At 71.5% G+C, this 57,116-nt stretch carries 49 protein-coding genes and 1 tRNA gene (2 of these 50 only partly in view); 21 read left to right on the top strand and 29 right to left on the bottom strand.

Going from position 1 to position 57,116, the window contains the following annotated elements:
• The 4 genes from ACIRB4_RS21420 to ACIRB4_RS21405 form a co-directional block, all read right to left on the bottom strand.
• On the bottom strand, positions 1-117 hold the 5' portion of the coding sequence (locus ACIRB4_RS21420) for a nucleoside triphosphate pyrophosphohydrolase (protein WP_403293400.1). Its footprint begins 852 nt before the window's first position; 117 of the gene's 969 nt are visible here — the first part of the coding sequence; it begins with the start codon at positions 115-117; the stop codon falls past the left edge of the window.
• Positions 118-161: 44 nt separating this feature from the next.
• Positions 162-806 (bottom strand): SurA N-terminal domain-containing protein, encoded by a 645-nt coding sequence (locus ACIRB4_RS21415; protein WP_403293398.1) that lies wholly within the window; start codon positions 804-806, stop codon positions 162-164.
• 81 nt (positions 807-887) lie between these two features.
• Positions 888-1,304 (bottom strand): GtrA family protein, encoded by a 417-nt coding sequence (locus ACIRB4_RS21410; protein WP_403293396.1) that lies wholly within the window; start codon positions 1,302-1,304, stop codon positions 888-890.
• A 10-nt stretch (positions 1,305-1,314) separates the two neighbouring features.
• Positions 1,315-2,277 (bottom strand): glycosyltransferase family 2 protein, encoded by a 963-nt coding sequence (locus tag ACIRB4_RS21405; RefSeq protein ID WP_403293395.1) that lies wholly within the window; start codon positions 2,275-2,277, stop codon positions 1,315-1,317.
• Between the two features lie 125 nt (positions 2,278-2,402).
• Here ACIRB4_RS21405 and ACIRB4_RS21400 point away from each other — a divergent pair, with 125 nt between their 5' ends.
• On the top strand, positions 2,403-4,745 hold the full coding sequence (locus tag ACIRB4_RS21400) for a YfhO family protein (RefSeq protein WP_403293393.1): 2,343 nt from the start codon (positions 2,403-2,405) through the stop codon (positions 4,743-4,745).
• A 26-nt stretch (positions 4,746-4,771) separates the two neighbouring features.
• On the opposite strand, the gene ACIRB4_RS21395 is transcribed toward ACIRB4_RS21400, so the two are convergent.
• The 5 genes from ACIRB4_RS21395 to ACIRB4_RS21375 all read right to left on the bottom strand — a co-directional run bounded on the left by ACIRB4_RS21395 (position 4,772) and on the right by ACIRB4_RS21375 (position 11,123).
• Positions 4,772-5,188 carry a hypothetical protein gene (locus tag ACIRB4_RS21395; RefSeq protein ID WP_403293391.1) on the bottom strand — a complete coding sequence of 139 codons (417 nt, stop codon included), beginning with the start codon at positions 5,186-5,188 and terminating at the stop codon, positions 4,772-4,774.
• A 138-nt stretch (positions 5,189-5,326) separates the two neighbouring features.
• Positions 5,327-6,598: a phosphatidylserine/phosphatidylglycerophosphate/cardiolipin synthase family protein gene (locus tag ACIRB4_RS21390; RefSeq protein WP_403293513.1), complete on the bottom strand. Its 1,272-nt coding sequence runs from the start codon at positions 6,596-6,598 to the stop codon at positions 5,327-5,329.
• Positions 6,599-6,658: 60 nt separating this feature from the next.
• Positions 6,659-8,176 (bottom strand): protein kinase, encoded by a 1,518-nt coding sequence (locus ACIRB4_RS21385; RefSeq protein WP_403293389.1) that lies wholly within the window; start codon positions 8,174-8,176, stop codon positions 6,659-6,661.
• Positions 8,173-8,805, bottom strand: coding sequence for a hypothetical protein (locus tag ACIRB4_RS21380; protein ID WP_403293388.1), 633 nt, complete (start codon positions 8,803-8,805; stop codon positions 8,173-8,175). Before ACIRB4_RS21380 ends, ACIRB4_RS21385 begins: the two co-directional genes overlap by 4 nt.
• Positions 8,806-8,924: 119 nt before the next feature.
• Positions 8,925-11,123 (bottom strand): N-6 DNA methylase, encoded by a 2,199-nt coding sequence (locus tag ACIRB4_RS21375; RefSeq protein WP_403293386.1) that lies wholly within the window; start codon positions 11,121-11,123, stop codon positions 8,925-8,927.
• Positions 11,124-11,308: 185 nt separating this feature from the next.
• Here ACIRB4_RS21375 and ACIRB4_RS21370 point away from each other — a divergent pair, with 185 nt between their 5' ends.
• Entirely contained in the window at positions 11,309-12,130 is an 822-nt protein-coding gene (locus ACIRB4_RS21370; protein ID WP_403293385.1) for a DUF4190 domain-containing protein, read from the top strand.
• A 189-nt stretch (positions 12,131-12,319) separates the two neighbouring features.
• A complete protein-coding gene (locus tag ACIRB4_RS21365; protein WP_403293384.1) occupies positions 12,320-13,078 on the top strand; it encodes a hypothetical protein in 759 nt (252 codons plus the stop codon).
• Positions 13,079-13,186: 108 nt separating this feature from the next.
• Here ACIRB4_RS21365 and ACIRB4_RS21360 read toward each other — a convergent pair whose 3' ends face one another.
• Together ACIRB4_RS21360 and ACIRB4_RS21355 are read right to left on the bottom strand one after the other, a co-directional pair.
• The gene (locus ACIRB4_RS21360) at positions 13,187-13,933 is read right to left on the bottom strand and encodes an N-acetyltransferase (protein ID WP_403293382.1); all 747 of its coding nucleotides are present in this window, start codon (positions 13,931-13,933) and stop codon (positions 13,187-13,189) included.
• Between the two features lie 235 nt (positions 13,934-14,168).
• Positions 14,169-14,954: an HNH endonuclease family protein gene (locus ACIRB4_RS21355; protein WP_403293380.1), complete on the bottom strand. Its 786-nt coding sequence runs from the start codon at positions 14,952-14,954 to the stop codon at positions 14,169-14,171.
• Between the two features lie 216 nt (positions 14,955-15,170).
• Between ACIRB4_RS21355 and ACIRB4_RS21350 the strand changes: the two genes are divergently transcribed.
• Both ACIRB4_RS21350 and ACIRB4_RS21345 read left to right on the top strand, forming a co-directional pair.
• Positions 15,171-15,371 (top strand): antitoxin, encoded by a 201-nt coding sequence (locus ACIRB4_RS21350; RefSeq protein ID WP_403293379.1) that lies wholly within the window; start codon positions 15,171-15,173, stop codon positions 15,369-15,371.
• A 233-nt stretch (positions 15,372-15,604) separates the two neighbouring features.
• The gene (locus ACIRB4_RS21345) at positions 15,605-16,921 is read left to right on the top strand and encodes an SGNH/GDSL hydrolase family protein (RefSeq protein WP_403293377.1); all 1,317 of its coding nucleotides are present in this window, start codon (positions 15,605-15,607) and stop codon (positions 16,919-16,921) included.
• A gap of 67 nt (positions 16,922-16,988) precedes the next feature.
• Here the strand turns inward: ACIRB4_RS21345 and mfd are convergent, their stop codons facing one another.
• The gene (gene mfd, locus ACIRB4_RS21340; RefSeq protein WP_403293374.1) at positions 16,989-20,519 is read right to left on the bottom strand and encodes a transcription-repair coupling factor; all 3,531 of its coding nucleotides are present in this window, start codon (positions 20,517-20,519) and stop codon (positions 16,989-16,991) included.
• 228 nt (positions 20,520-20,747) lie between these two features.
• On the opposite strand from mfd, the gene ACIRB4_RS21335 reads away from it, so the two are divergent.
• Complete coding sequence (locus ACIRB4_RS21335) at positions 20,748-21,014, top strand: type II toxin-antitoxin system Phd/YefM family antitoxin (RefSeq protein ID WP_403293373.1); 267 nt, start codon at positions 20,748-20,750, stop codon at positions 21,012-21,014.
• Entirely contained in the window at positions 21,011-21,385 is a 375-nt protein-coding gene (locus tag ACIRB4_RS21330; RefSeq protein ID WP_403293371.1) for a type II toxin-antitoxin system VapC family toxin, read from the top strand. The genes ACIRB4_RS21335 and ACIRB4_RS21330 overlap by 4 nt, the downstream gene beginning before the upstream one ends.
• A gap of 60 nt (positions 21,386-21,445) precedes the next feature.
• On the opposite strand, the gene ACIRB4_RS21325 is transcribed toward ACIRB4_RS21330, so the two are convergent.
• Together ACIRB4_RS21325 and ACIRB4_RS21320 are read right to left on the bottom strand one after the other, a co-directional pair.
• Positions 21,446-24,019 carry an ABC transporter permease gene (locus ACIRB4_RS21325; RefSeq protein WP_403293370.1) on the bottom strand — a complete coding sequence of 858 codons (2,574 nt, stop codon included), beginning with the start codon at positions 24,017-24,019 and terminating at the stop codon, positions 21,446-21,448.
• Positions 24,016-24,804, bottom strand: coding sequence for an ABC transporter ATP-binding protein (locus tag ACIRB4_RS21320; RefSeq protein ID WP_403293369.1), 789 nt, complete (start codon positions 24,802-24,804; stop codon positions 24,016-24,018). Before ACIRB4_RS21320 ends, ACIRB4_RS21325 begins: the two co-directional genes overlap by 4 nt.
• A 313-nt stretch (positions 24,805-25,117) precedes the next feature.
• On the opposite strand from ACIRB4_RS21320, the gene ACIRB4_RS21315 reads away from it, so the two are divergent.
• Positions 25,118-26,674 carry an MFS transporter gene (locus tag ACIRB4_RS21315; protein WP_403293367.1) on the top strand — a complete coding sequence of 519 codons (1,557 nt, stop codon included), beginning with the start codon at positions 25,118-25,120 and terminating at the stop codon, positions 26,672-26,674.
• 10 nt (positions 26,675-26,684) lie between these two features.
• Here ACIRB4_RS21315 and ACIRB4_RS21310 read toward each other — a convergent pair whose 3' ends face one another.
• The 3 genes from ACIRB4_RS21310 to ACIRB4_RS21300 all read right to left on the bottom strand — a co-directional run bounded on the left by ACIRB4_RS21310 (position 26,685) and on the right by ACIRB4_RS21300 (position 31,333).
• Positions 26,685-27,689 carry a cellulose-binding protein gene (locus ACIRB4_RS21310; protein WP_403293365.1) on the bottom strand — a complete coding sequence of 335 codons (1,005 nt, stop codon included), beginning with the start codon at positions 27,687-27,689 and terminating at the stop codon, positions 26,685-26,687.
• Between the two features lie 130 nt (positions 27,690-27,819).
• Positions 27,820-30,330 (bottom strand): SUKH-4 family immunity protein, encoded by a 2,511-nt coding sequence (locus ACIRB4_RS21305; RefSeq protein WP_403293362.1) that lies wholly within the window; start codon positions 30,328-30,330, stop codon positions 27,820-27,822.
• A 7-nt stretch (positions 30,331-30,337) separates the two neighbouring features.
• Positions 30,338-31,333, bottom strand: coding sequence for an HNH endonuclease (locus tag ACIRB4_RS21300; protein WP_403293360.1), 996 nt, complete (start codon positions 31,331-31,333; stop codon positions 30,338-30,340).
• Between the two features lie 243 nt (positions 31,334-31,576).
• Between ACIRB4_RS21300 and ACIRB4_RS21295 the strand changes: the two genes are divergently transcribed.
• Together ACIRB4_RS21295 and ACIRB4_RS21290 are read left to right on the top strand one after the other, a co-directional pair.
• Positions 31,577-32,086 carry a YwqJ-related putative deaminase gene (locus ACIRB4_RS21295; protein ID WP_403293358.1) on the top strand — a complete coding sequence of 170 codons (510 nt, stop codon included), beginning with the start codon at positions 31,577-31,579 and terminating at the stop codon, positions 32,084-32,086.
• Between the two features lie 10 nt (positions 32,087-32,096).
• Positions 32,097-32,588, top strand: a complete 492-nt coding sequence (locus tag ACIRB4_RS21290) for an SUKH-3 domain-containing protein (protein ID WP_403293357.1) — start codon at positions 32,097-32,099, stop codon at positions 32,586-32,588.
• A gap of 42 nt (positions 32,589-32,630) precedes the next feature.
• On the opposite strand, the gene ACIRB4_RS21285 is transcribed toward ACIRB4_RS21290, so the two are convergent.
• Complete coding sequence (locus ACIRB4_RS21285) at positions 32,631-33,974, bottom strand: sensor histidine kinase (RefSeq protein ID WP_403293355.1); 1,344 nt, start codon at positions 33,972-33,974, stop codon at positions 32,631-32,633.
• 154 nt (positions 33,975-34,128) lie between these two features.
• On the opposite strand from ACIRB4_RS21285, the gene ACIRB4_RS21280 reads away from it, so the two are divergent.
• The 8 genes from ACIRB4_RS21280 (at position 34,129) to ACIRB4_RS21245 (ending at position 40,619) form a co-directional block, all read left to right on the top strand.
• On the top strand, positions 34,129-34,989 hold the full coding sequence (locus ACIRB4_RS21280) for a hypothetical protein (protein ID WP_403293353.1): 861 nt from the start codon (positions 34,129-34,131) through the stop codon (positions 34,987-34,989).
• A gap of 14 nt (positions 34,990-35,003) precedes the next feature.
• Positions 35,004-35,079 (top strand) — tRNA-Gln (locus ACIRB4_RS21275).
• A 119-nt stretch (positions 35,080-35,198) separates the two neighbouring features.
• Complete coding sequence (gene glmU / locus ACIRB4_RS21270) at positions 35,199-36,647, top strand: bifunctional UDP-N-acetylglucosamine diphosphorylase/glucosamine-1-phosphate N-acetyltransferase GlmU (protein WP_403293351.1); 1,449 nt, start codon at positions 35,199-35,201, stop codon at positions 36,645-36,647.
• A 121-nt stretch (positions 36,648-36,768) separates the two neighbouring features.
• Positions 36,769-37,743, top strand: coding sequence for a ribose-phosphate diphosphokinase (locus ACIRB4_RS21265; RefSeq protein WP_403293349.1), 975 nt, complete (start codon positions 36,769-36,771; stop codon positions 37,741-37,743).
• A 247-nt stretch (positions 37,744-37,990) separates the two neighbouring features.
• Positions 37,991-38,581 carry a 50S ribosomal protein L25/general stress protein Ctc gene (locus tag ACIRB4_RS21260; protein WP_403293347.1) on the top strand — a complete coding sequence of 197 codons (591 nt, stop codon included), beginning with the start codon at positions 37,991-37,993 and terminating at the stop codon, positions 38,579-38,581.
• Between the two features lie 91 nt (positions 38,582-38,672).
• Positions 38,673-39,269: an aminoacyl-tRNA hydrolase gene (gene pth, locus ACIRB4_RS21255; RefSeq protein WP_403293345.1), complete on the top strand. Its 597-nt coding sequence runs from the start codon at positions 38,673-38,675 to the stop codon at positions 39,267-39,269.
• Positions 39,270-39,308: 39 nt separating this feature from the next.
• Complete coding sequence (locus ACIRB4_RS21250) at positions 39,309-39,752, top strand: hypothetical protein (RefSeq protein WP_403293343.1); 444 nt, start codon at positions 39,309-39,311, stop codon at positions 39,750-39,752.
• Between the two features lie 153 nt (positions 39,753-39,905).
• Positions 39,906-40,619, top strand: a complete 714-nt coding sequence (locus tag ACIRB4_RS21245; RefSeq protein WP_403293341.1) for an LPXTG cell wall anchor domain-containing protein — start codon at positions 39,906-39,908, stop codon at positions 40,617-40,619.
• Positions 40,620-40,690: 71 nt separating this feature from the next.
• Here the strand turns inward: ACIRB4_RS21245 and ppc are convergent, their stop codons facing one another.
• Positions 40,691-43,426: a phosphoenolpyruvate carboxylase gene (ppc, locus tag ACIRB4_RS21240; RefSeq protein ID WP_403293339.1), complete on the bottom strand. Its 2,736-nt coding sequence runs from the start codon at positions 43,424-43,426 to the stop codon at positions 40,691-40,693.
• 305 nt (positions 43,427-43,731) lie between these two features.
• Here ppc and ACIRB4_RS21235 point away from each other — a divergent pair, with 305 nt between their 5' ends.
• Positions 43,732-44,715 (top strand): acyl-CoA desaturase, encoded by a 984-nt coding sequence (locus ACIRB4_RS21235; protein ID WP_403293338.1) that lies wholly within the window; start codon positions 43,732-43,734, stop codon positions 44,713-44,715.
• Positions 44,712-45,386: a TetR/AcrR family transcriptional regulator gene (locus ACIRB4_RS21230; protein ID WP_403293336.1), complete on the top strand. Its 675-nt coding sequence runs from the start codon at positions 44,712-44,714 to the stop codon at positions 45,384-45,386. The genes ACIRB4_RS21235 and ACIRB4_RS21230 overlap by 4 nt, the downstream gene beginning before the upstream one ends.
• Positions 45,387-45,430: 44 nt before the next feature.
• Here ACIRB4_RS21230 and ACIRB4_RS21225 read toward each other — a convergent pair whose 3' ends face one another.
• Positions 45,431-45,835 carry a hypothetical protein gene (locus ACIRB4_RS21225; protein WP_403293334.1) on the bottom strand — a complete coding sequence of 135 codons (405 nt, stop codon included), beginning with the start codon at positions 45,833-45,835 and terminating at the stop codon, positions 45,431-45,433.
• Between the two features lie 183 nt (positions 45,836-46,018).
• The gene (locus tag ACIRB4_RS21220) at positions 46,019-46,861 is read right to left on the bottom strand and encodes a trans-aconitate 2-methyltransferase (protein WP_403293332.1); all 843 of its coding nucleotides are present in this window, start codon (positions 46,859-46,861) and stop codon (positions 46,019-46,021) included.
• 132 nt (positions 46,862-46,993) lie between these two features.
• On the opposite strand from ACIRB4_RS21220, the gene ACIRB4_RS21215 reads away from it, so the two are divergent.
• The gene (locus ACIRB4_RS21215) at positions 46,994-47,491 is read left to right on the top strand and encodes a MarR family transcriptional regulator (RefSeq protein WP_356889098.1); all 498 of its coding nucleotides are present in this window, start codon (positions 46,994-46,996) and stop codon (positions 47,489-47,491) included.
• Here ACIRB4_RS21215 and ACIRB4_RS21210 read toward each other — a convergent pair.
• From ACIRB4_RS21210 to ACIRB4_RS21175, 8 genes are all read right to left on the bottom strand, one after another.
• A complete protein-coding gene (locus tag ACIRB4_RS21210) occupies positions 47,450-48,229 on the bottom strand; it encodes a LuxR C-terminal-related transcriptional regulator (protein ID WP_403293511.1) in 780 nt (259 codons plus the stop codon). The genes ACIRB4_RS21215 and ACIRB4_RS21210 overlap by 42 nt on opposite strands.
• A 365-nt stretch (positions 48,230-48,594) precedes the next feature.
• Positions 48,595-49,734 carry a galactokinase gene (gene galK, locus ACIRB4_RS21205; RefSeq protein WP_403293330.1) on the bottom strand — a complete coding sequence of 380 codons (1,140 nt, stop codon included), beginning with the start codon at positions 49,732-49,734 and terminating at the stop codon, positions 48,595-48,597.
• A complete protein-coding gene (gene galE, locus ACIRB4_RS21200; RefSeq protein WP_403293328.1) occupies positions 49,731-50,699 on the bottom strand; it encodes a UDP-glucose 4-epimerase GalE in 969 nt (322 codons plus the stop codon). Before galE ends, galK begins: the two co-directional genes overlap by 4 nt.
• A complete protein-coding gene (gene galT, locus ACIRB4_RS21195) occupies positions 50,696-51,739 on the bottom strand; it encodes a galactose-1-phosphate uridylyltransferase (protein WP_403293509.1) in 1,044 nt (347 codons plus the stop codon). The genes galE and galT overlap by 4 nt, the downstream gene beginning before the upstream one ends.
• Before the next feature lie 151 nt (positions 51,740-51,890).
• Positions 51,891-52,580 carry a LuxR C-terminal-related transcriptional regulator gene (locus ACIRB4_RS21190; RefSeq protein WP_403293326.1) on the bottom strand — a complete coding sequence of 230 codons (690 nt, stop codon included), beginning with the start codon at positions 52,578-52,580 and terminating at the stop codon, positions 51,891-51,893.
• Between the two features lie 174 nt (positions 52,581-52,754).
• Entirely contained in the window at positions 52,755-54,467 is a 1,713-nt protein-coding gene (locus ACIRB4_RS21185; protein ID WP_403293324.1) for a PQQ-binding-like beta-propeller repeat protein, read from the bottom strand.
• Positions 54,468-54,513: 46 nt separating this feature from the next.
• Positions 54,514-56,082, bottom strand: a complete 1,569-nt coding sequence (locus ACIRB4_RS21180) for a PQQ-binding-like beta-propeller repeat protein (RefSeq protein WP_403293322.1) — start codon at positions 56,080-56,082, stop codon at positions 54,514-54,516.
• 16 nt (positions 56,083-56,098) lie between these two features.
• Positions 56,099-57,116: the 3' portion of a PQQ-binding-like beta-propeller repeat protein gene (locus ACIRB4_RS21175; RefSeq protein ID WP_403293320.1), read on the bottom strand. 827 nt of this gene lie beyond the right edge of the window; 1,018 of the gene's 1,845 nt are visible here — the last part of the coding sequence; its start codon lies off the right edge, out of view; it ends in the stop codon at positions 56,099-56,101.

Genomic DNA, 57,116 nt, shown 5'->3' with positions numbered 1-57,116 from the left:
CCGGTCGGCGGCGTGCAGCGTCTGCCAGGCGGGCCAGGACAGCAGTCCGGGGGCCACGCGGTGGCTGGCGGTCAGCAGGACGACACGACCGGTCTCGACGGGTGCTTCGGCGTTCACCCTTCGACCTTACGTGGGGCCGGGTGGGGGCCGGACGAGAGGCCCTACGCGCCCGCCTCCTGAGCCTGGGGGGCCTGGCTGATCTGCCGCAGCCAGGGCGCGGTGTAGGTGCCGAGCTGGATCTTGTCGTGGTCCCAGGCGCCGAAGCGGGGGTTCACATCGATGTCGAGCGCCTTGGAGGCGGCGGTGAAGACCTCGGTGAGCTTCTTCTGGCCCTCGGGGGTGTTGGAGACGCCGAGCTTGGCGGCGATCTTGTTCATCAGGACGGTGCGGCGGACGACGCCGTCGATCTGGTCGGGAGCGACGCCCTGCTGCTGGAGGAGCATCCCGGCGAGCTGCGCCTCGCCGCCGCTCTGCTTGGCGAACTCGCCCCGGGCCTTCTGGATCTCGCCGCGCCCTACGGTGATCCCGTGATCGGCGGCGACCCGCTCCACGACCCGGTCGAAGATCATCACGTTGAGCTTCTCGCGGCTGAGGTCACCGGTGGCCTTGATCAGCTCCGCGGCGTGCGGCGAGCTCTGCTGGGCGCTCCGCACGTCCCGCACCTGCGCCTGGAGGTTGGACACCTCGATCCGCTCCCCACCGACGACGGCGGCGGCCCCCGGGTGGGCGTCACTGCCGCAGGCAGCGAGCAGCGGGGCCACGGCGAGAAGCGCGGCGGAGACGGAGAGCGCAGTGCGGCGGTGCAAAGGAGCCTCCCGGCGTGGGTCGTGCGTACGTAGAACGACCTTGCGGTGATCGATGTTAGGCAGTCGACGTGGCCGGGGCCACTACTTCGAAGCGACTGTTTCGGTCAACGACTCGCGCGTTCGGGTGGTGTCGGGTCGCAACATGATCGTCCGGGAGACCAGGAAGGTCACCGGGACCGCCGCCGCGGCCGCCAGGAGAGGGGCGTAGCGGGAGTCGAGGCCCGCGATGTCGACCATCAGGTAGATGCCGACCGTGGTGATCACGAAGTTCGCCGCGTTCGTGAGCGGGAAGAGGAGGAACTTCCGCCACGTGGGGCGGGTGCGGTACGTGAAGTACGAGGTCAGGAAGAACGAGCCGACCATGGACAGCAGGAACGCGGCCACGTGCGCGGCCAGGTACGGCATCGCCCGCATGAAGAGCAGGTACAGGCCGTAGTACGTGGCCGTGTTCACGAGCCCGACCAGCGCGAAGCGCACCACCTGCCAGGTCACCGTCATCGGGTCACCGTCATCGCCGTACGAGCTCCTCCGGGCGCCGCTGCCGGGCCGGCAGCCCCACGTTCGTCGCCTTCACCAGGAAGTGCGGGCGCCGCTTCACCTCGTAGTAGATCCGGCCGACGTACTCCCCCACCAACCCGAGCATCACCATCTGCACGCCGGCCAGCGCCGTGACCGTGACGAGCAGGGTGACGTAGCCGGGGGTGTCCACGCCGTTCACCAGCGCGACACCGACGATCCAGGCCGCGTACGCCAGCGCCACCGAGACCAGGATCATTCCGAGATAGACGGCGGCCCGCAGCGGCTTGTTGTTGAAGGAGAGGAGGCCGTCGAGGCCGTAGTTGAGGAGCTTCCCGAAGGTCCATTTCGAGCGGCCCTCCTCACGTACCGCATTCTCGTACTCGAATGTGGTGGTGCGGAATCCGACCCAGGCGAAGAGCCCCTTCGAGAAACGGTTGTACTCGGTGAGTTCGAGTATCGAATCGACCGTACGGCGGGAAAGCAGCCGGAAATCGCCGACCCCGTCCACCAGCTCGACGTCCACCAGCCGGTTGATCGCCCAGTAGTAGGCGCGCGCCGTGACCGTACGGGTCACCCGGTCGCCGGTCCGGGTCCGGCGGGCGATGACCTGGTCGTATCCCTCCGCGTGCAGCGCCACCATGCGGTGCACGAGCTCCGGCGGATGCTGGAGATCGGCGTCCATGATGACCACGGCGTCGCCCCGGGCGTGCTGGAGCCCCGCCAGCATCGCCGCCTCCTTGCCGAAGTTCCGGCTGAAGGAGACATAGCGGGCGCGGGGGTCGGAGGCGGCGATCTCCTCCAGGAGCGGGAGCGTACGGTCGTGACTTCCGTCGTCCACATAGACCAGCTCGAATTCGCCGTCGAAGCGGGCGAGTTCGGTGATCACATGGTCGTGGAAGCGGCCGATGATCTCCTCTTCGTTGAAGCACGGAACCACAATCGAGAGCAGCACGGTGGAAACGACAACCGAGCCGGATGGCGACGGTGGATTCGCGACGTGACCGCGAGGCGACCATTGAATGAACTGGCCGCGGTCGCGCATGATTTCGCCTCTCGCACTGGCATATTCGAACCATCATGGACGTCCGGACAGCACGCGCCGCGGGGCTCGCCGCGTTCCTCACCGTGCTCGCCGTGTGCGCCGGGGACGCCGTCGCCCGCGCCTTCCCCTTCGGCCCGCGCCGGCGCGGCGTCAACGACCTGGCCAACCAGTTCGTGCCGTACCACGCGCACCTCTGGGACCTGCTGCACGGACGCGCCGACGGCGGGCTGCAGCTCAACTGGGGCTCCGGCTGGGGCACCGGCTTCCTGCCCGACCTCTCCACCTATCTGACCAGCCCGTTCGCCCCGCTGGTCGCGCTGTTCCCGCGCCAGGACATCGAGTACGCCGTCTACGCCGTCACCGTCCTGAAGATGGCGGTGGCGGCCGCCGTGATGGCCGGCGTGCTGCTCCGCACACGTCCGGGCGGATGGTGGGCGGCCGGGCTGCTCGGCGCCTCGTACGGCCTGTGCGGCTGGGCCGTCACCGAGGCCACGTACAACCCGATGTGGCTCGACGGGCTGATCGCCTTCCCGCTGCTGTGCCTGGTGGGCGAGTGGGTACGGGAGGGCCGGCGGCCGCTCCTGGGGCCGCTCGCCGTCGCCGTGTGCTGGGTCGCGAACTTCTACACCGCGTACATGGCCACGCTGGCGGCCGCCCTGGTGCTGCTGGTCCGGCTGGTGGAGACGGACTCCTTCGGGGTACGGGCGGTGGGGCGGGCGGTCAGGACGACCGGCCTCGGCGTCGGGCTCGCCGCGCCCCTCCTCGTACCCGTCCTCCTGAGCTCCCGGCACGCCTACCCGGGCCTCACCAAGGAGTTCGTCCCCGCCGACTGGCCGGACTTCCTCGCCCGGCTGCTCCCGGTCACGTACAGCTACTCCACTCCGGCGATGTTCGTCTTCACCGCCGTGCCGCTGCTCGTCGGATCGCTGCTCCTGCGCCGGGACGTGCCGCGGCGGGAGCGGTGGCTGTGGGCGGGCCTGGTGGCGACGGTCGCCGTGTCGATGCAGTGGGCGCCGACGCATCTCGTCTGGCATGTCTTCGCCACGCCCAACGGCAGTCCGTACCGGCAGACGTTCGTCCTCACCGGAGTCCTCGTCCTCGCCGCCTGGACCGGTCTCTCGCGCGGCCTGCCGGACCGGCGGGCGCTGCTCGGCGGTGCCGGTGTGATGGTGCCGGTCGCCGCGGCGGCCCTGGTCAGCCCGCTGGTGAACGGCTGGGCGCTGCTGCTGTTCGGGGCGGGGTGCGCGACGGTCGTCGGGGCGCTGCTGCTGCCCCGGCGCGGGCGGTACGCGCGCGTGGCGGCGGTGCTCCTGGTGGGCGTGCTGGTCGGACAGGCGGCGGCGACGACCGCGTACGCGGACCGGAAGCGGCTCGCCCACCTCGACGACTACCCGGCGTACGGCGCCGAGCACGAGCGCCGGGCCGCGGCGCTCGCGGAGGCCGACGGCTGGCCCGCGTACCGGACGGACTCGGGGCTGCCCAGGGTCGCGGGGAACGATCCGCTGCTCCTGGGCGGGCAGGGCGGCGCGTACTACAGCAGCCACACCCCGGCGGTGCTGACGCGGACCATGGCGGCGCTGGGCGGCGGCTGGACCTCGCGGGGGCGGAACCTGCTGAGCCTGGACAATCCGGTGACGGACGCGCTGTTCGGTGTGGGCGCGCGGTGGCGGGACGGCGGTGTGGTCCGGTCGGAGACGGTGCTCCCCCTGGTGACGGTACGGCCGAAGGGCGCCGCGCCGCCGGCGTACGGGCCGTCCCCTTTCCGCAACCAGGAGCTGCTGCTGGGGGCCCGGGTGTACGAGCTTCCGGGGTCCGGGGTCTGTCCCGTCGGCAGCGAGGTCTTCCTGTGGGCCCCGGACTTCACGGGCACGGCCCGCCTCGGGGGGCGTGCGGTGGAGCTCCTGGGCGGGCAGCCGAAGAGGCGGGCGGCGATGGTCTCCCTGGGCCCGCAGTGGGCGGAGGGCGGGCGCCCGGTCCTGACGGGCCGGGGCCCCCGGGGCGAGGTCGGCTGCCTGGACCGGTCACGGCTGGCGACGGCGGTGACCGCCCTCCGCGCCACCGCTCCGACCTCCGTACGGGTCACGGACAGCGGCATCCGGGCCGAACTGCCCCCGGGCATGCGGGGAACGGTCGTGGTGGCGGCCCCCCGGATCGCCGGCTGGCGGTGCGAGGGCCGCCCGGCGGAGTCGTACGGCGGCCTGCTGGCGGTCCGTACGGACGGCGGCACCTCGGTGAACTGCGCCTTCCGGACTCCGGGCCTGCGGGCGGGCCTCGGGGTGGGGATCGCGGCCGCGCTGGTCCTGCTGTGGGCGCACGTGCGACGGAAGCGGGGGGCGCGGCGGCGGTCGGGGGCGTCAGGCGGTGAGCCGGGGGTGTGAAGCGGGGCGCCAGGGGCGGGCGGGCGTCAGTTCTTGACGGGCTCCAGGCAGAGGACGAACTTCTCGTAGTCCCACTCCTGCGCGAGCGCGGTCACGCCGCCGCACTTGTTCACGTCGAAGGTGCCCTTGTGGACCTTCGTGACCTTGTAGAGGTCGGGCGCCTTGTCGGTGCACGCCTTGGTCTCGACCTTGGGGTCGTTGTCCGGGCCCGTCACGGTGATGCAGTCGCCGGCCTCGGCGTGCGTGGGGAGGTCGCCGCTGATGGCCGCGTAACCGAACTTCACGCCGAGGGCGACCGCGATCGCCACGACGACGCCCAGGATCTTCTTGCCCAGGCCGCCCTTCTTCTTCGCGGGCTCGTGGGGAGCGACGGGTTCGACGGGCGCGGCCAGGCCGGCGGGCGCGAGCGGCTGGTCAGGGGTCTGCTGGGGCGGCGTGGTCATGAAGGATTCCTTGGGGACGTGTACATGATCGAACGCGAACGCTACATCCCGCGGAACACGCAAAACGGACCCAACCACTCCGCTTCGGAATCAGATACGGAGTCGTGATTCTGCCGACCCGTCAGCCCTCGCGCCTTCCTACATGCCCTCCGCCACGGCCGCCGCCCGCTGCGCCTCGAAGTTCCGTGCGTACGCGTCGAAGACGGCCGCGTCCTCGTACTTCAGCATCGCCTCGTCGTTCACCTTCAGCGCCATGCCCGTGTACGTGTGGCTGCCCGTGAAGACGATCTTCTTGTTCGCGCCACCGAGGTACGTCCCCTCGATCAGCAGGTACTTCGTGTGCGTCCCCGTGCCGCCGCGCTCGTCGTTGTGGAGCTGGTGCAGGGTGATGCGGCCCTTGGCGGTCGGCCTGGCGAGCCAGTCCGCCACGCGCACAGGGAACTTCTGCGCGTCGAGCGGCCAGTTGTCGAGCTTGCGGTAGACGATCTCGACGTGGCAGCCGGCGTCCGCGAGCATCCACAGCTGCTCGGCCACCTCGGGACGGGTGATGTGGCCCTGCGCGATCCGGATCCTGGTCCGGCCGTCGGAGGTGCCGACGCCCGGGTCGTTGCCGTGGCAGGCGGCCGCCGTGCCGACCGGCTGGGCGACCGTCTTGAGGACGTTGACGACCACGTCGGTGGTGGAGCGCGGGAAGAAGTAGACCTTGGCCGGGCCCGCCTGCGTCGTCTGCGGGTAGTCGTCGACCTGCGGCCGCTCCCCGGCGGCCGCCCCGGCCTGGTCCGCGAAGTACGCCGTGTACGCGTCGAAGAGCTCCTTGTTGCCCGCCACCGTCATCGCGTCGTTCCACAGCTTCGTGCGGTCCTGCTCGATGAGGTTGCCGGAGGACTGCACCACCACGTCGTCCACCGGGACGGTGCCGTTGCCCTTGGTACGGGAGAACAGGAAGTACTTGTTGTGGTTGACATTGGCGTACCAGCCGTCCGGGTCCGTCGACGTGGTGCCCGGGTCCTTGGCGAGGCAGGCCTCCTCCGCCTTGCAGATCCGGACCCAGGACTCCCCGCTCAGCCCGTTCCGCAGGTTTCCGACGGCCGGATAGCCGGCGGTGTCGTGGTCCAGGACGACCTGGACGGTGACCCCGCGCGCGTGGGCGGCCAGCAGCCGCTCGGTCAGCCACTGCGACCCGTAGAGGTACAGGGACATCCGGATGGACGACCCCGGCTCGGCTCCGTCGACGAGCCGCCCCAGGTGGCTGAGGATCCGCCCTTCGGCGGTCACGTCACCCGACGGGTCGTTGAACACGGGGCCGGTGGTGACGGCCACGACCGGCTCAGCGCTCGCCGCCGGGGTGGCCGCCAGCAGCGCGCCCAGCGCGAGGGAGGCGGCCAGGGTCTTGAAACTGCTTCTTCGCATGGTCACGTGGCCGATCATCGCCCGGATTCCGATCTTGGTGTGGTGCTACGGGTCACCCCCTCAGCCGAGGGGGCCCATCTGCTGCTGCCGCGCCAGCGCCCGCCGGAGGTCGGTCGGGAGGGCGTGGTACGGGCCGTAGACGCGCTCGGTGTCGTAGAGCAGGGCCCGCAGGTGCTGGTGGGCCGCCGTGTGGTCGCCCGTCGCCAGCAGGAGGTTGCCGATCCGCCTGCGGATGTCGAAGGCGCGGGCCGGGTCCGCGCCGTTGTCGACGTACGGCAGCAGGGCGCGGTACTCCGCCAGCGCCTCCGCCGTCTCCCCGAGCTGTTCCAGGCACTGGGCCGCGTCGTAGCGGAACTGCAGGGTCTGCGGGTCGGCCGGTCCCGCCTCCGCCGTACGGTCCTCGGCGAGGCGGCGCAGCTCCGGCAGGGCGCGGCGGTACTGGCCGTCGTCCATCAGGGTCGTCGCGTACTGCTTGCGCAGGATGCGGACGACGGGCGAGTGCTCGCCGTGCTCGGCCGCGGCGGCGGGCAGGATGCCGCCGAGGATGTCGACGGCCTGGGTGATCGAGCCCTCGCCGAGCAGCCGCTTGACCTCGTCGACGGCGGCGGCCACGTCCGGTCGGGAGACGGGCGGCCCGACGGGCGGCGCGGGCGGTGGCGGCGGGGCCGAGGCCCGGTCGGGCCAGGGCGCGTGCGGGCGCAGGAAGGGGCGGGTCGGATCGAGCGGCCCCGCGGGGGCGCCGCGCGCGGGCAGCAGCGGGAGCAGGGCCTCGTACACCTCGTGCGCGCCGGACGGCCGGTGCTGGGGGTCCTTGGCGAGCAGCCGCAGGACGAGCGCCTCCAGCGCCTCCGGCACCTCGGGCCGCAGCCGGCGGACCGGCACCGGCGGCTCGTACAAATGCCGGTGCAGCACGCCGAGCGCCGTGGAACCGGCGAAGGGCACGTTCCCGCTGAGCAGTTCGTGGAGCAGGACGCCGAGCGCGTACAGGTCGGTGTACGGGCCGACGGCGCCGCCCATGGCCTGCTCGGGCGCCATGTAGGCGGGGCTGCCGATCGGTGAACCGGTGTGGGTGAGGCGGGTGGTGTCCGTGTCCAGGACGGAGGCGACGCCGAGATCGAGGACGGTGACGCTGCCGTCGGGGCGCACCATCACGTTGCGCGGCTTGAGGTCGCGGTGGACGATCGGCACCGCGTGCACGGCGGCGAGCACCGCGCACAGCTGGGCGGCGACGGAGACCGCCCAGGGCCAGGGGTAGGGGTCGTGCTCGGCGAGATGGTCGGCGAGGTCGGCGCCTTCGACGTACTGCATGACGAGGTAGAGGTCGTCGCCGTCGCCGCCGGCGTCATGGACGGTGACCAGGCCGGGGTGGTCGACCTGGGCGGTGACCCGGCACTCGCGGACGAAGCGGCGCCGCATCTCGTCGGCGGCGGTGGCGGCGGCCATGTGGTCGGGGCGCAGGAGCTTGACGGCGACGCGACGGTCGAGCCGTCCGTCGTACGCCGTCCAGACCTGGCCCATGCCGCCCTGGCCGATCATCGCGGACAGTTCGTAACGGCCGCCGATGACGCGTCCGTTCACTTCCCCTCTTCCTTACGGAGGAGGTGGCTGAGTTCGTCCAGCTCGGCGCGGACCTGGTCGATGCGGGGGCCGGCCCGGGGCGGGACCTCCGGCGGGGGCGGGGTCTGGGACCGCGACGGGGCCTGCGGCTGAGGCGGGCTCTGCGGCTGGGGCTGGGGCAGGGCCTGCGGCTGGGGCTGGGGCAGGGCCTGCGGCTGGGCGTGTGCCGGGAGGTACGCGGGCGGGTAGCCGTGACCGGCCTGGTGCCGCGGGACCGTCGTCGCGTACGGCGGGTAGGCCACCGCACCCGCCGACGCGAGGCGGACCTTGTCGTGCCGGATGTCGGCGACGAGGAAGTACGCCGCGAACACGATCGCGTTGAGGATGATCAGGCCCACGGCGATGTCCGCCCGCGTCGTCTCGACGTTCTCGGGCAGCAGGACCCCGCCGGTGATCATGACGGCCGCCGAGACGGCGCAGAGGACCCAGTCGAGCGTACGGCGGGTCACGACGGCAAGCCGGAGCATCGTCGCCCAGGTGAGGAACCCGATGCTGAGCAGCGGGAGCACGGTGAAGACGACGCGGAGCACGACGACGGACGCCGGAAGGGCACGCGGAGGTTGCGGGGGCACATGGCCGGGGCCGTACATTCCTGCTCCTGCTCGAAAGGGTCGGTGGCGGGGACGAGCGTATACACCGACACGGACAGCGGCCTCCGGGTTGTACGGAACCGTTGCCGAACCGAGCACCGGCGGCGCCGCTGCCGCCGTCAGGGGGCCACGGTGCCGTCCGCGAGACCGTCGTACAGGCCCTGGACCAGCTGCTCCCCGAGCCGGCCCGCCAGGCGCAGGGCGTCCTCGAACTCGGCGAGTCTGCGGAACCGTTCGCCGTACCGCTGCTGCTCGGCGAGGGGCAGGCGCGGGAGTTGCAGGCGCCGGACGTCGAGCCGGGTGGCCGTGGAGGCGTAGCTGCTGGCCTGGCGGTTGTTGGCGGTGCCGCGCAGGAATCCGGCCAGGAACCAGGGGTCGAGTGCGGCCGGGTCGGGGCGCAGGAGCTGGAGGTTGCGGCCGAGGGCGGCTCCGGCGGTGGCGGCGTCGACGACCCGTGCGACGGAGCCGCCGCCGAGGACGGGGACGACGACGTCGCCGGCGCGGAGGAGGACGGGCTCCTCGGAGGGGCCTTCGGGGAGCGTGCCGGACGGGGGCTGGGCGGCGAGGACGTCGTGCTCGGTGAGCAACCGGCCGGTCCGGCCCCGGCCGTCGGGGCCCGGACCGGCCGCGTCCGCAGCGTTCGCTCCCCCACCGGCCGTCGCCTGGTCGGCGGTGGCGGTGAGGCTGGGGGTGGTGCCGCCGAGGGCACCCGCGCCGCCCGCGCGCAGTTCCAGGGCGCCGGTGCGGGCGAGCTCGCCGACGGTGACGCCGGTGAGCCGGGCGGCGGCGGGCTCGGCGGAGGCGGGTGACGTGGGCGGCGGCGTGAGGGCGACGGTGCGGCCGAGGGTCTCGGCGAGGCGGTCGCGGACCCGCGCCAGGTCCGCCGCGCCGCCTCCGGCGGCCGGGGGCGGCAGATGGCGGGCGGGCGCCAGGTCGACGTCGTCGTCGAGGAGTTCGATGACGGGCACGGACCGGCTCGCGCCCGGGGCCGGTGCGACGGTGCCGGCCTCGGCGAACGGCAGCCAGGCGTCGAGGACGGCGGTGTGCACGGCCTGCCAGTCGAGCTTGTCGCGGCCGCCGCCGGTCTGTTCGGCGGCGAGGGACGTGGTGTCGACGAGGAGGAGTTCCTGGGAGGCGCTGACACCGGCGGCCGGCTTGCGCAGCACCCAGAGGTGGAGCGGGATGCCGTACGGGGGTGCGGCGCCGGCCGGCAGCGCGACGACGGCCCGCAGGGCGCCCCGGCGGAGCAGGTCGGCGCGGATGCGGCGGCCGGAGCGGCGGGAGGCGACGGCGGGCGGCATGAGCAGGACGGCCGTGCCGCCGGGGCGCAGGCGGGCCAGGGCGTGCTGGACCCAGGCGAGTTCGGACTCCGTGCGGGCCGGGAAGCCGTACTCCCAGCGCGGGTCGTAGGCCAGTTCGTCGTGGCCCCAGTTGCGTTCGTTGAAGGGCGGGTGGCACAGCACGGCGTCCGCCGCGAGGTGCGGGAAGGCGTCGGCGCGCAGGCTGTCGCCGGTCCGTACGCGGATGTCGGCGTCGCAGGCCAGGGCCAGGCGCAGGGCGGTGAGGGCCGCCAGGTCGGGGTCGGCGTCCTGCCCGTGGAGGGCGGCGGGGTGCTCGACGGCGCGCAGCAGGGTGCCGGTGCCCGAGGCGGGGTCGAGGACGGTGGGACGGCCCTCGGTGCCCGTGGCGGCGAGGGCGGCCATGAGGGCGGCGGGGCCGGGCGGGGTCAGCGTGTACTGGCGGGGGTTGGCGTCGAGGTACCGGCCGAGGAGGAACTCGAAGGTCTGGCGGGCGCCGGTCTCTGCGGCGAGGTCGGCGGTCGCGCGCACGAGCGGGAGGGACGGCGCGAGTTCGGCGGCGGTGGGGGTGCGTACGGCCCTCCCCCGGCCTCCGGCCGGGGGGACCCCCATCTCGCTGCGCTCGGGGCCGAACCGCTCGGTGAGCGCCTCCTCCAGGGCGACCGTCAGCGTCCCGGCGAGCCGTTCGTCGGGGACGGCGGCCAGCACCGGCCAGGCCGCGGACCGGTCGCGTACGAGCAGCAGGACGGCGCCCGCGTGGGCGAGGGCGGTGACGGCACCGGCCGGGTGGCCCGCGACCTGCTGCCAGACCCGCTCGCGCAAGGGGACCTCGGCGAGCTTGCCCTGGGCGCGCAGCCACTCCTCGACGTCGGCGAGGGCGAAGGAGGGGCTGGTCTCCGTGCCGCCGACGGGGCGGGGGAAGTCGGGGTGGCGGCGCCGCCAGTTGCTCACGGCGGCCCGGCCCACCCCGGCGAGCCGGGCGATCCCCGCGGCGGTCACCTCTGTCGTGCTGTCCGGCACCTGACCGACTCCCCTCGTTCCCCGCTGCTGGCGCTGTGGCCCCGATAGTACCGACGAACCCGGAGCAAGCCACTTCACAGCGTGCGTAGGATCAAGACCTGTGAACCGTGTTGACTCGGTTCACAGGCTCTGCTGTTATTGATCCATCGCTCCAGTCCAGTCGACCGGTCCGGGAGGACACAGCCATGTCACATGACACTTCGCACTTCCAGCCCGCAGCGCCCACCCCGCCGACCGGGCCGGCCACGACGGCGTTCCGCAACGGGCTCGGCACCGCGGCTCTGATCCTCGGCATCATCGGCACGGTCTCCGGACTGGTCCCCTTCTTCTTCTGGCTGGCGGGCGTCCTCGGCCTGATCGCCCTGGTCCTGGGCCTGGTCGGCAAGGGCCGGGTGAAGCGCGGTGAGGCGAACAACAAGGGCGCGGCGCTCACGGGGGCCATCCTCGGTCTCGCGGCCCTGGTCCTCTCGGTGGTCGGCGCGGTGATCACGTTCACGGCGGTCAGCGACGCGGTCGACGAGATCGACAGGGCCGTGGTCGACGCCGCGCCGAAGAACCCGTCGTCGGGGCAGCCCGGCGCGGCGGAGGGCGGCGGCAAGGCCACCGACGCCGCCAAGGGCCTCGCGGCCGGAAAGGCCTCGGTCTACGACGACGGGATCAAGGTCACCGTCTCGGAGGCCAGGGCGTACTCCCCGGGTGAGGGCGCGAGCGGACACACCGAGGGCAACAAGGCGTACCAGGTCACCGTGGTGATCGAGAACGGCGGCAAGGAGAAGTTCGACGCCGGCCTGGCGACGCTGGACGCCCGCGCCGGCAAGGACGGGGTCGCGGCCGAGCAGATCTACGACGAGAAGGTCGGCACCGGCTTCAGCGGCACGATCCTGCCGGGCAAGAAGGCCACGGTCGTCTACGCCTTCGACGCCCCGGCCGACGCCAGGAGCCTCTCGGTCGACGTGTCCCCGGGCCTCGGGCACAACGCCTCCCAGTGGGAGCTGAAGATCGGCTGACCTCCGGCAGACCCACGGCAGTAACCGTCACGCGCCGCCAGGACCGGGCAGGCCCCGGCGACACCCGGCAACACCCGCCTGAGCACTCGCCCGAGCATTCGCCTGAGCACTCGCCCGAGCACTCGTCAGCGCCGGCACCATCCGGCACCCCCCCGTGCCGCTCGTATCCCCACCCCCGGAGTACCACTCATGTCTGTCACCGCCCACCGCCCCCGGATCCGCCGCACCGCGCTCGCCGCCGCGTTCTGCGCCGCCGTAGCGCTCGGCGCCGCCGCCTGCGGGCCGTTCTCCGACGACCCGAAGGCCGCCGGTCCCTTCGGGCAGCTGTCCGGACCCCAGATCGCCGACAAGGCGATCGCCGCGACGAAGACCGCCGACTCCCTCACGCTCGACCTGGCGCTGAAGACGACCGACGGGCCGATGAAGGCGTATCTGGCACTCGACACCCAGGGGAAGTGCGCCGGCACCCTGACCGTCGGGACGACGGGCACGGCGGAGCTGATCAAGCCGGACTCGAAGGTCGTCTACCTGCGCTTCGACGAGGCGTTCCTGCGCGAGGAGGCGAAGGGCGAGTCGGCCGAGATGCGGGAGGCGATGCTCAAGGAGCTCAAGGGCCGCTGGGTGAAGACGCCGGTGACGGACCCGGAGGCGAAGGACAGCCTCGCACTCTGCGATCTGAAGGCGCTCCTGAGCGACTTCGAGGAAGGGCTCGACCTCTCCGTGAAGGGCGAGGAGACCACCGTCGGCGGCAGGAAGGCGCTGATGCTCACCCAGGCGTTCGACAAGGAGAAGACGACGCTCTACGTCGCCACGGAGGGCGAACCGCGCATCCTGAAGATCGTGACGGTGGGCGGCGAGGAGCCGGGCACGATCACCTTCGCCGACTACGACAAGCCGGTCGCGGCGAAGGCCCCGCCGGCCAAGGACGTGCTCGACGAGCAGGGCTAGTCGAAGGGACGGGGGCTCGCCGGGGGCGAGAGCCCCGCGGGGGGTACGGGTGTGCGGGAGGGGTGTGAAGGACGCCGGAAAAGGCGACCTTCACACCCCGGCCGCCGTTCACAGCCGGTGGCGCACCCAGACGTTCGGCTCGACGTACACGGCGTAGCCGCGCGCGGTGTCGCAGTGGACGGGGACGAGCGCGCCCTCGACCTCGACCGGACCGTCGGTGTCGAAGGGCAGCCCGGTCCACTTGCGCCAGTCCTCCAGGGCGGCGGCGATCGTCATCGAGACCGGGGCGACGCCCTCCACCGTGCCGCCCGCACGGACGTGGACGCGCAGCCAGGGGTCGTGGGGCAGACCGTCCGCCTCGCGCGTACGGAAGGCGTACTCGCTCATCAGCGCGCCGGCCTCCAGGTGCTTGGCGTTGGGGCGCACCGGGGCGACGAGGTCGGTGAAGCCGAGCCGCTTGGCGTTGTCCCGCATGGCGGTCAGCATCATGGCCGAGATGCCGCGGCCCATCATGCGGGTGTCGACGGTGACCTCGATGGCGCTGACGGTGTCGGGGATCCGTCCGTGCCGCTTGTCGGAGAAGGCCCACAGGAGCATCTGGTCCCAGCCGGTGGCGGGCAGTTCGCCGCGGCCCTCGGCCCGGAGCTGGAAGGGCACGCTCAGGGCGCGCGCGACGACCTTCCCCTCGGCGTCGGTGGCGACGAGGACGTACTCCGGCAGCTCGGCGACGATCCGGCCGATGTTGGCCCAGCCGATCGGGTCGTAGAGCATGAACTCCGGCCATACGTCGAGCATCTGCCACATCGGCCCCTGGAGTTCGGGGCGTTCGGCGAGGGTGGTTATCTTCAGCTCCATCCGCGCAGGCTAACCACCGGTCCGGCACTCCCCAAGCGGTTTTCCCACGGCAACTGGGCATGGCCAGGGCACCCGCGTGAGCGCTGTGGGGCCGCACCTGGCGCAAAGCGGCCGCCACGAGGCCTTCGAGGGCTTCGCGCGGCACTTCGCCCCCCGCACACGGCGACGGCCCTCGCCGGTGTCGCCCGCGCCGCCGGGCAGGCCGGGCGGCCACCTGGCCGCCTCTGGGCTGCCCTCAGCCTCCGCACAGGCGGATCATCCTGCTCTTGTCCGGGGCGGTGACGGGCAGTTCGTACTTCAGCGCCACCTGCGCGAACCGCACCGCGTACGAGCAGCGGATCTCCTTGTTCGGCGGCAGCCAGGACGCCGGACCGGAATCGCGCTTCGCGGAGTTCGTGGAGCCCGAGACCGGCAGCAGGTTCAGCACGTCGTTCGCCAGCCGCTGCCGCTTCTCCCTGCCCCAGCGGGCAGCACCCATCTGCCAGGCGTACGACAGCGGCACCACGTGGTCTATCTGCACCTCGGCGGCCTTGGCCTTCTTCCAGGCGATGTCCTTGCCGGTGTACGGGTCGTGCAGCGTCATCGACACGACCACACAGTCCGAACCGGTACGGAACATGACCTCTCGACCGGCGAGCCTCAGCACGTCGTTCCGCGTGTCACAGCCGTTCCGGGCCAGCGGCACGCCGTCCGCCGTGTCCATCCAGGCGTAGCCGAACTCGTCCCGGGCGTACCCCGTCCTCGGGCCCCGGCCCTTGGTGGACACCTTGGCGATCAGTTCACGCGCCGCCGCCCTGTCCTTGTCGGAGGAGACCGCGGCCAGCCCCGGCTTCGTTCCGTCCGGGTTGACCAAGGGGCTGGTTCCCTGCCCGCCGGAGGCCGATGAGCCCTCGCCCGATGAGCCGTTCTCGCCGCTCTCGCCGGACAGACCGCTTCCCGTGCAGCCCGTCAGCGCCACGCCGAGAACCAGTACGGCCGCGACCCCACGCCCCCGCGCGGCCCGGATCGCACGTCCCGTCATTTCCGCCCCCTTGCGTCGGCCATCCGGCGAGAGACCGCCTCGTATGAGACACGCCTCGGTCACTCGACCACCCCGCCCCTGAGACGTATCACCGTGGGACACGATCCTAATCAGGCCGTCTCGTGGTCCAGACCATCAAGCCGTTCGGCGCGCGGATTCGGCGTGGGGCGCGTAGCGTCGAATGCGCTGTATGTCCCCTTTCCGAAGGAGTGACCCATGGGGATCATGGACAAGCTCAAGGGAATGATGAGCCAGCATCCGGAGAAGACCAGGAAGGCGTCCGACGCCGCCGAGAAGCAAGTCAACGACAGGACGGGCGGCAAGTACACGGACCAGGTCGACCAGGGCCAGCGACGGGTCGAGGACCGGCTGGGCATGACGGACCAGGAACGGCGCGACCAGCAGCCGCCGACCTGATCCCACGGATCCCCACGGACGGTGGAACCCGGCCGCGGAGCGCCCACGCGCCCTCCGCGGCCGGGGCCCGTGCCGCCCCGCGACCGAACCCGTCCGTAAATACCCCGCTTGTAGAGCCCAAGAGTCCCGAACCCCCCGGGAATAACCGGAGTCGAGCTCCACTTGAAGGTGTGGCGCGCGCTGGACCTCACGATCGAGATCGGCATCCGGACACCTTCGACGGGCGGGACTCCATGACCTTCACGCACCCTCTCCGACGCACGGGCGTCGCACTCCTCGCCGCCGCCACCCTGAGCGCCCTGCCGGCCGCCGGGACAGCCGGCGCCACCAGCGCGACGGATACGGCAGGTGCGACCAGCGCGACGGACACGGCCGGCGCCCCCGCCCACAACGCGACCACCTGGCACGGCGGTTGGGCCGCCTCGCCGCAGGAGCCGACGGCTCCTTTCACCCCGAACTGGTCCCGGGACGGCTTCTCCGACCACACCGTCCGGCAGGTCGTCCGCGTCAGCACCGGCGGCACCAAGGCCCGTATCGAACTCTCCAACCGGTACGGAAAGACCCCCCTGCGCATCACCGGAGCCACCGTCGCCCTGACCGGCGAGGGCGCCTCGGTGAAGGCCGGTTCGGTGCGGCCGCTGTCCTTCGGCAAGAGCCGGTCCCTGACCGTGCCCGCCGGCGCCACCGCGTACAGCGACGGTGTGCCGTTCAAGGTCAAGGCGCTCGAATCGGTGACCGTCACGCTCTACCTCGCCGACCCCACCGGTCCCGCCACCTTCCACCACGTCGCCTCCGCCACCAGCTACCGCGCGGACGGCGACCACCGCGCCGACCGGGCCGGGGCGGCCTTCGAGGAGACCAGCACCTCCTGGTACTACCTCACCGGCGTCGAGGTGTCCGGCGGCCAACCCCCGCGCCGGGACGGCGTCGTGACCTTCGGCGACTCCATCACCGACGGCGCCGGCTCCGGTCTCGACGCGAACAACCGCTACCCCGACGAGCTGGCCGAGCGGTTCGCCGCCGCCGGGACGCCGCGCTCCGTCCTCAACCACGGCATCGCCGGCAACCAGGTCGGCAACGACACGGTCTGGGCGGGCGAGAAGGGCATCGAGCGGTTCAGGAAGGACGTCCTGACCGAGCCGAACGTCCGCACCGTCGTCCTCCTCGAAGGCATCAACGACTTCGGCGGCAGCCGCCCGAACGACATCGCCGCCCCCACGCCCGAGGTCTCCGTCGAGCGGCTCATCGAGGGGCACCGCGAGCTGATCCGGCAGGCCCACGCCCAGGGCATCCGGGTGGTCGGCACGACGCTGACGCCGGTCAAGGGCTCCGCCTACGACGACCCCGCCGTCGAGGCCAAGCGGGACGCCTTCAACGACTGGGTCCGCACCTCGGGGGCGTACGACGCCGTCGTCGACTTCGACCGCGTCGTCGCCGACCCCGCCGACCCGGACCGCATCCTCCCCGCGTACGACTCCGGCGACCACCTGCACCCTGGTGACGCCGGGTACCGCGCGATGGCCGGGGCGCTCGACCTCGGCCGGCTCTGATCACCCCGCCGGCCGTGCCCCCCACAGCGGGGCACGGCCGGCCCCCAACGGCTGGACGGCTGGACGGCTACGACCCGAGGATCGTCGTCAGGAACTCCCCGGTCCACGCCAGCAGTTCGCGCCCCACCACCGGCTTCCCGCCGATCTTCCCGCTCGTCGGGCGCGGCACCAGGATCTGGTGGACCGCCGGCTTGATGACCGTACGCGGGTACAGCCGCTTGAGCCGCAGCTCCTGCGACTCGCGCAGCTCCACCGGCGCGAAGCGGATGTTCGGCCCCTGCAGGACGATCTCGCCGACCCCGCAGGCACGGGCCAGCATCCGCAGGCCCGCCACCAGGAGCAGGTTCTCGACCGGCTCCGGCAGCTTGCCGTAGCGGTCCGTCAGCTCCTCCCGTACCGCCTTGATGTCCTCCTCGGAGTTGGCCGAGGCGATCGCGCGGTACGCCTGGAGGCGCAGTCGCTCGCCCGGCGCGTAGTCGTGCGGCACATGGGCGTCGACCGGAAGCTCGATCTTGACCTCCAGGGGTGCCTCCTCCTCGGCGCCCCCCTCCATCTGCGCCCGGTAGTCCGCGACCGCCTCGCCGACCATCCGTACGTACAGGTCGAAGCCGACGCCCGCGATATGGCCGGACTGCTCGCCGCCCAGCAGATTGCCCGCGCCGCGGATCTCCAGGTCCTTCATGGCCACGTACATGCCCGCGCCCATCTCGGTGTGCTGGGCGATCGTCGCCAGCCGCTCGTGCGCGGTCTCGGTCAGCGGCTTCTCCGGCGGGTAGAGGAAGTACGCGTAACCGCGCTCGCGGCCCCGGCCGACCCGGCCGCGCAGCTGGTGCAGCTGCGACAGCCCGAAGTTGTCGCCGCGCTCCACGATCAGGGTGTTGGCGTTGGAGATGTCGATGCCGGACTCGACGATCGTCGTGGAGACGAGCACGTCGAACTTCTTCTCCCAGAAGTCGACCACGACCTGCTCCAGGGCGCTCTCGCCCATCTGGCCGTGGGCGGTGGCGATCCGCGCCTCCGGGACGATCTCCCGCAGCCGCGCCGCCGCCCGGTCGATCGACTCGACCCGGTTGTGGATGTAGAAGACCTGCCCCTCGCGCAGCAGTTCGCGCCGGATCGCCGCGCCGATCTGCTTCTCCTCGTACGGGCCGACGAAGGTGAGCACCGGGTGCCGCTCCTCCGGCGGGGTGGTGATCGTCGACATCTCGCGGATGCCGGTCACCGCCATCTCGAGCGTACGGGGGATGGGGGTGGCCGACATCGTCAGCACGTCGACGTTGGCGCGCAGCTTCTTCAGCTGCTCCTTGTGCTCGACGCCGAAACGCTGCTCCTCGTCGACGATGACCAGGCCCAGGTCCTTGAACTTGGTCTCCGACGAGAACAGCCGGTGCGTACCGATGACGATGTCGACGGACCCGTCCTTCAGCCCCTCCAGCGTCGCCTTCGCCTCCGTGTCGGTCTGGAACCGCGACAGGGCGCGGACGACGACCGGGAACTGCGAGTACCGCTCCGAGAACGTGCCGAAGTGCTGCTGCACCAGCAGCGTCGTGGGCACCAGGACGGCGACCTGCTTGCCGTCCTGCACCGCCTTGAACGCGGCCCGTACGGCGATCTCCGTCTTGCCGTAGCCGACGTCGCCGCAGATCAGGCGGTCCATCGGAACCGTCTTCTCCATGTCCTCCTTCACCTCGGCGATGGTGGACAGCTGGTCGGGCGTCTCGGTGTACGGGAAGGCGTCCTCCAGCTCCCGCTGCCAGGGCGTGTCCGGGCCGAAGGCGTGTCCCGGCGCCGCCATCCGGGCGCTGTACAGCTTGATCAGGTCGGCGGCGATCTCCTTGACCGCCTTCTTGGCGCGCGCCTTGGTCTTCGTCCAGTCGGCGCCGCCGAGCCGGTGCAGGGTCGGCGCCTCGCCGCCCACGTACTTGGTGACCTGCTCCAGCTGGTCGGTGGGGATGTACAGCCGGTCGCCGGGCTGGCCGCGCTTGGCCGGCGCGTACTCGACGAGGAGGTACTCGCGGGTGGCGCCCTGGACGGTCCGCTGGACCATCTCGATGTACCGGCCGACGCCGTGCTGCTCGTGGACGATGTAGTCGCCGACCTCCAGGGTCAGCGGGTCGATGGTCTTGCGCCGCTTGGCCGGCATGCGCCGGCCGTCCTTGCCGGCCGCCTTCTGGCCGGACAGGTCCGTCTCGGTGAGGACGGCCAGCTTGAGCGCCGGGTCGACGAAGCCGTAGTCGATCGAACCGCAGGCCACGTGCACGACCGACGGGGAGACCTCCGTCAGGTCCGAGTCGAGCCGGGCGGCGATCCCCTCGGAGCCCAGGACCTCGACCGTGCGGGCCGCCGGGCCGTGCGCCTCCGTGACGTACACCGTGCGCCAGCCGTCGGCGAGCCAGCCCTTGGTGTCGGCGAGCGCGCGGGCGGTGTCGCCGCGGTACGACTCCGGGGCGTGCATGCCCAGCTTGACGGTGTCGGCATCCAGGGTCTCGTCGGCCGCGAACGGGGACACCGACCACCACATCATGCCCAGTTCACGGGCCCGGTCCCGGACGTCCGTGATCCCCCACAGGGAGGCCGCGTCGACGTCGATGGGGGCCTCGCCCCCGCCGGCGGTGGCCGCCCAGGACGCCTGGAGGAACTCCTGACTCGTGGCGACGAGGTCGGATGCCCGCGTGCGGACCCGCTCGGGGTCGCAGACCACGGCCATGGACCCCTGGGGCAGCACGTCGAGCAGCAGCTCCATGTCGTCGACGAGGACCGGGGCCAGGGACTCCATGCCCTCGACCGCGATCCCCTCCGCGATCTTGCCGAGGAGCTCGCCCAGCTCCGGGTGGGCCTCGGCGAGGGCCCGGGCTCTCTCCCGTACGGAATCGGTCAGCAGCAGCTCACGGCAGGGCGGCGCCCACAGGCCGTGCTCGGCGACCTCCAGGGAGCGCTGGTCGGCGACCTTGAAGTAGCGGATCTCCTCGACGTCGTCGCCCCAGAACTCGATCCGGAGCGGGTGTTCCTCGGTCGGCGGGAAGACGTCCAGGATGCCGCCGCGCACGGCGAACTCGCCGCGCTTCTCGACGAGCTCCACCCGGGAGTACGCGGCGGCCGCCAGGCCCTCGACGACCTGGTTCAGATCCACCGTCTGCCCGCTCCGCAGGGCCACGGGCTCCAGGTCGCCCAGGCCCTTGACCTGCGGCTGCAGCACGGAACGCACGGGGGCGACGACCACCGAGACGGGTCCGGCGGCCGGGTCGTCCGGTGAGGGGTGGGCGAGCCGGCGCAGGACGGCGAGGCGGCGGCCGACGGTGTCGGAGCGGGGTGAGAGCCGCTCGTGCGGCAGGGTCTCCCAGGAGGGGTAGTCGACGACCGTGTCGGGGTCGAGGAGGCTGCGCAGGGCCGCCGCCAGGTCCTCGGCCTCCCGCCCGGTCGCGGTGACGGCCAGCACCGGCCGCCCGGCCTCCCGGGCGAGCGCGGCCACGGCGAAGGGCCGCGCGGCCGGCGGGCCGACCAGATCCACGTGCGTACGGTTTCCGTCGGCCGCGGCTTTCACCGCCTCGGCGAGGGCCTTGTCCTTGACGACGAGGTCGAGCAGACCGTGCAGGCTCATGGACTTCCATCCCGGTGGGTCAACGGGTGCGGGCAACGCGAACAGCCCGACACGTGTCACGGGCCGGGTCGCCCGGCGCGGGGCCGGGTGGTCCCAGCCTACGACGTGGCCGTCTCACCGGCGCGAGTGAACCCGTTCACTCGGTGGAGTGGAGGGAGCTGGTCCCCGGTCGGCGCAGACCCCTAAGCTAAGTCCAGCACTTAGTCCACCTAGCTGTGAGAGGCCGCCGTGGAAGCAGCCCGGCAGTACAACGTCCACGAGGCGAAGACCCACTTCTCGAAGATCCTGGAAGTGGTCGCCACGGGCCAAGAGGTCATCATCAGCAAGTCGGGCGAGCCGGTCGCGAAGGTGGTCCCGCTCGCGGGGAAGGTCCGGCGGACCGCGCGCGGCTCTCTCACCGAGCCGGTCGTCCTCCATGACGACTTCGACGACATGTCCGACGACCCCGGCTTCGCCGAGGCGTTCGGGCTGCATCCGGAGGGCTCCGCGGAGTGAAGCTTCTCGCCGACACCCACGTCGTCGTCTGGTGGTTGCTCGACTCGCCACAGCTTTCGGACGAGATCAAGGACCTCCTGGACACGGAGGCTTTGGCCTACGTCAGCGCCGTCACCCCTTGGGAGCTGGCCGTCAAGCAAGCACTTGGCAAGCTCGACGGCCCCGTGGACCTGCCCGAGCGGGCCCGCGACTGCCAGCTCAAGCCCCTGCCCATCACGGCCCTGCACGGCATCCGCGCCGGGCAGCTCCCGCCCCACCACCGCGATCCCTTCGACCGGATACTGATCGCCCAGGCCCAGACCGAGGGGCTCACCCTCGTCACCCGGGACAAGCACATCCCGCTCTACGACGTGCCGGTCCTCACCGTGTGAGCGCGCGTACGGCCCCGGTGAGCGTCACCAGGGCCGTACCCGCTCCCGTACCGCTCACCGCTACTCGGTCGCGATCGCGTTCAGGACGTTCATCCGGCCCGCCCGGAACGCCGGGACCAGCGCGGCGAACAGCCCCACGAACGCCGACCCGACGAAGACCGTCAGGATCGTCGGCCACGGGATCTCCAGGACCCCCAGGCCCTCCAGGGCCAGCAGCTTCTGGGCCGACATACCCCAGCCCATGCCCAGACCGAGGCCGAGGAGGGCGCCGAAGAGGGCGATCACCACCGACTCCAGGCGGATCATGCGGCGCAGCTGGCGGCGCGAGAGGCCGATGGCCCGCATCAGGCCGATCTCCCGGGTCCGCTCGACCACCGACAGCGCGAGCGTGTTCACCACGCCGAGCACGGCGACGATGATCGCCAGCGCGAGCAGCCCGTACACGATGTTGAGCAACTGGCCGACCTGGTCCTTCAGGTCCTGCTTGTAGTCGGCCTGGTTCTGCACCTTGTACTGCGGGTAGGCGGCGAGCGACTCCTTGATCGCGGCGTACGCCTCGGTCTCCTTGCCGTCCTCCGCCGTCGCGAACATGATCACGCTCCGGGGCAGCTTGTCCGCCGGGAGGTACCGCGCCGCGGTAGTGATGTTGGTGTACATCACGCCCTTGTCGACGTTGTTCTCGTCGGAGGTGATCGCCGCGACCCGCAGCCTGGCGCTCTCACCGCCCTTGAAGGCGACGGTGAGCTCGTCGCCCACCTTCACACCGTGCTCGGCGGCGTAGTCGCTGCCGACGGACATCGCGTTCTCGTCGTACGCCTTCGTCAGCGTGCCGGCGGTGGTGTCCCGGCGCAGATCCATCGCGTACGTCGGTTCTGCGGCGACCAGCCCCTTCTCGACGGCCTTGCCGCCCGGGGCGGTGATCGTCGCCTCGACCCAGGTGTACTCGGTGACCCGGGCCAGACCCGGCGTCCGCTCCAGCGCGGCCTGTGCCTGCGGCACGATCGGCTGTCCGTTGGCGGACTGGACGATGAAGTCCGCGCCGACCGAGCGGTCCAGCTCCTCCGTGGCCGAGGCGACCATCGACGAGCCGACCACCGACAGGCAGGCGACCAGGGCGAGCCCGATCATCAGGGCGGCGCCGGTGGCACCCGTACGGCGCGGGTTGCGCAGGGCGTTGCGCTCGGCCATCCGCCCGACGGGGCCGAAGATCCGCAGGACGACGACGCCGAGGACCCGGACGACACCGCCGGCCAGGAGCGGGCCGACGACGACGAAGCCGATCAGGGAGAGCACGACGCCCAGGCCGAGCCAGAGGGAGCCGGCGGACGCCTCCTGCGCCCGCGTCGCCGCCCACAGCGCGCCGGCGCCGCCGGCCGTGAGGAACAGGCCGATCCCGCCGCGCACCAGGCCGGCCCTGCCGTCGGCCGGGGTCCCGGCGTCGCGCAGCGCGGCCATCGGGGAGACCTTGCCGGCCCGGCGGGCCGGGATGTAGGCGGCGAGGACCGTGACGACGATGCCGAGGAGGAGACCGACGGCGGGCGTCGTCCAGCGGACGGTCAGGTCCCCGGTCGACAGCTCCATGCCCATGGAGCTCATGAGCTCCATCAGCCCGACCGCGAGGCCGACGCCGGCCGCGACACCGGCGACCGAGCCGACGACCCCGAGGAGCAGCGCCTCGACGAGGACGGAGCGGTTGACCTGCCTGCGGCTCGATCCGATGGCCCGCATGAGGCCGATCTCGCGGGTGCGCTGGGCGACCAGCATGGAGAAGGTGTTGACGATGAGGAAGATGCCGACCAGGAAGGCGATTCCGGCGAAGCCGAGCATCGCGTACTTCATGACGTCGAGGAACCCGGCGACGTCCTCGCGGCCGGCGTCGGCGGCCTCGGCCGCGGTCTGCAGGGTGTACGCCCCGCCGACCGCGGCGGCGATGCCCGCCTTCAGCGTCTCGTCGCTGACGCCGGGGGCGGCGTCGGCCGTGATCTGGGTGAACAGGCCCTCCTTGCCCAGGAGTTCGCGCTGCGCGGTGGCGGTGTCGAAGTAGACGACGGTGGCACCGGGGTTGGTGGCCTTGAAGTCGACGATGCCGGATATCCGGGCCTTGAAGTCACCGGTGACGGCGATGGTGCGCAGTTCGTCACCGATCTTCAGGCCGTGCTTCTCGGCGGTGTCGCCGTCGACCATCACCTCGGTGGGGCCGCGCGGCGCGTGGCCGGAGGTGAGGTCCATGGAACGCAGCTCGATGTCCGACCAGTTGACGGCGATCGTCGGGGCGCCGCTGGTGGGGCCGACGTTCTTGTCACGGGAGTCGACGACGGTCACGCTCAGCGAGACGACCGAGCCCCGGGCGTCCTTCACACCCCGGACCTCGCGCACCCGGTCCACGAGGGAGGCGGGCAGGGTCTCGGGGCGGCCGCTCGCCGGAGTCTCGTCGTCGGTCGCCGCGTTCTTGGGGCTGAGGGTGACGTCGGACGCGGTGGAGGCGAAGAGTTTGTCGAAGGTGGTGTTCATGGTGTCCGTGAACACCAGCGTGCCGCTGACGAACGCCACGGACAGCAGGACGGCGACGGCGGAGAGCGCCATGCGCCCCTTGTGCGCGAGGAAGTTGCGCAGGGAGGTCTTCCATACGGTCATGACGTCCGCCCGCGCGCGTCGAAGTCCTTCATCCTGTCGAGTACGGCGTCGGCGGTGGGCCGGAACATCTCGTCGACGATCCGGCCGTCCGCGAGGTAGAGCACACGGTCGGCGTGGCTGGCGGCGACGGGGTCGTGGGTGACCATCACGATGGTCTGACCGAGCTCGTCCACCGACTGGCGCAGAAAGCCCAGCACCTCGGCGCCCGCGCGGGAGTCGAGGTTTCCGGTCGGCTCGTCACCGAAGATGATCTCGGGTCTGGCGGCGAGCGCGCGGGCCACCGCGACCCGCTGCTGCTGACCGCCGGAGAGCTGGGCGGGCCGGTGCTTGAGCCGGTCGGCGAGACCGACGGTCGCCACCACCCGGTCGAGCCACGCCTGGTCCGCCTTGCGGCCGGCGATGTCCATCGGCAGCGTGATGTTCTCCAGCGCGTTCAGCGTCGGCAGCAGGTTGAACGCCTGGAAGATGAAGCCGATCCGGTCGCGGCGCAGCTGGGTGAGCTTCTTGTCCTTCAGACCGGTGATCTCGGTCTCGTCGAGGTGGATCTGCCCACTGGTGACGGTGTCGAGCCCGGCGAGGCAGTGCATCAGGGTCGACTTGCCGGAGCCGGACGGGCCCATGATCGCGGTGAACTCCCCACGGGCGATGTCCACATCGACATGGTCGAGCGCGACGACCCGGGTCTCCCCCGCTCCGTACGCCTTGACGACCTGTCGCGCCCGCGCGGCGCAGGCCGTACGCCCGCCGGGATCCCCGTGGCGGGGGGTGGTCACAGCCGAAGTCACGGTATGTCTCCTATGGATGGGTGTACTCGGATACGGCTCGACAGCCGCTTTGACACGGCCTGAAGGGCGGGAGCGGATCCGGCTCGGGTCGGGTCCGCGGGAAGCCGGTTCTGTAGGACCAAGGTAAAGACGGGAGGGGGACTTCCTCGTCCTCCGTCGGGACGAACGAGCCCTGCCCCGTATGGGGGAGATCCCCCTAGGGGTTCTCCGCCCGGGGCGCGAGTGAGAGGCTGAGCCGACGAATTAGATGTAGGACGCATCGGCAGCAGGGCGACGGGCTCGCGCCGCGGCGCGGGGGGAGAGGAACGACAGCGTGTCCGAGACCACGACGGAGCGGGCCGGCACGCCCCCCACCACACCGCGCGGACACGGACCGGTCGTCGCGGCGCTGATGCTGGGCATGGCCCTCGCCGCACTGGACGGCACCGTCGTCGCGACCGCCGTACCGCAGATCGTCGGCGACCTCGGCGGCCTGTCGGTGTTCTCCTGGCTGTTCTCCGGCTATCTGCTCGCCGTGACGGTCACCCTCCCCGTCTACGGGAAGCTCTGCGACACCTTCGGACGCAAGCCGGTCCTGATCGCCGGGACCGTTCTCTTCCTCATCGGCTCCCTGCTGTGCGCCGCCGCCTGGAACATGGGGTCCCTCATCGCCTTCCGCGTCGTACAGGGCCTGGGCGGCGGCGCGCTCCAGGGGACGATCCAGACGATCGCGGCCGACCTGTATCCGCTGAAGGAACGCCCGAAGATCCAGGCGAAACTGTCCTCCGTGTGGGCCGCGGCGTCGGTGGCGGGACCGGCGGCGGGCGGCCTCCTCGCGGGCTACGCCGACTGGCGCTGGATCTTTCTCATCAACCTGCCGGTGGGGCTGGTGGCGCTGTGGCTGATCGCCCGGTTCCTGGTGGAGCCCCACCGGCCGGGCGCCGAAACGGCGCGGGACGGCGGCGCGGGTACGCGGCCCGCTGTCGACTGGGCCGGGGCGCTCACCATCTTCGCCACCGGGGTCCTCCTGCTCACCGCCCTCGTCCAGGGCGGGGTGGCCTGGCCGTGGACGTCCGCGCCCTCGCTCGGGCTCTTCGGCGGCGCGCTCGCCCTCGCCGGCGTGACCGTCCTCGTCGAACGACGGGCCGCCGAGCCGATCATCCCCGGCTGGATCTGGCGCCGCCGCACGATCGCCGCCGTCAACCTGGCCCTCGGCGCGCTCGGCCTCCTGATGGTCGCGCCCACCGTCTTCCTGCCCACGTACTCCCAGGCGGTCCTCGGCCTCGGCCCGATCGCCGCCGGATTCGTCCTCTCCGCCATGACCCTCAGCTGGCCGCTCACCGCGGCCCTGTCCAACCGGGTCTACCGCCGCATCGGCTTCCGGCTCACCGCCGTCATCGGCATCAGCCTGGCCCTGTTGGTCCTGCTCGCCTTCCCGTTCCTGCCCTTCCCCGGCGAGCCCTGGCAGCCGGCCCTGCTCATGCTGCTGCTCGGCGGCGCGCTCGGCCTCTTCCAGCTCCCGCTGATCGTCGGGGTCCAGTCGACGGTCCCGTACGAGGAGCGCGGGACGACGACCGCGTCCGTCCTCTTCTGCCGCCAGGTCGGCCAGAGCGTCGGCGCGGCGCTCTTCGGGGCGGTCGCCAACGGCGTACTGGCCGCCCGGCTCGGTGCGGACGGCGGCGATCTCGACAGCCTCGCCCGGGCCCTCGACGCGCCCGGCTCCCTCACGGACTCCGCCGCGGACCAGCTGCGGCGGGCGGTGGACGCGGCGGTGGACTACGTCTATCTGGGCGCGGCGGCCGCGGCGGCGATCGCCCTGCTCGTCCTGCTCACGCTCGCGCCGCGCCGCTTCCCGGTCCTGAAGGACGACGACGAGCGGACCGCCGCTTAGACCCCGGCCGTCACGGCCGCTCGTCGCCCTCCGCACCCGCGTCCGTACCCGGGTCCGTATCCGTATCCGCGTCCGTGTTCGTGTTCGTGCCCGAGCCCTGGCCGGCGTCCGGGCCTGAATCCCGATCCGCATCCGGGTCCCGGTCCGGGTCCTGGGGAGGCGCGACGCGGCCCGTCAGGGACGCCAGCGCGGTGCGGATGTGGTCCATATGGGCGTGGATCTCCTCGCGGGCGTCCTCGTGCTCCCGCAGCACCCGCTCCGTCTCGCGCTCCGTGCGTTCCTGACGCACCCTCGCCTCCGCGAGGACCTCCGCGGCCCTCGCCTCCGCGTCCTCCTGACGGTGCCGGGCACTCTCCTCCTCCGCCGCGTAGGCCCGTTTCGCCTCGTCGAGGCGGGCCTCCGCGTCCGCGAGGAGCTTCGCGTGCCGGGTCTCCAGCTCCGCGAGCCGCGCCGCCGCCGCCTGTTCGGCGTCCTTGCTCAGGGCGGTCTGCTTCCGGCGCTGCCCGTCGAGGAGCGCCGCGGCCCGCCGCTGGGTCTCCTCCAGCTCCGCCCGCGCCGCGGCGCGGAGCTCGTCCGCGTCCCGGCCGGCCTCCGCCCGAAGCGCCTCGGCCTCGGCGGCGGCCGCCAGCAGAGTCGCCTCGGCCGTCGACTCCGCCTCCGCCAGCACCTCGTCGGCGTACGCCCGGCCCGCGTCGGCCACCTCCCGGCCCGCCGCCCGCGCCTCCTCGCCCAGCGACTGGGCGGCGGCCTCGGCGGCTCGTACGAGAGCCTCGTCCTCCTCCTCGGCCAACGCGAGAATGCGGCCGGCCCGTTCGCCCAGGGACTCGTACCGCTGTGGCGCGAGCGCCGCCACGACCTCGCGCAGCCGTGCCGCGTCCGCCTCCATCTCCTTGGCGAGGACGGTGAGCCGCGCAGCGCGCTCCCAGGCGGCGTCGCGCTCGTCGGAGAGCGAGGCGAGGTGACGGTCGACCTGTTCGGGCCGGTACCCGCGACCCCGTCCGACGGCGAAACTCATCCCTGACGCCCCTTCCGTAGTGGCTCAAACACCAAGGATGCGGCATCGGGCATGACAAAAGGCGCTCGACGTGACGTACACATCGAGCACCTTTGGTCGAAAATATGCTCGGCCGGTCAGGCCGCCCGTCCTAGAGCAGGCCGTCCCACATCTGTTCGAGGAGCACCGACCACCAGCTGTCCGGCGACGCCAGCGCCGCCGGGTCCAGCATCGCCAGCTGCGCCTGGAAGTCGACCGTCCAGCGACCCGCCTGCTCGGGGTTGAGCCCGAACCGCAGCCGCCACATCCGTCCCAGCAGCGCCATCGACCGGGTGAACTCCGGCAGCCCGGTGTTCACGAACTGCGGCGGCACCGACTGCCCGCCCGGACCGGCCTCGACGGGTACGGCGACGATGTGCGCCGTACCGTACTGGACGCAGATCGCGCGCCCGAAGTCCGAACCGATGACGAGGTACGACCCCGCGTCCGGCGCCGGCTGGACCTGCCGCTGCGCGGCCAGCTCGGCGAGTGTCGGCACGACCGGCTGCGCCGGCTGCGCCCAGAAGAACGGACCGAAGTCCGCCGGCAGCCCCGCCCACACGAGCGTGAGCGCCACCATCTCCGGCACTCCCTGCCGCGACACAGCCCGCTGGTCGAACCGGCAGATGCCCGGACCGAACGCGCCGGCCAGCTCCTGCGCGATCCCCTCCGGGGGGATCGGCGGCAGCGGCTGCACCTGCGGCAGCGGAGCACGGACCGGCGCCGGACGGGCCGGACCGTCCGCGACCTGATGCAACTCACCCTGATGGGTGAGGAGTTGCCGCATGCCCTGCTGACGGCTGGCGTGATCCGTGCCGTACGGGGCGATGTTGGTGATCCGCGCCTGCGGCCAGGTCTCCCTGATCATCCGGGCGCAGTATCCGCCGGGCAGCTCACAGGACTCCAGCTCCGTGTGGAGTTCGAGCACCTGCTGCGGCGGCACGTTCATGGCGCGCAGCTCGTGCAGGATCTGCCACTCTGGGTGCGGGGTGCCGGGAGCGGACCGCCGGATGATCTGGGCCTCGGAACCGTCGGGCGCGCGGTAGCGCAGCACGGCCTGGTAGCCCGGGCCGACGGTCGGCTGACCGGTGGGCTGCTGCGGATAGCCGTACGCCGGCGGAGCACCGGGACCGACAGGCCCGGGGGGCGCCGGAGGCGGCGGGGCGGCCGGACCACCGGGACCGGGATGCGCCAGCATCGTCGCCGCGTGGTGCACACCGGGCGGGCCGGGCGTACCGGGAGGTCCCGGCGGCGTGGGCGCGCCCGGCGCACCGGGAGGACCGGGCGGCGCGGGGGGCCCGCCGGGGCCGGGGTGGGCCAGCATCGTCGCGGCATGCTCGACCCCGCCGCCCCGCGCACCGGGCATACCGGGAGGCGCGGGCGGGGGCGGCGGCGTACCCGGGCCGCCCTGGCTCGGGTTCGCCAGCATGGTCGCGGCCTGGTGCACGGGCCGCGGAGGCGTGGGCGGGCCAGGAGGCTGAGGCCCGTCCGGCCCGAGCTGCGGCACCATCCGCGTCGGTACGTATCCCCCGGCGGGAGCGCCGGGCGCACCGGGCGCCTGTGGCGGCGGAGGCGTGTTGCCTCCGCCGGCCCGCGAACCGCGCGGCGGCAGCACGGCTTTGCTCGTGGCCGCGTCCGCGATGTCCCCGGTCCCGGGAACGCCGGGCATCGGCGGCGGAGTGGCGGAAGCGGCCGGCAACGGAGCCCCGGGCACACCGGCGCCAGCAGCGGAGGGAGTCGACGGCTCCCCTGCCCCACCGGAACCATCGGACGCCCCCGCGCCCGCCGGAGCACCAGCACCAGCACCAGCACCAGCGTTCACACCCGGCGCACCGGGCGCACCGGGCGCCGACGCGAGACCCGCGAGTGAGCCCCCGGAACCGCCCGAGGCACCGGGCGCACCCGCACCCGGAGCACCAGGCCCCGCAGCCCCCGCAGGCGCCCCCGCGTTCGGGTCCAGCCTCGGCGCGATCGCCGTCGGCGGAAGCGCGCTGCCGCCCGACATCAGGGCCGTCGGAGCGTCCGCGCCCACCACCGGAGGCGGAGTGTCGTCATCGTCCGCGCCCGACAGCGGCGGCGCGAAGACCGTCGCCGGCAACGGCACCGACCCCTGCGCCCCACCCGAGCTCGCGTTCGCGTCCGCCCACGGGCTGCTCGCCGGCACCCCGTCCGACGCCGTCGGCTCGTACTCCGGCTCATCCGGCGCCGACGAACTCCCGCCCGCCTGCGAAGCGTTCGGCCCCTTCGGCGGCAGACCCAGCTTGTCCGCCGCCTCCTGCAGCCACTCCGGCGGGCTCAGCAGGAACGACGTCTGGTTCAGATCCACCCGCTGCGCAGGCGCCGCCGCAGGGGCCGCCTCCTCCGACGCCCCGTACTCCTCCTCGTACCGCCGGATCACCTCACCCACCGGCAGTCCGGGCCACAGCGTCGCCTCACCGCTGTCCCGGGCGATGACCAGCCGCTGACGGCCCCCGTCCGACGTCGGACCCTCCTCGCGGTCCTCTGCCCACACCACGAAACCCAGCTCGAACTCCCGTACCCGCACCTCCCGATGCTGGTACGCGGGCACCTCGCCGTTGATCCACTCCTCGGCGCGCTCCTGCGCCTGCGCGAACGTCACCACAGAAACGTCACTCCCCCACCGGAACAACCGGAACCACAGGCACCGCGCGCGCGAAGCCGCCGTCCACCATCAGATTCGCCACCGTCTCGAGCTCCGGCGGATGACCCGCCAACCGCCCCAGGAAGTCGTTGAAATCCTCACCACACGGCAACAGCAACCGCTCCACCCGCTCGTTCACCGACCAGCCGTCCTGATCCCGCGCGTCGTCGTACACGCAGAACCACACCGACCCGACCCCCTGGCCCTTCACCTTCACCGCCAGGATCCCGCCCTGAACGAAAGCGACACCCAGGAAATCCTTCGTCAGGTGGTCCCGCAGACACTTGTTGACATAGACGAGGTCATTGACCCCCGCCTCCTCCCGCACCGTGAAGAACGGCTGGTCCACCAGAAGACCCAGCTCCGCGTCGAGCGCCGCACCGACCGGCGCACACCCACCGGCCGCCTTCAGGAACGAACGGTACGCACCCGGCAGGCGGTACCCCAGGTCCTCCTCCACACCCAGCAGCTGCTGCTCCGACACCGACAGCGCACCCTTCGGCAACCCGAAGTGCGCCGGACGGGTCTCCTGCAACGGCCGCGTACCCCGCTTCGACTGGTCGACCGCCGCCGTCGCGATCCCACCGTGATGCCGCAGCAGCGCCTTCACCTCGACCGGCACCAGCTCCATCCGCCGGCCACCCGCCACGTGATGCCACGTCCAGCCGTGCGGCGTCGCCACCGCCGGAATCGTGTCCCACAGCTCGTGCCCCGTCGCCGCCAGCGCCGCGTTCGCCGACACATAGTCCGTCAACCGCAGCTCATCGACGCCGAAACCCTCCGGCGGCTCGGCGATCTCCGCCGCCGCCCGGGCGTACGGCGAGAAATCCGGGTAGCCCTGCTCATCCACCCGCACCCCTCTGGGATGCCGGGACGCCCGGACCGGATCCGGGAAATGCACGACCTGCCCGGCGTAGGCCGCGTTCGGTGGCGCGGCATGCTGCCCGAGCCGACCTGTCGTCATGGCGGTTGCCCCCTGCGCTGGCTGCTGGCTGATTCCGCACAGCCTATGCGCTGCCCAAGCCCACCACCCGGCCCGATACGGCCACGCCCACCGACCGTGACCAACTGTCACAGGCAGATGACACACCGACGATAGTTCCGCCACACCCACCGCGCGTTTCCGCTACCCCGCTTCCCCACGGACCACCCCATTTGGCACTCTGTTCCCGCAACTCGGGGGATTGCAGGAGGGGAAGAACGCACCATGCACGCAGCACCGACGCCCACCCAGGGTGACCCACGCCTCAACTGGAGCAGCACCGACACCACCCACGCCCCGTTACTGCGCTTCCGCCGCGACGGAATCCTCCCCACCGTCGGCGCCGCGCTGTCCGTACGCGGCGAGACCCTCACCTGCACCGCGGGCCGCGGCGACCAGCCCCCCGTCCTCCACCCACTCGTCCAGGACTTCCTGGACACCCTCACCAGCGGCCAGCGCGAACGCTTCACCGGCCGCTGCCCCGAAGCGATCCTGCTCTCCCGCCACCTCACCGCCACCGACAACAGCCGCTCCAAGCGCGCCCAGCGCAAACCCCTCACCCACGGCGAAGCCCGCCGCTCCCTCAAACACGCCAAACTCACCGCACGCCGCATCCGCGAGGCCGGCGACCCCCTCCACGGCAGCTACGCCGCACCCTGCCGATCCTGTACGGCGATGCTCGCCCACTTCGGTGTCCGCACCGTCGACCCCACCTCGACTGTCGAGAACGGCTGACCGCACCACCATGCCCGACCACCTGAGCACCACCCGATTCCCGGTCAACGTCGACGCCGCCCTCCGCGAGGCCGGCTGGCAGCCCGGCCGCTGGGACATCAAACTCGCCGAGGAATGGGCCGACACCCTCCGCGCCCACGTCTCCCCCGCAGGCCACCGGCACCACGTCTTCCCCGCCGCCGTCGAAGCCTGGGCCGAATTCGGCGGCCTCCGCGTCACCGCCCCCGGCGCCGGCCGCCAGATCGCCCCCGCGACCGTACGCTTCGACCCTCTCGCCGGCCTCCACATCGCCCGCACCCTCGCCGACCTCGGACGCGCCCTCGACACCCAGATCGCCCCCCTCGGCGAGGAAGGCGACCACCAGGCCGTCCTCGCCATCGACCTCGAAGGCCGGATCTACAGCCTCGACCACACCGGCGACTGGTACCTCGGCCGCGACATCGACACCGCCCTGTCCACCCTGATCACCGGCATCGAGCCGACCCGACTCGCCATGGGCTGAAGAGGAGCAGGCGGCATCAGCACCGCGCGCGCCGCGCCCGGCCTACGCCGCCCGCTCCTCCCCCACCGGCAACACCGCCGACACCCGGAAACCCCCCGCATCCGTCGGACCCGACACGAACACCCCACCCAGCCGCGCCACCCGCTCCCGCATACCGACCAGACCGTTCCCCCCACTCGGCAGATCCGCGTCCGCCACCGCCGCGTCCGAAGGCCCGTTCTCCACCTGCATCGCCACCTCGGCCTCCCGATGCGCCAGACGCACCACGACCTTCGCACCCGCCGCATGCTTGTGGACGTTCGTCAGCGCCTCCTGCACCACCCGGTACGCCGTACGCTCCACCTCCGCGCCGTACGCCCGCGCCTCCCCCAGCACCACCAGCTCCACCGCCATCCCCGCCTGCCGCGACTGCTCCACCAACGCCTCCAGCGCGTCCAGACACGGCCCGTCCCCGTCCTCGGACGCCGCCTCCGCCGCGGCCGCCGCCGCCGCACCCACCGCGGCCAACGGCACCACCGACGGACCCGGAGCCGGTACCGGCGCCGCGTCCTCCCGCAGCACCCCCAACATCTCCCGCAGCTCCGTCAACGCCTGCCGCCCCATATCCCCCACCAGCGCCGCGTTCCGCACCGCCTTCTGCGGATCCTTCAACGCCACCGCCTGCAACGCCGCCGCATGCACCACCATCAACGACACCCGGTGCGCGACCACGTCATGCATCTCCCGCGCGATCCGCGTCCGCTCCTCACGCCGCGCCCACTGCGCCCGCTGCTCGGCCCGGTCCGCCAGCAACGACAACTCCTGCTCCAGACTGTCCGCCCGCTCCCGCAGGCTCTCCATCAGCCGCCGCCGAGCCCCTATGTACAGACCGAACAGCACAGGCGGCGCGTTCAGCCCCAACGTCATGAACAGCGAGACGACCGGGACGTACCAACCACTCGGATCGAAATCCTGCTGATCCACATCCGCCTGGGCGACGTCCTGCCGCAGCCGCACCACCGTCACGATGAACACCGCCACCGTCGACATCCCCGCCAACGCGGCCGTGATCCGGCGCGGCACCTCAGAGGCGGCGAGCGTATAGAGCCCGACGATCCCCATCAGAAAACCCATCTCGGCCGGCGTGATCGCCACCGAGACCAGAACGACGGTAATCGGCCACCGACGCCGCACCAGCAGCACCGAACCGACCACCAGCCCGAACAGCACCCCCACCGGCACCGGCAACGACGCCTCACCGGCGAAACGGACCCCCTCCAGCCCGCACTCCAGCGCCGACACCACAGCCAGCACGATGTCCAGCACCGCACTACGCCGTCTCCCCCACCACCACATACCGCGCACGGGCATGCCCGCCGCGTCCTGGTGCGCCCCCGTTGTGGTCATGACTCCCAGACTACGGGCGACGGCCAGCCGTTTTCCGAAGACCACCGGACCCTCCCGACGACCGCGTCAACCACGTGCGCACACGAGTCCCTCGAACTGTTGAATCGCCCAGATTTTCGACCCGGACGTCCGCATTCCGGACGACGCTGCTCCCATGACCACCACCCCGAGCAGATACGCCGACTTCGCCACCCTGCGCGAACAAGCCATCGCCCTGCGCCGCGAAGGCCTCAGCCTCCGCCAGATCCGCGACCGCCTGAAGATCGGCAACAACGACATCCTCAACCGCCTGGTGAAAGGGGAACCCCCACCGGACTGGACGAAGCGCCCCCGCGCGAAGGACGACCTCCGCACACGGGCACGCGAGCTTCGCGCCCAGGGCATGACCTACGACCAGATCCAGGTCGAGCTGGGCTGCTCGAAGAGCTCGATCTCCCTGTGGGTACGGGACCTCCCGAAGCCGGAGCCGCGCTATACCGACGCGGAGCGCCGTGAGCTCATGAGCGCGGGCCTCAAGAGACTGAGGGCCGCCCAGGACGAGGAACGGAAGGCCGCGAAGCAGGCCGCGCACTCCGCGATCGGCGAGCTGTCCGAACGTGAACTGTTGCTGACAGGCGTCGCGCTCTACTGGGCCGAGGGCCAGAAGAGCAAGCCGTACGCCCGCAGGGAGCGGGTGGTCTTCGTCAACAGTGACCCGGACGTGATCCTCACCTTCCTGGCCTGGCTCCGCCTGCTCGTGGTCGAGGAACACCGCATCAAGTACAGGCTGATGATCCACGAGTCGGCGAAGGTCCACGACGCCGAGCACTACTGGGCCGACCTCGTCGGACTCGACCATGCCCAGCTGCAGCGGACGACCCTGAAGAAGCACAACCCCAAGACGGTCCGGAAGAACGTCGGCGAGGACTACCGAGGATGCCTGGTCATCAATGTGGCCGGGAGCGCGGATCTCTACTGCCGGATCGAAGGCTGGTGGAGCGGAATCGTTGCCCAGGCAGCGACACGTCTCCGGTAAGGTCTGGAGCGCTGTCCCCCGTGGTGTAACTGGCAGCACACTGGTTTTTGGTACCAGCAGGACAAGGTTCGAATCCTTGCGGGGGAGCCACAGTGCACAAGACCTCGGTTCGGGTCCTGACCTCCTCGGTCAGGACCCGCACTCATGTCCGCCCCTGAACCCCCCGGTATCCTGCGGTTGTCCACCCACCGAAGCCGAAGGGCACACCCGTGAGCGCCAACCGCCCGGCAGCCGTCGTCGTCCTCGCAGCGGGTGAGGGCACCCGCATGAAGTCGAAGACCCCCAAGGTCCTGCACGAAATCGCCGGGCGCTCGCTCGTCGGACATGTCGTCTCCGCCGCGCGTGAGCTGGAGCCGGAGCACCTCGTCGTGGTCGTCGGGCACGCCCGTGAACAGGTGTCCGCGCATCTCGACGCGCACTACGCCGGCACCCGTACGGCCGTGCAGCACGAGCAGAACGGCACCGGTCACGCCGTCCGGATGGGGCTCGAGGAGCTGGGGCGGGCGCCGGAGGGGACGGTCGTGGTCGTCTGCGGTGACACTCCGCTTCTCTCCGGGGAGACCCTGAAGGGTCTCGCGGCCACCCATGCGGCCGACGGCAACGCCGTCACCGTGCTGACCGCCGAGGTGCCGGACTCGACCGGTTACGGCCGGATCGTGCGGGACGAGGCCACCGGCGCGGTGACCGCGATCGTGGAGCACAAGGACGCCTCCGAGGCGCAGCGGGCGATCAGGGAGATCAATTCCGGGGTGTTCGCGTTCGACGGGCGGTTGCTGGCGGATGCGCTGGGCAAAGTACGGACGGACAACAGCCAGGGTGAGGAGTACCTCACGGATGTGCTGTCGATCCTGCGTGAGGCGGGTCATCGGGTGGGGGCGTGCGTGGCCGCCGATCACCGGGAGATTCTGGGGATCAACAACCGGGTGCAGCTGGCGGAGGCTCGTTCGCTGCTGAACCGGCGGCTGCTGGAGCGGGCGATGACGGCCGGTGTGACGGTGGTGGATCCGGCGTCAGTGCTGGTCGATGTGACGGTGACGTTCGAGCGGGATGCGGTGATCCATCCGGGTACGCAGCTGCTGGGTGTGACGCATGTCGGTGAGGACGCCGAGGTGGGGCCGAACACGCGGCTGCGGGACACGACGGTGGGCCGGGGTGCTCGGGTGGACAACACGGTCGCCGATTCGGCTGTGGTCGGTGAGGGCGCGTCGGTGGGTCCGTTCGCGTATCTGCGTCCGGGTACGAAGCTGGGGCCGAAGGCCAAGGCGGGTACGTACGTGGAGATGAAGAACGCGACGATCGGTGAGGGGACGAAGGTTCCGCATCTGTCGTATGTGGGGGACGCGACGATCGGGGAGTACACGAACATCGGCGCGGCGAGTGTGTTCGTGAACTACGACGGTGAGGCGAAGCACCACACGACGGTCGGGTCTCACTGCAAGACGGGTTCGGACAACATGTTTGTGGCTCCTGTCACGATCGGGGACGGGGCGTACACCGCCGCCGGGTCGGTGATCACGAAGGATGTGCCGGCCGGTGCGTTGGCTGTCGCCCGTGGCCAGCAGCGGAATATCGAGGGTTGGGTGGCTCGGAAGCGGCCGGGGAGTGCTGCGGCGCAGGCTGCTCAGGTGGCCTCGGAGGGGTCGGCCGGGGAAAGCTGACCGGAAACGGGTGCGTCGAACTCGGCGTACCGTGATACGTGCACATAAATTCGGCTGGCTCGCACGCGCGCACGAAGGCTCGTTGGTCGCGGCCAGGGAACACGTCTGAGGAGACAGTGCTGTGACCGGGATCAAGACGACCGGCGAGAAGAAGCTGATGCTCTTCTCCGGCCGCGCCCACCCCGAGCTGGCCGAGGAGGTCGCGCATCAGCTGGGTGTCGGTCTCGTGCCGACGAAGGCTTTCGACTTCGCGAACGGTGAGATCTACGTTCGTTTCCAGGAGTCGGCGCGGGGCGCGGACTGCTTCCTGATCCAGAGCCACACGGCTCCGATCAATAAGTGGATCATGGAGCAGTTGATCATGATCGATGCTCTGAAGCGGGCTTCCGCGCGGAGTATCACGGTGATCATTCCGTCGTACGGGTACGCCCGTCAGGACAAGAAGCACCGTGGGCGTGAGCCGATCTCGGCGCGTCTGCTGGCCGACATGCTGAAGTGCGCGGGTGCGGACCGCATCCTCACGGTCGATCTGCACACGGACCAGATCCAGGGCTTCTTCGACGGTCCGGTGGATCATCTGTCGGCGCTGTCGGTGCTGGCGGACTATGTGGGTGCGAAGGTCGACCGGGCCAAGCTGACGATCGTGTCTCCGGACGCGGGTCGGGTGCGGGTGGCGGACCGCTGGTGCGATCGTCTGGACGCGCCGCTGGCGATCGTGCACAAGCGCCGCGACAAGGATGTCGCCAATCAGGTGACCGTCCACGAGGTCGTCGGTGATGTGGAGGGCCGGGTCTGTGTCCTGGTCGACGACATGGTCGACACGGGTGGCACGATCTGCGCCGCGGCGGACGCGCTGTTCGCGCACGGTGCCGAGGATGTGATCGTGACGGCGACGCACGGCATTCTCTCGGGTCCGGCGGCGGATCGGTTGAAGAATTCGAAGGTGAGCGAGTTCGTGTTCACGGACACGCTGCCGGTGCCGAGCTCGCTGGAGCTGGACAAGATCACGGTTCTGTCGATCGCGCCGACGATCGCGCGTGCGGTGCGTGAGGTGTTCGAGGACGGTTCGGTGACGAGCCTCTTCGAGGAGCAGTAAGCGGTTACGTAGGAGATGAGGGTCGTTTTCCCACTGGTCGGGGAGCGGCCCTCTTCTCGTGTTCCCTGGCGGCTCCGGGTGATCGATTGGGTCGCTCGGGGGTCGGCGAGTAGACTGCCGTAGTTGCTCGGCGAGGGAGGCCGTACCCGGTGTGGTGCGGCGGTCCGTTATCGACGCGCTCTTCGTAGCAGGCCAGTCGTGGCCGGGTAGCCGACACTGTCCGTTTTTCTGCTTACGAGGAGTGCATATGTCCGAGGTCAAGCTCGCCACGGAGACCCGCACGGAGTTCGGCAAGGGCGCTGCCCGCCGTATCCGTCGCGCCAACAAGGTTCCGGGTGTCGTCTACGGTCACGGCGCCGAGCCGGTCCACGTCACGCTGCCGGGTCACGAGCTGCTGCTCGCCCTGCGTACCCCGAACGTCCTGCTGTCCCTGGACATCGACGGCACGACCGAGCTGGCGATCCCGAAGGCCGTGCAGCGTGACCCGCTGAAGGGCTTCCTGGAGCACGTCGACCTGCTCCTCGTCCGCCGTGGCGAGAAGGTCACCGTCGAGGTCGTCGTCGAGACCGAGGGTGAGCTGGCCCCGGGCAGCTTCCTGGTCGAGAACGTGCTGAACACGATCTCCGTCGAGACCGAGGCGACGCACATCCCCGAGTCGGTCACGGTGTCGATCGCGGGCCTGGAGGCCGGTGACTCGATCCACGCCAAGGACGTCCCGCTGCCGAACGGCACGACCCTGGTGACGGACCCCGAGGCCGCTGTCATCCAGATCCTGGCCGCGCAGGCCGAGGAGCCGGCCGCCGGTGGCGAGGGTGAGTCCGAGGGCGCCGAGGCCTGAGCCGTAGGCTCTGCCTGACGTGACGGGGTGACGGGCCGCGACGGCCCGGCACCCCGTTTCTTCTGTACGTACACGAGGAGACGTGACGCACATGACGGACGACGCGAACGCCCCTTGGCTGATCGTCGGTCTCGGTAATCCGGGCCCGGAGTACGCGGGCAATCGGCACAATGCCGGTTTCATGGTCGTTGACCTGCTGGCGGAGCGTATCGGCGGGAAGTTCAAGCGGGCGCAGAAGGCGCAGGCGCAGGTCGTGGAGGGCCGTATGGGTCCTGTGGGGCCGGCCAATCGCCGGGTGGTGCTGGTGAAGCCGATGTCGTACATGAATCTGTCGGGTGGTCCGGTGACGGCGCTGCGGGACTTCTACAAGGTGCCGACGGCGCGTGTGGTGGCGGTCCATGACGAGCTGGACATCGATTACGGCATGCTGCGGTTGAAGATCGGTGGCGGGGACAACGGTCACAACGGTCTGAAGTCGATGACGAAGGCGATGGGGCCGGATTATCACCGGGTGCGGTTCGGTATCGGTCGTCCGCCGGGCCGGATGCAGGTGGCGGACTTCGTGTTGAAGGATTTCTCCTCGGCGGAGCGCAAGGAGCTGGGTTACTTCGTGGACCGGGCGGCGGATTCGGTCGAGTGTCTGGTGGCGGAGGGTCTGGAGCGGGCGCAGTCCGCGTACAACTCCTGACGGGGACCGGCGGGCGGTACGACTGTACGATCGCGGGTCATGACGCATGCCCGTAACGCCGCCATGGCTCTGGTCGCCCTGCTGCTCGTCGTCGCGGGCGCGTGGTCGTCCTGGGGGACGGCGCAGCACATCCTCCTTCCGAAGGGCCGTGAGCACGGCACGTTGACGGTGACCGGCTGCAACGAGGAGACGTGCAGCGGGCGTTATGTTCCGGCGGGTCCGCCGTCGCCGCACCACACGCTGACGATCGAGCACTCGGTCGCGGCGGGCAAGGGCCAGACGCTGCCGGTGGTGGTGAAGCCGGGGACGTCCGAGGCGGTGCGGACGGGCTGGGGCGGGGGTCTGCACGCCTGGCTGCCGTTGGGTGGGGCGCTGTTGCTGGCGGCGCCGGTGATCGGGGGCGGGATGCGGATGACGCGGACGGCGTGGTCGGCGGCGGGGTTGGGCGGGGCGTTGCTGGTGGGGGCGTTCTTCGCGTTGTGAAGGTCGCGTTCCGATTGTTATCGGCGGTGGGTTAAGGGTGGCTTAAAGCTACGGATAGGCTGCCTCCGCCACCTCCCACGGCATCCCTCAACTCTCAGTTGGACAGCCCATATGCGACGTTCCCTGATTTCCGCCGGCACGGTTGTCACCGCCGTGACGGCCGCTTCTCTGCTGCTGGCGCCCGCCGCCTCCGCCTCGGGCCCCAAGGATGACCCCAAGGGCGACAACGGCACGGTCAAGATCCACGACTCCAAGACCGGCGAGGAGCTCCGTAAGAACGAGCCCAAGGTCTGCACGTTCTACCTCGACGCCTTCGGGTTCGACGCCGGCCAGAAGGTCGAGTGGGAGATCAAGGCCTGGGCGAAGAACGACCAGGACAAGGGCACCACGGTGAAGACCGGTGCGCTCACGCTCGACGCGGACGGTCACGAGCGCACGGAGGACATGACCCTCCCGGACGGCCAGTACAAGCTGTTCTGGGACTTCGAGGGCAAGAAGGGCGCCCCGAAGCACAAGGTCTTCAAGACCGAGTGCGAGCCCACGAAGCCCGGTACCGAGACCACCAAGCCCGGTACCGAGACGACGAAGCCGGGCACGGAGACCACCAAGCCGGGTACGGAGACCACCAAGCCCGGTGAGACGCCGGGTACCCCCGGCTCGTCGGAGACCCCGGGTGCGACGCCGTCCGCGACGGACAGCGCCGCCGCCGGACAGCCCGGGCCGACGGCTTCGGGGAGCAGCGCCACCGGCGACCTCGCCGAGACCGGCTCCAGCGCCCCGGTCGGCGTCATCGCCGCGGTCGCCGTCGCCCTCGCGGGTGCCGGTGGCTTCCTGGTGATGCGTCGCCGCAAGGCCCAGCAGCACTGAACTCCGTAACGCGCGGTGCCCCCGCCGGAATCCGTGGATTCCGGCGGGGGCACCGTCGTATGCGCTTGCTGTCAGCCGGTGTTGCGCAGGCCCGCGGCCACGCCGTTGACGGTGAGCAGCAGGGCTCGTGCGAGGAGCGGATCCGGCTCCTCACCGCGCTCGGCCGCCTGGCGCTGGCGGGCGAGGAGGGCGACCTGAAGGTAGGAGATGGGGTCCAGGTAGGCGTCGCGAATGGAGAAGGTCTGCTGGAGTACGGGGTTGGAGTCGAGCAGTCGCTGACCGCCCGTCACCTTCAGGACCTCGGCCACGGTCAGGGCGTGCTCGGCCTCGATGGTCTCGAAGACGTGCTTGAGTTCGTCCGGGACCAGGGTGTCGACGTAGTGGCGGGCGATCCGCAGGTCCGTCTTGGCCAGCGTCATCTCGACGTTGGAGAGGAAGTTGCGGAAGAAGTGCCACCGCTCGTACATCTGGCCGAGGACCTCGGCGCCGTCCATGCCGGCCTCGCGCAGCGCCTTGAGGCCTGAGCCGACGCCGAACCAGCCGGGGACGATCTGGCGGGACTGGGTCCAGCCGAACACCCACGGGATGGCGCGCAGTCCGTCGAGCGAGACGCCCGAGCCGGGGCGGCGGGAGGGCCGCGAGCCCAGGTGCAGGTCGGCGAGCTGGTCGACGGGTGTGGAGGCCAGGAAGTACGTCGGCAGGTCCGGGTCCTCGACCAGCCTGCGGTACGCGGTGTGGGCGGCCTCGGAGACGGTGTCCATGGCCGCGTCCCAGCGGGCGAGGGCCTCGTCGGACTGGCGGGGCGCGGTGTGCAGGGCGGAGGCCTGCAGGGTGGCGGCGACGGTCAGTTCGAGGTTCTCCCGCGCGAGGGACGGGATGAGGTACTTGTCGGAGATGACCTCGCCCTGCTCGGTGACCTTGATCTCGCCCTCCAGGGTGCCCCAGGGCTGGGCGAGGATCGCGTCGTGCGAGGGGCCGCCGCCGCGGCCGACGGTGCCGCCGCGGCCGTGGAAGAGGCGGAGGCGTACGCCGTAGCGGTGGGCGACGTCGCGCAGTCGGCGCTGGGCGCGGTGGATCTCCCACTGGCTGGTGGTGATGCCGCCGAACTTGGAGGAGTCGGAGTAGCCGAGCATGACCTCCTGGACGTCGCCGCGCAGGGAGACGAGGCGGCGGTAGGAGGGGTCGGCGAGCATGCCGTCGAGGATGACGTCGGCGGCCTTGAGCTCGTCGGTGGTCTCCAGGAGCGGCACGATGCCGATCTTGGCCCAGCCGGCGTGGAGGTCGATGAGGCCGGCCTCGCGGGCGAGGACGGCGGCGGCGAAGACGTCGTCGGCGCCCTGGCACATCGAGATGATGTACGACTCGATGACCTCGGGGCCGAACCGCTCGAAGGCCTCCTTGATCGTGTGGAAGACGCCGAGGGTCTTCTGGCCGGCCGGGTCGAGCGGGGCGGGCGTGGGGGCGAGCGGCCTCCTGGAGCGCAGCTCCTTGGCCAGCAGCTTCTGCCGGTAGTCGCGCGGCATGTCGGCGTACCGCCAGGACTCCTCGCCGAGCCGGTCGAAGAGCTGGCCGAGCGCGTGGTGGTGGGCGTCGGCGTGCTCGCGGACGTCCATGGTGGCGAGCTGGAGGCCGAACGCGGTCAGGGTGCGGATGGTGCGGTCCATCCGGCCGTCGGCGAACAGTCCCCCGCGGTGCGCGCGCAGGGAGGTCTGGATGAGGGCGAGGTCGTGGACCAGTTCGGCGGTGCCGAGGTAGTCGCGGCCCTCCTGGTGCGGGGTGCCCTTGGCCAGGCGCTCGCGGGTGTTGACGAGCTTCTGGCGGATGCAGGTGGCCTTGAGCCGGTACGGCTCCTCCGCGTTGAGGCGCTTGTAGCGGGGGCTGATCTCGGGCAGGCGTTCCAGGTCGGCCTGGAGGGAGGTGAGGAGCTCGTCGGTGGCTCCGGCGTAGCGGATGGAGTTGGAGAGGAAGCCGCGCAGCTCGTCGATGAGTTCGAGGGCGTCGTTGATGCCGTGCTCGTGCTGGAGGATCAGCACGTCCCAGGTCACCGAGGGGGTGACGTTGGGGTTGCCGTCGCGGTCTCCGCCGATCCAGGTGCCGAAGGTCAGCGGGCGGGTGCCGGCGGGCAGCTCGACGCCGACGCGCTCCAGTTCGGCGGCGAGATCCTCCAGGACGTCGCCGACGGCGCCCGCGTGCAGCTCGTCGAGGTAGTAGATGGCGTTGCGGGCCTCGTCGGCGGGCTCGGGGCGCACGACGCGGAGCTCGTCGGTCTGCCAGATGAGGTCGATGTTCTCGGCGAGCCGCAGGTCGTGGCGGCGCCGGTCGGCCTCGATGACGGGGGTCTCCAGGAGCGCGGCGATGCGGCGCAGCTTGTTGAGGACGGAGCGGCGGGCGGCCTCGGTGGGGTGGGCGGTGAAGACGGGCCGCACGTTGAGGTTCTTCACGGTGGCGCGGACGTGCTCGGGGTCGCCGTCCTTGAGCATGTCGGCGGTGCGGGCGAGCAGGCCGCCCTCGGCGGCGCGGCGCTCGCGCAGCTCGCGGCCGCGGTGGACCTGCTCGGTGACGTTCGCCAGGTGGAAGTACGTGGAGAAGGCGCGTACGAGCTTGGCGGCGGTCTCCAGGTCGGTGTCGCCGAGCAGCTCGGCGGCGGCCTCGCCGTCCTCGCGGGTGAGCCGGCGGACCTTCTCGACGAGTTCGAGGAGCTCGTGGCCCTCCTGGCGGACGAGTGTCTCGCCCAGCAGGTCGCCCAGTCGGCGGATGTCGGAACGCAGCTCGGCGTTGGCGGTGGGGGTCTGGTCGGCACTGCTCACAGGTGCGGCTCCTTGCAGTGTTTGAGCACGTCTGGAGGGGTACTGGAGGCTTGCGGACCGCGCTGTCCGACGCACCCAGGATAGGTGGCCGCCGTGGCGGTGCCGCCGGTGGCCCGTTCGCGCCCTCTTGCCGCGCGCCACCGCGCTGCCATACTTACGTCGCCGTAGGTTACGGAAGCGTAGCCACACGCTCGTGTTCGCCCGAGCTTGTCCGCGCTTGTCTCATTTCCCCCTCTCCCCTCTTCACTCCTCAGCCCCCCTTCCCCCCTCTCCCCCCTCTCCTTCTTTTCTCCCCAGGGACATCCATGACCACAAGCCCCCAGGTGACCTCGGACTCCGAGGAGCTCGTCTCCGCCACCGCCCAGCCCTCCGCCACGCTCGGCGGTGACACCAAGCGTTCGGTCGAGCAGATCGCGCTGCTGCTGTTCATCACGGTGCCCTTCCTGGCCCTGCTCGCGGCGGTGCCGCTGGCGTGGGGGTGGGGCGTGAGCTGGCTCGATCTGGGTCTGCTGGTGGCGATGTACTACATCGGCTGCCACGGCATCACGATCGGCTTCCACCGCTACTTCACGCACGGTTCCTTCAAGGCGAAGCGTCCGCTGCGGATCGCGCTGGCGATCATGGGGTCGCTGGCGGTGGAGGGCCCGCTGGTGCGCTGGGTGGCCGACCATCGCAAGCACCACAAGTTCTCCGACGCGGAGGGCGACCCGCACTCGCCGTGGCGGTTCGGTGAGACCGTACCGGCGCTGATGAAGGGCCTGTGGTGGGCGCACATCGGCTGGATGTTCGACGAGGAGCGCACGCCGCAGGCCAAGTACGCGCCGGATCTGATCAAGGACCCGGCGATCCGGGCGATCTCGCGGCAGTTCATCGGCTGGACGGCGCTGTCGCTGGCGATCCCGCCGCTGGTGGGCGGTCTGGTGACGATGTCGTGGTGGGGCGCGTTCACGGCGTTCTTCTGGGGCTCTCTGGTACGGGTGGCGCTGCTGCACCACGTGACCTGGTCGATCAACTCGATCTGCCACGCGGTCGGCAAGCGGCCGTTCAAGTCCCGGGACCGCTCGGGGAACGTGTGGTGGCTGGCGGTGCTGTCGTGCGGTGAGTCCTGGCACAACCTGCACCACGCGGACCCGACGTCGGCGCGGCACGGGGTGCTGCGCGGCCAGGTCGACTCCAGCGCGCGGCTGATCCGCTGGTTCGAGCAGCTCGGCTGGGCCTACGACGTGCGCTGGCCGGACGCGTCGCGGATCGAAGCCCGGCGCCGGGGCGAGCCCGCCGACGCGGCATGATGGAGAACGTGGCGATCGACGGCGGTACCAGCAGCAGTGACAAGCCCCGGCGCGGCCGCCGGGTGAGGATGACGGGCGCGGAGCGCCGGGAGCAGCTGCTGGACATCGGCCGGACCCTCTTCGCCGAGAAGGGCTTCGAGGGCACGTCGGTGGAGGAGATCGCGGCGAAGGCGGGGGTCTCCAAGCCCGTGGTGTACGAGCACTTCGGGGGCAAGGAGGGGCTGTACGCGGTCGTGGTCGACCGGGAGATGCGCCAGCTCCTCGACATGGTGACGGGGGCGCTGACCGCCGGCCATCCGCGTGAGCTGCTGGAGCAGGCGGCGTTCGCGCTGCTCGACTACATCGAGCGGTACACGGACGGTTTCCGGATCCTGGTGCGCGATTCGCCGGTGGCCCAGTCGACGGGCACGTTCGCCTCGCTGATCAGCGATATCGCCACGCAGGTGGAGGACATCCTGGGCCTGGAGTTCAAGGCGCGCGGCTTCGACCCGAAGCTGGCGCCGCTCTACGCCCAGGCGCTGGTGGGCAGCGTGGCGCTGACGGGCCAGTGGTGGCTCGACGTCCGCAAGCCGAAGAAGGCCGAGGTGGCCGCGCATCTGGTGAACCTGGCCTGGCACGGCCTGGACGGCCTGGAGCAGAGGCCGCGGCTGATAGGGCACCGCAAGAGCTGATCCGACAGCGGGAACAAGGACGGGGGCGCCCGTGGTCGCTCGACTCAGCCGATCTTCGACCAGGGCTTGCAGCCCTGCGTCAGGAACGCCCGGTCGCTGGCCAGGATCGTGACAGTGGTCTGCCCCTTGGAGGCATGGTTGGCGATCACCTCGTCGGGGTTCCCCGTGGTTCCTCTCAACCGGGCCCAGTAACAACTGGGGAAGCTCTCGTCGGCTCCGCCCGCACTGCGGTACGTTCCCGGCTCGATCTCCTCCCCGACGAGGAAGGTCCCCTCGCCCGGGATCTCCCCGCCGGACGCCGTGGACGTGTCCCCTGGTGTCGGCGCCCTCTCCGGGGACCGCTCCGGTATCCGCGACTGACCGGGTGCGGTGGGTGCCGCCGTGGTGGCGGGCGGAGGCGGGTTCTCGTCCTCGCCTTTGCCGGCCAGGCCGATCAGAACACCGATCAAGAGGCCCAGGAGCGCCGCCGCCGAGTGCGTGAGGACGCTTCGGAGCCCGCCGGGCCGTGGCGGCCTGGCCGACTCCGGTCCCTGCCTCCATGCGGGGCCCGGAGGAGGGCCCGTGGGCGTGCGGCCACCGCTCATGGATTCAGGGTGCGGCCGAGGACCCCCGGCCGCACCCCGAAGGATGGGTCAGGCTCCCTTCCTGGCGACGGCGAAGATGCGGCGGAACGGGAAGACCGTGCCGCGCGGGCCGGGTGGGTAGGCGGCGCGCAGGAGGTCGCGGTACTGGGTGAGGAACGTTTCCGTCGCCTCCCGGTCGCCTTCCAGCGCGGTCAGGACGGGGCGCAGCGCCGTGCCCTTGACCCAGTCCAGGACGGGGTCCTCGCCGGGCAGGAGCTGGGAGTAGGTGGTCTCCCAGACCTCGGTCTCGCAGCCGAGGTCGGTGAGCCGGTGCAGATAGTCGGCCGGGTCGAGGATGTGGACGAAGCGGCGGCCTTCGTCGCCGAGGCGGTCGCGCCACTGGGGGGTGTCGCAGAGCTCCCCGAGCAGGGCGTGGCTGGGTGAGGTGAAGTTGCCGGGGACCTGGAAGGCGAGGGTGCCGCCGGGCCGGAGGCCGTCGATCCACAGGGCGAAGGACTCGGGGTGGTTGGGGACCCACTGGAGCGCCGCGTTGGAGACGATCAGGTCGTACGGCTCGTCGGGTGTCCAGTGCGCGGCGTCGGCGGGCCGGAAGTCGAGCCAGCCGCCCCCGGCGGTCGTGCCGGCGTAGTCCTTCTCGGCCCGTTCCAGCATGTCGGGCGAGAGGTCGAAGCCGGTGATGTGGGCGTCGGGCCAGCGTTCGGCCAGAAGCACGGTCACATTGCCCGGTCCGCAGCCGAGGTCGGCGACCCGAGCGGGACGGTCGCCGTTGGGCAGGTGCGGTATTCGGGCGAGCAGGTCGAGGAACGGACGGGTGCGGTGGCCGGAGTGACGGAGGTACTGCTGTGGGTCCCATGTCGGCGCGACAGAAGCAGAAGCTGGTCCGGAATGCATGTTCGAAGCCCCCTTGCTGGAACGAGTTACCGAAGCGGAACGAGGTTCCGGCCCGGTCCTTCCCCATAGTCCAGCGGAATATATCTTGACGTCAAGAGACTTTATGTCAACAGACCGTTTACACTGATCGTCATGGAGGACGAGGTCGACCGTCTGGTCGCTGCATGGCGCCGCGAGCGCCCCGACCTCGACGTGGAGCCGCTCGAGGTCCTGAGCCGGGTGTCACGACTCGCCCGGCACCTCGACCGCGCCCGTCGGCTCGCCTTCTCCGAGCACAACCTGGAGCCCTGGGAGTTCGACGTCCTCACGTCGCTGCGCCGCGCGGGCGCGCCCTACCAGCTCTCCCCCGGCCAGCTGCTGACCCAGACGCTGGTCACCTCCGGCACGATGACCAATCGTATCGACCGGCTCACCAAGAAGGGCCTCGTCGAGCGGCTGCCCGACCCCAGCGACCGCCGCGGGGTCCTGGTCCGCCTCACCCCCGAGGGCCGCGACCGGGCCGACCAGGCGCTCGCCGGGCTGCTCGCCCAGGAGCGGGCCATCCTGGCCCAGCTCTCCGGCAGCCAGCGCGGCGAACTGGCCGGTCTGCTACGCCAGCTGACCGCCCCGTTCGACAACATCCCCGGCTAGGGCCTCGGCCGGTTCGGCGGGCCCGACGCCCGCCCGGCGGGCCAGGGCGACCGCCGCCAGCGTGGAGTGCACGCCCAGCTTCCCGAGCACGTTCTGCATATGCGTACGGACCGTGTGCGGGGAGAGGAACAGCCGCTCGGCGACCGCCTTGCGCCCCAGGCCCGCCACCATGCAACGGAGCACCTCCCGCTCGCGGGGCGTGAGCGACCCCACCAGCTCCTCGCTCTCGGTGCGGTGCCTGCGGGCCGCCGTCAGCTCCCGCAGCACGCCGGTGAGCAGCGCCGGCGGCAGATGCGTCTCGTCCCGCAGGACGCCGCGGATCACGGCCAGCAGCCGCTGCAGCGAGCAGTCCTTGGCCACCCACCCCGAGGCGCCGGCCTGGAGCGCGAGGGCCGCGCGGCGGGCGTCATCCCGCTCGGCGAGCACGACCGTACGGACGGCCGGACGGCCGCCCTCGCCGACACCCGCGACCAGCGAGATGCCGTCGACCGCACCCTCGGCGTTGTCCGGTACGGCGCGGGCGACGGCGGGCGGGCCGGGGGGCGCGCCCAGATCGGCGTCGACCAGCATCACGTCGTAGCGGCGTCCCTCGGCGACGGCGCGGTCCAGACAGCGCAGGGCGGCGGGGCCGCTGCCCGCGGCGGAGACGTCGACGTCGGGCTCCGCCGCGAGGGCGGCGGCCAGCGACTCGGCGAAGATGCGGTGGTCGTCCACCACCAGGACCCGGATACGGACCACGGACACCCCCAAGTGTCGAGGAAGGACCGGCGCGGGCACAGCGCCGGGGAGGAGGTCCGTCGTCGCACGGCCGCCGCCGTGCAGTGACCCTTACCCCACCCCGGGCGCCGTACCCGACTGGTCTCACCCCTGATCAGCACCGGCCCCCACCGGTGCTGCGCATCAGAGTACGGGCGGGGCGCCGTGGCGGAAGCCGAATCGCGGAACTGGTGGAAGACGGGGGTGACGCAGGGGTCGCTTGTGTCCGATCGTGGCGGAAGTCGTCGTTTCCCGAGGCATGTTCCGGGTGACGGGACCGCCTTCCGGGCCCGCACCCGGCAAGCCCGTCGACCCTCGGCCCTCGCCCCCTCGGCCCGGCGGGTGGCTCAGAGCCTGCGCGCCCCCTGCGACGGCACCGCGGGGAAGATCCTCGGGGGCGCGAACCCCGCCTCGGCGAAGGCCTTCTCCACCGCGCCGCCCACCGTCCCGGCCGCCGCCGACTCCACCAGCACGATCGCCGAGCCGCCGAAACCGCCGCCCGTCATCCGGGCCCCGAGCGCGCCGGCCGCGTTCGCCGCCTCGACCGCGACGTCCAACTCCGCGCAGGAGACCCGGAGATCGTCCCGGAGCGAGTGGTGGCCCTCGGTGAGGACCGGGCCGACCGCCCGGACGTCCCCGGCGTCGAGGAGGGCGATCGTCCGCTCCACCCGGTGGTTGTCCGAGACGATGTGCCGGACATAGCGCCGAACCGTTTCGTCATCCAAACGTGCGAGGGCATCGGGCAGGTGCGCGTACGGCACGTCGCGCAGCGCGCGCACGCCGAGCGCCCGCGCGCCCGCTTCGCACCCGGCGCGCCGTTCCGCGTACGCGCCGTCCCCGAGCGCGTGCTTCACCCGGGTGTCCACCACCAGGAGCCGCAGCCCCCGCGCGGCGAGGTCGAACGGCACCTGGCGGTAGGAGAGGTCGCGGGTGTCGAGGTGCAGGGCGTGCCCCTCGACGGAGCAGGCGGAGGCCATCTGGTCCATCACCCCGCAGGGCACGCCGACGAAGGCGTTCTCCGCGCGCTGGGCGAGCACGGCGATCTCCGGCCGGCTCAGACCGAGGCCGAACAGGTCGTTGAGTGCCAGCCCTGTGACGACCTCCAGGGCGGCGGAGGAGGAGAGCCCCGCGCCGGTGGGGACGGTCGACGCGAGGTGGATGTCCGCCCCGGTGACCGCGTGCCCGGCCTCGCGCAGGGCCCAGACGACACCGGCCGGGTAGGCGGCCCAGCCGGTGCCGGAGAGGGGTTCGAGCGCGCCGACGTCGAGCTGGACGATGCCGCCCTCGACATCGGCGGAGTGGACGCGCAGCACCCCGTCCGTACGACGGGCGACGGCGGCGACCGCCGTGTGCGGCAGGGCCAGCGGCATCACGAACCCGTCGTTGAAGTCGGTGTACTCGCCGATCAGGTTCACCCGCCCCGGGGCGGCCCAGATGCCCTCCGGCTCCGCCCCGTACAGCGCCTCGAACTCCCCCAGCACGCTCATGCGCGTCCCTGCTCCCTCTCCCTCGCGAACGCCCACGCGTCCTGCACGATGTCCGCCAGATCCGGGCGGGACGGATTCCAGCCGAGCCGCTCGCGCGCGGTGTCGGCCGAGGCGACGAGCACCGCCGGGTCGCCGGGCCGGCGCGCGGCCATGACCTCGGGGACCGGGTGCCCGGTCACCTTGCGCACGGTCTCGACGACCTCGCGCACGGAGAAGCCGTTGCCGTTGCCGAGGTTGCAGATCAGGTGCTCGCCCGCGTTCATGGCGCCCAGGGCGAGCAGATGGGCCTCGGCCAGGTCGGCGACGTGGATGTAGTCGCGGACGCAGGTGCCGTCGGGGGTGGGGTAGTCGTCGCCGTAGACGTTGATCGCCTCGCGCTTGCCGAGGGCGACCTGGAGGACGAGCGGGATGAGGTGCGACTCGGGGTCGTGCCGCTCACCGCACGCCCCGTAGGCGCCGGCCACGTTGAAGTACCGCAGCGAGACGGCGGCCAGGCCGTGGGCGGCGCACTCGCCGCTGATCATGTGGTCGACGGCCAGCTTGGAGGCGCCGTACGGGTTGGTCGGCGCGGTCGGCGCGGACTCGGTGATCGGCACGGACCGGGGCTCGCCGTAGGTGGCGGCGGTGGAGGAGAACACCAGCTTGCGGACGCCCGCCTCGCGCATCGCGGCCAGCAGGGCCATCGTGCCGCCGACGTTGTTCTCCCAGTACTTCCCCGGGTCGGCGACCGACTCGCCGACCTGGGAGAAGGCGGCGAAGTGCAGGACTCCGTCGTAGGAGGCGTCCAGCCATCGGGCGGCGTCCTGGATACGGCCCTCGATGAACTTCGCCCCGGCCGGGACGCCCTCGCGGAAGCCGGTGGAGAGGTCGTCGAGAACGGTGACCTCGTGGCCCGCCTCCAGCAGGTGGGTGGCCACCACGCCGCCCACGTAGCCCGCTCCACCCGTCACCAGATATGTGCTCACTTGCTCGCAACCTCTCGGAGTCTGTCTGCCGCGGACTCCGGTGGCACGTCGTTCATGAACGCGCCCATGCCGGACTCGGTGCCCGCGAGGTACTTCAGCTTGCCAGAGGCCCGGCGGACGGTGAAAAGCTCCAGGTGCAGCGCGAGCTCCTCCCGCTCTTCGCCGGTGAACGGCGCCTGGTGCCAGGCGGCGATGTACGGCGTCGGCGGCTCGCCCGGGCCGAAGATCCGGTCGAAGCGCCTCAGGAGCTCCAGATAGACCCGGGGGAACTCGTCGCGGGCCCCCTCGTCGAGGGCGCGGAGGTCGGGCACGCGGCGCGCCGGGTACAGATGGACCTCGTAGGGCCAGTGCGCGGCGTACGGCACGAAGGCGATCCAGTGCTCGGTCTCCAGGACGATCCGTACGGCATCGTCCCGTTCCCGCGCGACGACGTCGTCGAAGAGGTTCCGTCCGGTCCGGGCCCGGTGCTCGGCGGCGTTGCGCCGCATGAGGGCGGTACGGGCGGTGGTGTACGGGAAGGCGTAGATCTGGCCGTGGGGGTGGCCGAGGGTGACGCCGATCTCGGCGCCCCGGTTCTCGAAGCAGTACACCTGCTCGATCCCCGGCAGCTCGGCGAGGTCGGCGGTCCGGTCGGTCCAGGCGTCGAGGACCAGGGCGGCCCGCTCGGGGGTGAGGTCGGCGAAGGAGGCGTCGTGGTCGGAGGTGAAGCAGACGACCTCGCACCGTCCGGCGCCGCCGGCGAGGGAGGGGAAGCGGTTCTCGAAGACGGCGACCTCGTAGTCGGGGGCCGGGATCTCGCTCAGCCGCCCGTCCCGGGACGGGCAGAGCGGGCACTCGTCGGCGGGCGGGTGGTAGGTCCGCCCCTGCCGGTGGGAGGCGATGGCGACGACGTCCCCGAGAAGCGCGTCGTGACGGAGCTCGGAGGAGGACGCCACGGGGTCGAGGGGCCGCGCGTCCACGGCGTCGCGGACGGCGTCGTCGGCGGTGTCGTAGTAGATGAGCTCGCGCCCGTCGGCGAGGGTGGTGACGGTCTTCTTCACGGGGCTCTTCTCCACGGGGTGTCCTCAGGCGGGGGAACCAAACGGAACCACGCACAAGGAACCACAATCAAACATCCCAGTCAACGCCGAACACCGGACCGTGTGGTCATGGGCTCCTTGCCGGTCCCTCGAACGGAGGGCTGTTTGCTCCCTAGGGCAGTTCCCGCCGGGCGCCCGGCACGGGGGCGTGGTCCAGCAGGCCGGTCCGCGCGGCCAGGGCGGCGGCCTCGAGACGGGAACCGACCCCCAGCTTCATCAGCACCCGCTGCACATGCGTCCGCGCCGTACTCGGCGCGATCCCCATCCCCGCCGCGATCCCCCGCGTGTCCTCCCCCTCCGCCACCCGGAGCAGCACCTCCACCTCCCGGGGCGTCAGCATCCCGAGCAGCCGCTGCCCCTCGTCGTCCGGCTGCGCCGCCGGGTTCAGGAGCTCCATGAACGCGCCCTGCAGCAGTTGCGGCGCCACCGCCGCCTCCCCCGCCCGCGCCTTGACCAGCGCCCGCTCGACGCCCTCGATGCGCTCGTCGTGCCGTACGTACCCGGACGCCCCGGCCGCGAACGCCGCCGCGATCCCGCGCGGGGAGGGCACCGGGCCGAGGACGACCACGGCCACCTGCGGCCGCTCGCGCTTGATCCGGACGATCGGGTCGAAGACCCCCGGCTCGGCCGGGGCGGCCGTGCCGAGCAGGCACACCTCGGGCGCCCGGCTCACCACCAGCTCCGCCGCGCCCGCCACCGGGGCGGCCGCCGCGAGCACCCGGTGCCCGCGCAGTTTCAGTGCCGAGGCGAGCGCCTCGGCCAGCAGTCGGTGGTCGTCGACCACCATGAGCCGCACGCCCATCGAGCCACCCCTCTGTCCCCCCTGGAGCCGTCACCGGCCCAGCCACCCTGATGCCCCGGCAAGTTACACGCTCCCCCCGCCGCACGTGCGCCGAACGGCGTCCCGTACCTACGGAAGTGGGCTCCTCCGATAGATCGGAGGAGCCCACTTCCCGTGACCGGCGGCGCGCGATGCTCAGCCCGCGAGCCGGAAAGCGACCACCAGGTACTTCTTGTCGTCCGTCGACGAGGACTCACGGGGCTTGCTCAACAGCGTCTGCGAGATGAACAGCCGGCCGGCCGCGTACCGGTACTCCGAGCCGTTCTCGCTGAAGCTCGTCTCGGCGTCCCGTACGGGCTCGTCCGACGGGTTCTCCAGCAGCGTCGTCTGCTTCATCGTCCCGCCGTCGATCTTGACGACCTGTCCGCCCTTGTCGTACGGCGGAACCTTGTAGGCGATGATGTCGCCGCCGTCCATCCGCAGCGGGACCAGCGTGTACCGGTCGCCCGCGTCCGCCTTCTCCGGCGTCGGCTTCCCGGTGGCCAGGTCGAACGAGACGATCTCGTTGGTCTCGTCGCCGTACTCCCCGGTGGAGCCCTCGTGCTCCTCGGTCGGGAGGTAGATCCGGCCGTTGCCGACGACGACCCTGACGCACGACTCCACCTTGGTGGAGCGGCAGCTGGCCGCGTAGCGCTCCGCGTCCGCCGCGATCTTCACCTTGAGCTTGCCGGTCTTCTCGTCGAGGGAGAAGAAGTCCGAGATGCCGCTGCCGTCACCGGCCGCGTCGCCGACGTCGGCGGCCACCACCAGCGGCTTCGTCGACACGATCGACGCGTACTCCACGCCCGCGGGCATCTTGTACTGCGAGATCGGGGCGCCCGTGAGCGGGTTGAGGTTCTGGATGACGACGTACTGGCTGCCGTACTCCCCGCACTTGCGCGCCGCGACGAGGCCCTCGCCGCCGCCGTAGCCCATGTCGTAGCACTGCTGGGCGTTGGCCTCCGGCTTCCAGCGCGGGTTGCCGTTGGCCAGGTCGAAGGCGGCGCCGCCGTCGGTGCCGCCCGCCGCGACGGTCGTTCCGCTGAGCGTGACCTCGCTGAACCTCACCTTCTGGTCGCCGGCCGTACCGCCGGTGACGGCGGTGGACCACACCAGCTTGCCGGTGCCCAGGTCGACGACGCCGATCTCGGTGCACGGCTGGTAGAAACGCGGCCCGACGCGCTTGGTCGCCTCGAAGAGGACGGCCGTCTTGTTGTCGGCGGTGACATGCCGCGAGGTGCCGCAGACCTGGCCGGGCAGCGGCAGGGTCCAGACCGGGGCGCCCTTGTCGAGGTCGTAGCCGACGATCGAGTTGACGCCCGTCTTGACGAACGCCTTGTCCGTGATCCACGAACCGGACATGTCCGTGAGGTCGGTGACCTTGGGCTGGGGCAGCTGGAAGGCCAGCTGGGACTTGGGGTTGTCCGGCGCCTTCTCCTTGCCGCCGCCGCCGAGCCCGTTACCGCCCTTGCCCTGGGACGAACCGGAGCTGCCGCCCGCGGTGTTGTTCGTCTCCTCACCGTCGCCGGAGGTCGCGTACCAGATGCCGGCACCGATGATCAGCACGACGGCCACCGCCGCGGCGATGATGATCTGGAGCTGCGCGGAGAGCTTCTTGCCACCCGAGGGCGGCGGCGCCTGCGGGTACGGCTGCTGGGGCGGGTAGCCGTACTGCGGCTGCGCCGGAGGCTGTTGGGGATAGCCGTACTGCGGCTGGGTCGGCGGCTGCTGCGGGTAGCCGTACGAGGGCTGCTGCTGCGGCGGAGGAGTCGGCGCGCCGAACCCGCCCGGGGGCTGGTCCTGCGGTGCGCCGAACCCGCCCGGCGGAGGGCCCGGGGGCTGGTTCGGCGGCGGAGGTGGCTGTGTCATGGCGTGGATACCTCTGGAGTGTCGGGGAAGCGGGCGGAAACCGGTGTCACTTGCCGAAGGCCAACAGCGTCTCCCTCTCCTGCTCCTCGGCGTCGGTCGAACCGACGACGACACTCTTCACAAGGATGTACCGGCCGTTCTCGTACAGCGCCGGGGAGTCGTAGAACCGCGACTCCACCCGGCCCGCCGAGCGCGGGATCCGGAGCAGTTCGACGGGCTTCGTCCCGCCCGGTGCGACGGTGGCCAGCGATCCGGGCTCGCCCACGATCGAGGCCATCCGCAGGACGAGCGAACCGCCCTCCATCCGCAGCGGCACCGTCCTGCGCCCCGCGGGCCCCTGGATGCGCCGGGTCTCGGCGCCCGTACGGAGATCGAAGGCGACGACCTCGTTGCGGGCGTTCTTGCCGCGGGTCCCGACGGTGGCCAGATAGAGCGTGTCGCCGTCCACGACGACCTCGCAGCGCTGCAGATTGCCCTTGTGGGCGGTGTCGTCGCTGCATCCGTCGGCGAACGGACCCTCTCCTCTGAGCGACGTGCGCTTGGTGCCGTCCTCGTTGAAGACGGCGACGCCGTACTCGCCCGTCGCCAGCTTGCGGCCCGCGACGACCAGCGGCCGCACGGAGTAGACGGCGCTGACGCGGAAGCCGACGGGCGTCCGGTACTTCCACTTCGACTTCCCGGTCACGGGGTCGACCTCGTGGATCTCCTCCTGCGGCTTCTCGTGGTCGGAGGTCGGGCACGACACCGCCGCGACGAGCTTGGGCCCGCCCGCGTAGGCGTAGGGCTGGCAGCCGTCGCCGGGCCATCGGCCGAAGAGCTGCTCGCCGTCGCTGAGCCGGTAGGCGGTCGAGTAGCCGTAGCGGCCCGCGGTGACGGTGTTGCCGCTGATCGCGATCGAATACTCGAAGAAGAAGTCGAACGTGCCCTCCTTCACGATCTTCCGCTGCCAGCCGGCCTTGCCGGTGCGCAGATCGACCATCTGGAGCCGGCGGCACTCGTCGTTCTCCGCGTGGAGGCGGTCCTTGAGCGCGAGGACGATCCTGCCGTCGTCCGAGGCGAGTTGCGGTGCCCGGCAGATCTCGGTGTCCAGCGTCAGGCGCCACTTCACCGTCCCGTCGGCCACCGAATGCGCGGTGACCGAGCGGTACAGGGCGGTGACGACGGTGTCCCCGACGAGCCAGGGCCCGAAGACGTCGCCGCCCAGACGCGGTACGTCCATGTCGTTCTTCCGGACCCAGAGCACGGAGGCGTCGCCGGGGGCGCGGCCCGCGTTGTAGCGGGCCGCGTCCGCGGCGTCGGGCGGCGGCGGGCCGACCGGCCCGGTGGGCGGGGCGGTCGGCGTGGCGGTCGTGATCCCCTTGCCGTCCTTGCCGCCCTTGCCGGTTCCGGCGCCGCCGAGGGCGTACCAGGTCCCCCCGGCCACGACGAGGAGCCCCGCCACGACGGAGGCGACCAGCGCCGTCGAGCGGCGCCGGCCGCGCCGGGGCGGGGACTGCGGCGGTGGTGGCGGGGGCGGCGGCGCCGCCGGGCCGGTGGCGCCACCGCCGTACGGGTTGAGCCGGCCGTAGGGCCCGTACGACGGTGGGGGCGGGCCGGGTCGTGGGGGTGTCGTCATGGGAGTCGGACAGCCCTCACTTGCTGAAGGCCATCATCGTCTTGGTCTCCTTCTCCGCCTTGTCGTTGCTGGCGCTCACCCGCCCGCTGGAGATCACGAAGGTGCCGTTGCCGTAGGCGTAGCCCGCGTCGAAGAAGCTGTTCTCGATCTGGGCCGTCGCCGCCGGGTGCTGGAGCAGGGTCGTGGGCGCGCCGCCGGTCGGTGCGATGGTGGCGACGGTGCCGCCCTTGTCGTACGACGGGTCGATGTACACCAGGACCTGCGAGCCCTCCATGCGCAGCGGGCTCATCGGCTGGTTGCCGGGGGCCTTCGAACGCCACTTGGGCTTTCCGGTGTTGAGGTCGAACGCGACGACCTCGTTGGGGGTGCCGTAACCGGTCTCGGTGGCCATGTAGAAGGTGTTCGCGTCGGCCGCGACACCGGTGCATCCCGCGAGGTTCTTGCCGAAGACGACGAAGGAGCCGCCGCAGTTGGGGGCGTACTTGTCGTTTCCGCCCTGGATCTGCGACCGCAGTTTGCCGTCGGCGGTGAGGGAGAAGATCGACCACTTCTTCTCGTCGCGCTGGGTGGCGGAGACCACGAGCGGGTTGACCGAGTACACCTTGTCGACCTCCCAGTTGGCCTGGAGCCGGAAGCTCCACCTGGGCTTGCCGGTGTTCGGGTCGACCTCGCTGACCTGCTGCTGCTTCTTGTTCACATCACCGCTGGGGCAGCTGTCGGCCGAGATCAGCTTCTCGCCGCCCGCGAAGGCGAAGGCCTTGCAGCCGCTGCTGGGGGTGGCGAAGAGCTGCTTGCCGTCGGCGAGGGAGAAGCCGTACGCACTGCTGCTGCCGGCCGCCGTGACGGTGTTGCCGCTGATGGCGAGGGTGTTGTCGCTGAAGGCGAACAGGCCGGTGGCCTTGGGTACGGACCGCTTCCAGCCGGCCTTGCCCGTCTTCAGGTCGACCTTCTGCAGCTCGGTGCACTTGGCGCGGTCGCCGTCCTTGTCCTCGACGCCGAAGACCATGGTGCCGTCGGCCGCGGGCTGCGGCGGG

Origin of the sequence: Streptomyces sp. NPDC093600, assembly GCF_044764755.1 — a bacterium.
Classification (GTDB): domain Bacteria; phylum Actinomycetota; class Actinomycetes; order Streptomycetales; family Streptomycetaceae; genus Streptomyces.
Note: the sequence above shows the minus strand (reverse complement) of the source record. Positions and strands in the feature narration are given on the sequence as shown.

Excerpts from the sequence above, each read along its gene's own strand:
- ACIRB4_RS21190 (WP_403293326.1), bottom strand. The coding sequence starts at position 52,580 with ATGGGCGTGCGGCTCATGGTGGTCGACGACCACCGACTGCTGGCCGAG.
- ACIRB4_RS21300 (WP_403293360.1), bottom strand. The coding sequence starts at position 31,333 with ATGACGACAGGTCGGCTCGGGCAGCATGCCGCGCCACCGAACGCGGCC.
- ACIRB4_RS21345 (WP_403293377.1), top strand. The coding sequence starts at position 15,605 with ATGACCTTCACGCACCCTCTCCGACGCACGGGCGTCGCACTCCTCGCC.
- ACIRB4_RS21370 (WP_403293385.1), top strand. The coding sequence starts at position 11,309 with ATGTCACATGACACTTCGCACTTCCAGCCCGCAGCGCCCACCCCGCCG.
- ACIRB4_RS21295 (WP_403293358.1), top strand. The coding sequence starts at position 31,577 with ATGCACGCAGCACCGACGCCCACCCAGGGTGACCCACGCCTCAACTGG.
- galK (WP_403293330.1), bottom strand. The coding sequence starts at position 49,734 with ATGAGCGTGCTGGGGGAGTTCGAGGCGCTGTACGGGGCGGAGCCGGAG.
- ACIRB4_RS21410 (WP_403293396.1), bottom strand. The coding sequence starts at position 1,304 with ATGACGGTGACCTGGCAGGTGGTGCGCTTCGCGCTGGTCGGGCTCGTG.
- ACIRB4_RS21310 (WP_403293365.1), bottom strand. The coding sequence starts at position 27,689 with ATGAGTTTCGCCGTCGGACGGGGTCGCGGGTACCGGCCCGAACAGGTC.
- ACIRB4_RS21350 (WP_403293379.1), top strand. The coding sequence starts at position 15,171 with ATGGGGATCATGGACAAGCTCAAGGGAATGATGAGCCAGCATCCGGAG.
- ACIRB4_RS21215 (WP_356889098.1), top strand. The coding sequence starts at position 46,994 with ATGGAGGACGAGGTCGACCGTCTGGTCGCTGCATGGCGCCGCGAGCGC.
- ACIRB4_RS21280 (WP_403293353.1), top strand. The coding sequence starts at position 34,129 with ATGACCACCACCCCGAGCAGATACGCCGACTTCGCCACCCTGCGCGAA.
- ACIRB4_RS21185 (WP_403293324.1), bottom strand. The coding sequence starts at position 54,467 with ATGACACAGCCACCTCCGCCGCCGAACCAGCCCCCGGGCCCTCCGCCG.
- ACIRB4_RS21235 (WP_403293338.1), top strand. The coding sequence starts at position 43,732 with ATGACCACAAGCCCCCAGGTGACCTCGGACTCCGAGGAGCTCGTCTCC.
- ACIRB4_RS21220 (WP_403293332.1), bottom strand. The coding sequence starts at position 46,861 with ATGCATTCCGGACCAGCTTCTGCTTCTGTCGCGCCGACATGGGACCCA.
- ACIRB4_RS21325 (WP_403293370.1), bottom strand. The coding sequence starts at position 24,019 with ATGACCGTATGGAAGACCTCCCTGCGCAACTTCCTCGCGCACAAGGGG.
- ACIRB4_RS21380 (WP_403293388.1), bottom strand. The coding sequence starts at position 8,805 with ATGTACGGCCCCGGCCATGTGCCCCCGCAACCTCCGCGTGCCCTTCCG.
- ACIRB4_RS21230 (WP_403293336.1), top strand. The coding sequence starts at position 44,712 with ATGATGGAGAACGTGGCGATCGACGGCGGTACCAGCAGCAGTGACAAG.
- ACIRB4_RS21355 (WP_403293380.1), bottom strand. The coding sequence starts at position 14,954 with ATGACGGGACGTGCGATCCGGGCCGCGCGGGGGCGTGGGGTCGCGGCC.
- ACIRB4_RS21390 (WP_403293513.1), bottom strand. The coding sequence starts at position 6,598 with ATGCGAAGAAGCAGTTTCAAGACCCTGGCCGCCTCCCTCGCGCTGGGC.
- ACIRB4_RS21285 (WP_403293355.1), bottom strand. The coding sequence starts at position 33,974 with ATGACCACAACGGGGGCGCACCAGGACGCGGCGGGCATGCCCGTGCGC.
- ACIRB4_RS21290 (WP_403293357.1), top strand. The coding sequence starts at position 32,097 with ATGCCCGACCACCTGAGCACCACCCGATTCCCGGTCAACGTCGACGCC.
- ACIRB4_RS21360 (WP_403293382.1), bottom strand. The coding sequence starts at position 13,933 with ATGGAGCTGAAGATAACCACCCTCGCCGAACGCCCCGAACTCCAGGGG.
- pth (WP_403293345.1), top strand. The coding sequence starts at position 38,673 with ATGACGGACGACGCGAACGCCCCTTGGCTGATCGTCGGTCTCGGTAAT.
- ACIRB4_RS21365 (WP_403293384.1), top strand. The coding sequence starts at position 12,320 with ATGTCTGTCACCGCCCACCGCCCCCGGATCCGCCGCACCGCGCTCGCC.
- ACIRB4_RS21395 (WP_403293391.1), bottom strand. The coding sequence starts at position 5,188 with ATGACCACGCCGCCCCAGCAGACCCCTGACCAGCCGCTCGCGCCCGCC.
- mfd (WP_403293374.1), bottom strand. The coding sequence starts at position 20,519 with ATGAGCCTGCACGGTCTGCTCGACCTCGTCGTCAAGGACAAGGCCCTC.
- ACIRB4_RS21180 (WP_403293322.1), bottom strand. The coding sequence starts at position 56,082 with ATGACGACACCCCCACGACCCGGCCCGCCCCCACCGTCGTACGGGCCC.
- ACIRB4_RS21400 (WP_403293393.1), top strand. The coding sequence starts at position 2,403 with ATGGACGTCCGGACAGCACGCGCCGCGGGGCTCGCCGCGTTCCTCACC.
- ACIRB4_RS21250 (WP_403293343.1), top strand. The coding sequence starts at position 39,309 with ATGACGCATGCCCGTAACGCCGCCATGGCTCTGGTCGCCCTGCTGCTC.
- ACIRB4_RS21260 (WP_403293347.1), top strand. The coding sequence starts at position 37,991 with ATGTCCGAGGTCAAGCTCGCCACGGAGACCCGCACGGAGTTCGGCAAG.